Annotated in this window: 43 protein-coding genes and 1 pseudogene (1 of these 44 only partly in view); 20 read left to right on the forward strand and 24 right to left on the reverse strand. The window is 72.8% G+C overall.

What is annotated here, in order from left to right:
• The 4 genes from ACIQK6_RS26905 to ACIQK6_RS26920 form a co-directional block, all read right to left on the reverse strand.
• Positions 1–478, reverse strand: the beginning of a protein-coding gene (locus ACIQK6_RS26905) for an ABC transporter permease subunit (protein ID WP_402695610.1). Its footprint begins 857 nt before the window's first position; the window shows 478 of its 1,335 coding nt (coding positions 1–478); the start codon lies at positions 476–478; the stop codon falls past the left edge of the window.
• A 10-nt stretch (positions 479–488) separates the two neighbouring features.
• Entirely contained in the window at positions 489–1,820 is a 1,332-nt protein-coding gene (locus ACIQK6_RS26910) for an ABC transporter substrate-binding protein (RefSeq protein ID WP_266601417.1), read from the reverse strand.
• A gap of 113 nt (positions 1,821–1,933) precedes the next feature.
• Positions 1,934–3,616 carry a glycoside hydrolase family 13 protein gene (locus tag ACIQK6_RS26915; protein WP_266601419.1) on the reverse strand — a complete coding sequence of 561 codons (1,683 nt, stop codon included), beginning with the start codon at positions 3,614–3,616 and terminating at the stop codon, positions 1,934–1,936.
• Between the two features lie 213 nt (positions 3,617–3,829).
• Positions 3,830–5,110: an ABC transporter substrate-binding protein gene (locus tag ACIQK6_RS26920; protein ID WP_329106578.1), complete on the reverse strand. Its 1,281-nt coding sequence runs from the start codon at positions 5,108–5,110 to the stop codon at positions 3,830–3,832.
• 168 nt (positions 5,111–5,278) lie between these two features.
• On the opposite strand from ACIQK6_RS26920, the gene ACIQK6_RS26925 reads away from it, so the two are divergent.
• Genes ACIQK6_RS26925 through ACIQK6_RS26935 form a run of 3 tightly spaced genes read left to right on the forward strand, consistent with a single transcriptional unit; the run spans position 5,279 to position 8,921 of the window.
• Positions 5,279–5,785: a PadR family transcriptional regulator gene (locus tag ACIQK6_RS26925; RefSeq protein WP_314252823.1), complete on the forward strand. Its 507-nt coding sequence runs from the start codon at positions 5,279–5,281 to the stop codon at positions 5,783–5,785.
• Positions 5,782–6,573: an ABC transporter ATP-binding protein gene (locus ACIQK6_RS26930; RefSeq protein WP_376102063.1), complete on the forward strand. Its 792-nt coding sequence runs from the start codon at positions 5,782–5,784 to the stop codon at positions 6,571–6,573. The genes ACIQK6_RS26925 and ACIQK6_RS26930 overlap by 4 nt, the downstream gene beginning before the upstream one ends.
• Positions 6,574–6,575: 2 nt before the next feature.
• Complete coding sequence (locus ACIQK6_RS26935) at positions 6,576–8,921, forward strand: FtsX-like permease family protein (protein WP_402695611.1); 2,346 nt, start codon at positions 6,576–6,578, stop codon at positions 8,919–8,921.
• A 64-nt stretch (positions 8,922–8,985) separates the two neighbouring features.
• On the opposite strand, the pseudogene ACIQK6_RS26940 reads toward ACIQK6_RS26935, so the two are convergent.
• The 6 genes and pseudogenes from ACIQK6_RS26940 to ACIQK6_RS26965 form a co-directional block, all read right to left on the reverse strand.
• A pseudogene (locus ACIQK6_RS26940) lies at positions 8,986–9,819 on the reverse strand (NAD(P)H-binding protein).
• Between the two features lie 103 nt (positions 9,820–9,922).
• Positions 9,923–10,474 carry an AAA family ATPase gene (locus ACIQK6_RS26945; RefSeq protein ID WP_329106585.1) on the reverse strand — a complete coding sequence of 184 codons (552 nt, stop codon included), beginning with the start codon at positions 10,472–10,474 and terminating at the stop codon, positions 9,923–9,925.
• Positions 10,471–11,055 (reverse strand): NUDIX domain-containing protein, encoded by a 585-nt coding sequence (locus tag ACIQK6_RS26950; protein ID WP_329106587.1) that lies wholly within the window; start codon positions 11,053–11,055, stop codon positions 10,471–10,473. Before ACIQK6_RS26950 ends, ACIQK6_RS26945 begins: the two co-directional genes overlap by 4 nt.
• A gap of 117 nt (positions 11,056–11,172) precedes the next feature.
• The gene (locus ACIQK6_RS26955; protein ID WP_266601440.1) at positions 11,173–12,072 is read right to left on the reverse strand and encodes an NUDIX domain-containing protein; all 900 of its coding nucleotides are present in this window, start codon (positions 12,070–12,072) and stop codon (positions 11,173–11,175) included.
• 253 nt (positions 12,073–12,325) lie between these two features.
• Complete coding sequence (locus ACIQK6_RS26960; protein ID WP_266601442.1) at positions 12,326–12,814, reverse strand: DUF4265 domain-containing protein; 489 nt, start codon at positions 12,812–12,814, stop codon at positions 12,326–12,328.
• A gap of 89 nt (positions 12,815–12,903) precedes the next feature.
• Positions 12,904–14,436 (reverse strand): adenosine deaminase, encoded by a 1,533-nt coding sequence (locus ACIQK6_RS26965; RefSeq protein WP_402695612.1) that lies wholly within the window; start codon positions 14,434–14,436, stop codon positions 12,904–12,906.
• A 578-nt stretch (positions 14,437–15,014) separates the two neighbouring features.
• Here ACIQK6_RS26965 and ACIQK6_RS26970 point away from each other — a divergent pair.
• Entirely contained in the window at positions 15,015–15,848 is an 834-nt protein-coding gene (locus tag ACIQK6_RS26970; RefSeq protein ID WP_266601447.1) for a PIG-L family deacetylase, read from the forward strand.
• A gap of 232 nt (positions 15,849–16,080) precedes the next feature.
• On the opposite strand, the gene ACIQK6_RS26975 is transcribed toward ACIQK6_RS26970, so the two are convergent.
• The 7 genes from ACIQK6_RS26975 to ACIQK6_RS27005 all read right to left on the reverse strand — a co-directional run bounded on the left by ACIQK6_RS26975 (position 16,081) and on the right by ACIQK6_RS27005 (position 22,998).
• Positions 16,081–18,186, reverse strand: coding sequence for a xanthine dehydrogenase family protein molybdopterin-binding subunit (locus ACIQK6_RS26975; RefSeq protein WP_329106595.1), 2,106 nt, complete (start codon positions 18,184–18,186; stop codon positions 16,081–16,083).
• Positions 18,187–18,225: 39 nt separating this feature from the next.
• Complete coding sequence (locus ACIQK6_RS26980; RefSeq protein ID WP_329106597.1) at positions 18,226–19,233, reverse strand: xanthine dehydrogenase family protein subunit M; 1,008 nt, start codon at positions 19,231–19,233, stop codon at positions 18,226–18,228.
• Positions 19,230–19,775: a (2Fe-2S)-binding protein gene (locus ACIQK6_RS26985; RefSeq protein ID WP_402695631.1), complete on the reverse strand. Its 546-nt coding sequence runs from the start codon at positions 19,773–19,775 to the stop codon at positions 19,230–19,232. Before ACIQK6_RS26985 ends, ACIQK6_RS26980 begins: the two co-directional genes overlap by 4 nt.
• Positions 19,776–20,197: 422 nt before the next feature.
• On the reverse strand, positions 20,198–20,611 hold the full coding sequence (locus ACIQK6_RS26990; RefSeq protein WP_329106599.1) for a hypothetical protein: 414 nt from the start codon (positions 20,609–20,611) through the stop codon (positions 20,198–20,200).
• Between the two features lie 278 nt (positions 20,612–20,889).
• On the reverse strand, positions 20,890–21,390 hold the full coding sequence (locus ACIQK6_RS26995) for a GNAT family N-acetyltransferase (protein WP_329106601.1): 501 nt from the start codon (positions 21,388–21,390) through the stop codon (positions 20,890–20,892).
• 540 nt (positions 21,391–21,930) lie between these two features.
• A complete protein-coding gene (locus tag ACIQK6_RS27000; RefSeq protein WP_329106603.1) occupies positions 21,931–22,548 on the reverse strand; it encodes an HAD-IA family hydrolase in 618 nt (205 codons plus the stop codon).
• 24 nt (positions 22,549–22,572) lie between these two features.
• Positions 22,573–22,998, reverse strand: coding sequence for a cytidine deaminase (locus tag ACIQK6_RS27005; protein ID WP_329106605.1), 426 nt, complete (start codon positions 22,996–22,998; stop codon positions 22,573–22,575).
• Between the two features lie 285 nt (positions 22,999–23,283).
• On the opposite strand from ACIQK6_RS27005, the gene ACIQK6_RS27010 reads away from it, so the two are divergent.
• From ACIQK6_RS27010 to ACIQK6_RS27040, 7 genes are all read left to right on the forward strand, one after another.
• On the forward strand, positions 23,284–25,848 hold the full coding sequence (locus ACIQK6_RS27010) for a molybdopterin-dependent oxidoreductase (RefSeq protein WP_402695613.1): 2,565 nt from the start codon (positions 23,284–23,286) through the stop codon (positions 25,846–25,848).
• Positions 25,845–26,807 carry an FAD binding domain-containing protein gene (locus ACIQK6_RS27015; RefSeq protein ID WP_402695614.1) on the forward strand — a complete coding sequence of 321 codons (963 nt, stop codon included), beginning with the start codon at positions 25,845–25,847 and terminating at the stop codon, positions 26,805–26,807. The genes ACIQK6_RS27010 and ACIQK6_RS27015 overlap by 4 nt, the downstream gene beginning before the upstream one ends.
• Before the next feature lie 178 nt (positions 26,808–26,985).
• Positions 26,986–27,255, forward strand: a complete 270-nt coding sequence (locus ACIQK6_RS27020; protein WP_402695615.1) for a hypothetical protein — start codon at positions 26,986–26,988, stop codon at positions 27,253–27,255.
• Positions 27,256–27,582 (forward strand): hypothetical protein, encoded by a 327-nt coding sequence (locus ACIQK6_RS27025; protein ID WP_402695616.1) that lies wholly within the window; start codon positions 27,256–27,258, stop codon positions 27,580–27,582.
• A gap of 90 nt (positions 27,583–27,672) precedes the next feature.
• Positions 27,673–28,671 carry a linear amide C-N hydrolase gene (locus ACIQK6_RS27030; RefSeq protein WP_329106613.1) on the forward strand — a complete coding sequence of 333 codons (999 nt, stop codon included), beginning with the start codon at positions 27,673–27,675 and terminating at the stop codon, positions 28,669–28,671.
• 159 nt (positions 28,672–28,830) lie between these two features.
• Positions 28,831–30,018 carry a glycoside hydrolase family 64 protein gene (locus tag ACIQK6_RS27035; protein WP_329106615.1) on the forward strand — a complete coding sequence of 396 codons (1,188 nt, stop codon included), beginning with the start codon at positions 28,831–28,833 and terminating at the stop codon, positions 30,016–30,018.
• Between the two features lie 282 nt (positions 30,019–30,300).
• A complete protein-coding gene (locus ACIQK6_RS27040; RefSeq protein WP_329106617.1) occupies positions 30,301–31,815 on the forward strand; it encodes a glutamate synthase subunit beta in 1,515 nt (504 codons plus the stop codon).
• Positions 31,816–32,022: 207 nt separating this feature from the next.
• On the opposite strand, the gene ACIQK6_RS27045 is transcribed toward ACIQK6_RS27040, so the two are convergent.
• From ACIQK6_RS27045 to ACIQK6_RS27055, 3 genes are all read right to left on the reverse strand, one after another.
• Complete coding sequence (locus ACIQK6_RS27045; protein WP_402695617.1) at positions 32,023–33,672, reverse strand: purine-cytosine permease family protein; 1,650 nt, start codon at positions 33,670–33,672, stop codon at positions 32,023–32,025.
• 216 nt (positions 33,673–33,888) lie between these two features.
• Positions 33,889–34,686, reverse strand: a complete 798-nt coding sequence (locus tag ACIQK6_RS27050; RefSeq protein WP_329106620.1) for an SGNH/GDSL hydrolase family protein — start codon at positions 34,684–34,686, stop codon at positions 33,889–33,891.
• A 1-nt stretch (position 34,687) separates the two neighbouring features.
• Complete coding sequence (locus ACIQK6_RS27055; protein WP_329106622.1) at positions 34,688–35,416, reverse strand: hypothetical protein; 729 nt, start codon at positions 35,414–35,416, stop codon at positions 34,688–34,690.
• Positions 35,417–35,484: 68 nt separating this feature from the next.
• On the opposite strand from ACIQK6_RS27055, the gene ACIQK6_RS27060 reads away from it, so the two are divergent.
• Positions 35,485–36,048, forward strand: a complete 564-nt coding sequence (locus ACIQK6_RS27060; RefSeq protein ID WP_402695618.1) for a MarR family winged helix-turn-helix transcriptional regulator — start codon at positions 35,485–35,487, stop codon at positions 36,046–36,048.
• A 152-nt stretch (positions 36,049–36,200) separates the two neighbouring features.
• Here ACIQK6_RS27060 and ACIQK6_RS27065 read toward each other — a convergent pair whose 3' ends face one another.
• Positions 36,201–36,896: a VOC family protein gene (locus tag ACIQK6_RS27065; protein ID WP_329106626.1), complete on the reverse strand. Its 696-nt coding sequence runs from the start codon at positions 36,894–36,896 to the stop codon at positions 36,201–36,203.
• A gap of 112 nt (positions 36,897–37,008) precedes the next feature.
• The gene (locus ACIQK6_RS27070) at positions 37,009–38,703 is read right to left on the reverse strand and encodes an AMP-binding protein (protein WP_329106628.1); all 1,695 of its coding nucleotides are present in this window, start codon (positions 38,701–38,703) and stop codon (positions 37,009–37,011) included.
• A 241-nt stretch (positions 38,704–38,944) separates the two neighbouring features.
• Between ACIQK6_RS27070 and ACIQK6_RS27075 the strand changes: the two genes are divergently transcribed.
• The 8 genes from ACIQK6_RS27075 (at position 38,945) to ACIQK6_RS27110 (ending at position 55,458) form a co-directional block, all read left to right on the forward strand.
• Entirely contained in the window at positions 38,945–40,804 is a 1,860-nt protein-coding gene (locus ACIQK6_RS27075) for a Stealth CR1 domain-containing protein (RefSeq protein ID WP_402695619.1), read from the forward strand.
• A 219-nt stretch (positions 40,805–41,023) separates the two neighbouring features.
• On the forward strand, positions 41,024–42,172 hold the full coding sequence (locus ACIQK6_RS27080) for a glutamate--cysteine ligase (RefSeq protein ID WP_329108256.1): 1,149 nt from the start codon (positions 41,024–41,026) through the stop codon (positions 42,170–42,172).
• Between the two features lie 400 nt (positions 42,173–42,572).
• The gene (locus tag ACIQK6_RS27085; RefSeq protein ID WP_329106632.1) at positions 42,573–43,919 is read left to right on the forward strand and encodes an MFS transporter; all 1,347 of its coding nucleotides are present in this window, start codon (positions 42,573–42,575) and stop codon (positions 43,917–43,919) included.
• Positions 43,920–44,025: 106 nt separating this feature from the next.
• Entirely contained in the window at positions 44,026–45,315 is a 1,290-nt protein-coding gene (locus ACIQK6_RS27090) for a condensation domain-containing protein (RefSeq protein WP_402695620.1), read from the forward strand.
• A 299-nt stretch (positions 45,316–45,614) separates the two neighbouring features.
• On the forward strand, positions 45,615–48,776 hold the full coding sequence (locus ACIQK6_RS27095; protein WP_402695621.1) for an amino acid adenylation domain-containing protein: 3,162 nt from the start codon (positions 45,615–45,617) through the stop codon (positions 48,774–48,776).
• Positions 48,776–50,674 carry a non-ribosomal peptide synthetase gene (locus ACIQK6_RS27100; RefSeq protein ID WP_329106638.1) on the forward strand — a complete coding sequence of 633 codons (1,899 nt, stop codon included), beginning with the start codon at positions 48,776–48,778 and terminating at the stop codon, positions 50,672–50,674. The genes ACIQK6_RS27095 and ACIQK6_RS27100 overlap by 1 nt, the downstream gene beginning before the upstream one ends.
• A gap of 1 nt (position 50,675) precedes the next feature.
• On the forward strand, positions 50,676–52,511 hold the full coding sequence (locus ACIQK6_RS27105; RefSeq protein WP_329106640.1) for a non-ribosomal peptide synthetase: 1,836 nt from the start codon (positions 50,676–50,678) through the stop codon (positions 52,509–52,511).
• Positions 52,501–55,458 (forward strand): condensation domain-containing protein, encoded by a 2,958-nt coding sequence (locus ACIQK6_RS27110; protein ID WP_329106642.1) that lies wholly within the window; start codon positions 52,501–52,503, stop codon positions 55,456–55,458. The genes ACIQK6_RS27105 and ACIQK6_RS27110 overlap by 11 nt, the downstream gene beginning before the upstream one ends.
• Before the next feature lie 132 nt (positions 55,459–55,590).
• Here ACIQK6_RS27110 and ACIQK6_RS27115 read toward each other — a convergent pair whose 3' ends face one another.
• Together ACIQK6_RS27115 and ACIQK6_RS27120 are read right to left on the reverse strand one after the other, a co-directional pair.
• Entirely contained in the window at positions 55,591–56,679 is a 1,089-nt protein-coding gene (locus ACIQK6_RS27115) for an alpha/beta hydrolase-fold protein (RefSeq protein WP_329106644.1), read from the reverse strand.
• Positions 56,680–56,976: 297 nt separating this feature from the next.
• A complete protein-coding gene (locus ACIQK6_RS27120) occupies positions 56,977–57,234 on the reverse strand; it encodes a hypothetical protein (RefSeq protein WP_329106646.1) in 258 nt (85 codons plus the stop codon).
• Positions 57,235–57,671: the final 437 nt, after the last annotated feature.

Raw genomic sequence — 57,671 nt, forward strand, 5'->3', positions numbered from 1 at the left:
TGTCCACGAAGCTGTCGTGGACCCCGACGACGGCGGCGTTGAGCACGCCCCGGGCCGGGTCCTGGTCGTAGGCGAGCCGGAAGATGATGCCCGCGGCGAGGAACGACACGGCCATCGGCAGGAAGAGCACGAGCTTGAACGCGGTCGCCCAGCGCACCTTCTCGGTGAGCACGGCGAGCATCAGCCCGAGTCCGGTCAGCAGCGTCGGGGCGACGACCACCCAGAGGGCGCTGTTGCGGATCGCCTTGAGGGTGGCCCGGTCCTGCACGATCGCCGCGTAGTTGGCGGCCCCTACGAAGCGGTTGCCGTCGGCGTCGAAGAGGCTGCGGCCGACGGAGAAGAGGACCGGGTAGACGACCAGCGCGCCGAGCAGCAGCAGGGCGGGCAGGACGAAGACGACCGCGAGGCGGCGTTTCCTGCGCTGGGCCCGGCGCCGCCCGTCAGCCGTGCCGCGGGCGGCGGTCATGGTGTCAGCCATGGGAGGCGCCTCAGTTCCCGTAGGCCTTGGCGGCCTCGGCCTCGAGCTTCGCGGCCGTGCCCCGCGGGTCCGACGGGTCGCGCAGGAAGTCCTGGAGGAGCTTCCACTCGCCCGCGCCCTTGGTGCCGCCGAACGCGGCCGGGGCCTGGTCCGACATGTCGAAGCGGATCGAGTCGCCCGCCGCGATGAGCGAGTCGGCGGTGCTGCGGGTGATTTCGTCCCCGTACGCGGTGAGGTCGAGCTCCTTGTTCGGGGACAGGAAGCCGCCGGCGCGGGCCCAGACTTCGGCGGCCTCGGGGCCGGACAGGAACTCGAGCAGCTTCATGCCGGCCCCGGCGTTCTTCGCGTCCTTGAGGACGACGGCCGCGTCACCGCCGCTGACGACTGGTGCCTTGCCGCCGTCGACCGCGGGGAACGGGAAGAACTTGGCGTCCTTGCCGGGCTTCTTGCCGAACTGGTCCTTGGCGATGCCGCCGACGAAGTCACCCTCGTAGACCATGCCCGCCTTGGGCTCGGGGCCGAAGACCTGCGCGACCGACGTGGGGAAGTCGGTGCTCAGCGCGGTCTGGGCGCCGCCGGCGACGAGCTGCTTGTCCTTGAACAGTTCGCCGAGGGTGGTGAGCGCCTTCACGACGCTGTCGTCGGTCCACTTGAGCTTGTGCTGGGCGAGCTGGTCGTACTTCTCCGGTCCGGCCTGGGAGAGGTAGACGTTCTCGAACCAGTCGGTGAGGGTCCAGCCGTCCTCGCCGGCTATGGCGAAGGCGGGGCGGCCGGAGTCGGCGAGGGTCCGGCCGGCCTTCAGCAGGTCGGCGTAGCTCGTGGGCTCGTTGACACCGGCCTGGGCGAAGGCCTCCGGGGCGTACCAGACGGTCGACTTGTGGGCGGCCTTGAAGTAGAGGCCGTAGTACGTGCCGTCGACGGTGCCGTAGTTCCGCCACACCGGGGCGAGGGTGGAGCCGGCCTTGCGGACGGTCTGGTCGGACAGGGGCTGGAGCCAGCCCTCCTTGGCGAACTGCTGGAGCACGCCCACTTGGGGAACCATCACCACGTCGGGCGCGTTGCCGCCTTCGATCTTGCTTCCGACGAAGGTGGAGACGTTGTCGCCGGAGGGCACGAAGACCGTCTTGGCGCCGGTCTTCTCGGTGAAGGCGTCCAGGACCTTCTTGAAGTTCTGCTGCTCGCTGCCGGTCCAGACGCCTGCCACGGTCACGGTCTGGCCGCTCAGTTCGCCGCTGCTCGCGGGTCCGGTGGTCTGGCCGCAGGCGGTGGCACCGAGGGCGAGGGCGAGGGCCGCCGATGCGGTGGCCGCGGTTCGCCGGGTCGTCTTGCTGGGTCGTCGCATGGGGGAGTCCTTGTCTGGAGGTCCGGGACACGGGGCGGAGCCCGGACTGCGCGGGGGAGGAAGGAAGAGAGGAAAGAGGAGAGGAGGAAGAGGGGGAGGTCAGGGGCCGGGGGTCACGGGGCCGGGCATTCGGCCGTCCACCAGGCGGCGGTCGCCGCGGGCAGGACCCCGTCGGGACAGGGGCCGCTGGCGAGCAGCGGGGTCCCGGGGACCGGGGCGGGTACCGGCTCGGTGCCGAAGTTCACCGCGCAGACCAGGCCGTCGCCGCGGCTGATCGCCAGCACCCCAGGAGGCGCGTCCAGCCAGCGCAGGGGGCCTTCGCCGAGCTGCGGCAGGGTGCGCCGGAGCTGGAGCCCGTCACGGTAGAGGTGCCAGAAGGAACGGGTGTCGGCCAGGGCGCGGTCGGTGGCGTGCTCGGCGAACCACTCGGGCTGCGGCAGCCACGGCTTGGCCCCGGCCGCTTCCCCGGAGAAGCCGAACGGCGAGGCGTGCCCGGACCAGGGCAGCGGCACGCGGCAGCCGTCCCGGACGTGCTTGCGGCTGCCCGTACGGTGGAAGATCGGGTCGGTGAGGACCTCGTCGGGCAGGTCGAGGACCTCGGGGAGGCCGAGTTCCTCGCCCTGGTAGACGTAGGCGGCGCCGGGCAGCGCGAGCATCAGGAGGGCCGCGGCGCGGGCGCGGGCGGCACCCAGTCCGCTGCCTTCCACCCCGGGCTCGCCCGCGTAACGGGTGACCGTGCGGACCTGGTCGTGGTTGTTGAGGACCCAGGTGACGGTGGAACCGGTGCCGGCGATGTCGCGCATCGCGTCGGTGATCGTCGTGCGGAAGGCCTCCGCGTCCCAGGGGGCGCTCAGCAGGTCGAAGAAGAACGCCTGGTGCAGCTCATCGGGGCGGACGTACTCGGCGTGCTCGCGCGCGGTGGGCACGGACACCTCGCCGACCAGCAGCCGTTCGCGGCCGTCCCGGGCGGTGTACTCCTCGCAGACCGAGCGCCAGCGCCGCCACACGCCGTGGACCTCGGGCTGGTTCCAGGCCAGCTGGTTGACGGCGTCGCGGGCCCGCTCGTCGGCTCCGGGGTCGCCGGAGTCCGGCAGCGCGGGGTGCTTGAACAGTCCGGCGGCGACATCGATGCGGAAGCCGTCGACCCCGCGGTCCAGCCAGAAGCGCAGCACCTCCTCGAAGTCGTCGCCCACGGCCGGATCGCGCCAGTTCAGGTCGGGCTGCTCGGGTGTGAAGAGGTGCAGGTACCACTCGCCGGGGGCGCCGTCGGGCCCGGTGGTCCGGCTCCAGGCGGGACCGCCGAACATCGCGCGCCAGTTGTTGGGGGGCTCCGTACCGTCCGGGCCGCGGCCGGGCGCGAAGTGGAAACGGGCGCGCTCCGCGCTGCCCGGCTCCGCGGCGAGCGCGCTGCGGAACCACGGGTGCTCGCTGGAGCAGTGGTTGGGAACGATGTCGAGCAGCAGCTTCAGTCCGAGCCGGCGGGCGTCGGCCACCAACCGGTCGAACTCCGCGAGGTCGCCGTAGACCGGGTCGACACCGCGGTAGTCGGCGACGTCGTAGCCGTGGTCGTGCTGCGGCGAGGGGTAGAAGGGGCTGAGCCAGATGCCGTCGACACCGAGCTTGCGCAGGTAGGGGAGCCCGGCCCGGACGCCGGCCAGGTCGCCGATGCCGTCCCCGGTGCTGTCGAGGAAGCTGCGGACGTAGACCTGGTAGATCACCGCGTCGCGCCACCAAGGGGCCGAGGTGGTGGCGGTGGGAGAGGGGTGGCCGGTAGCGGCCGGAAGGGTGCTGAGCATCTCGCGTCGACCTGTCTGCTGAATGCGAGAGCGCTCCGGATCGGTGCGCTGTTATGCATGCATGTTAAGTAGCGGCGACTGGAAGGTGTCAACGATGTGTCCAGAAACAGCGAAAAGCTGGGGTGGTTTGTGCGCGTTTGCCCGCATGTAAAAGGAAGGGCCTCTACTTAACATGTAAGTAGAGGCCCTGGGGGAGGGAGCAGAAGAGTGCGATCAGCCCTTGCGGGAAATGGTCCCGAGCTCGCGCGCGAGCCGCGCCGCCGCCTGCTCCGGCGTTTGGCGCAGCGCCAGTACGTCCTGCGCCACGGCCTGCACGGTGAGGCTCACCTGGTCGTAGCGCGGGCTCTTGGGACGCGGCACCGCCGACAGCACGCTCTGGCGCAGCGTGGGCAGGTACGGATGTGCCCGGACCAGCTCGGGATCCTCGTACAGCGCGGCGCGCACCGGAGGCAGCGACCCCTTGGTGAGCACCTGCCGCTGGACCCGCTCGCTGGTGAGGTAGGAGATCAGGTCGGCAGCCGACGCCGGATGCCGTGCACGACTGCTCACGGCGAGGTTGGAGCCGCCCAGCACGCTCGTGCCGGGCCCGTCGGGCCCGGGCAGCGGCACCGCGCCGAACTTGCCCGCGACCTTCGACCCCTCCGCGCCCGCGTCCGCGTACACGTAGGGCCAGTTCCGCAGGAACAGCAGCCGGCCCTCCTGGAAGGCCCGCCGCGACTCCTCCTCCTTGTAGCCGAGCGCGTCGCGGGAGATCCAGCCCTCCCGGACACCGTCCGCGAGGAAGCGCAGCCCGGTGCGCGCCGCGTCGGAGTCCACGCTCACGCGGGCGCCGTCGTCGCGCAGGATCGATCCGCCCGCCGAGTGCACGGCCTCGGTGACGTTGACCGTGAGCCCCTCGTACGGCAGGAACTGGCCCGCATAGCCGTCCAGTCCGTACTTCGGCGCGATCGTGCGCGCCTGGCGGATCAGCTCGTCCCAGGTGCGCGGCGGCTGCTCGCCCTCCTGGTCCAGGAGGTCCTTGCGGTAGTACAGCAGTCCCGCATTGGTGACGTACGGGACCGCGTACAACCGGCCGTCGAAGGTCGCGGTGTCGACGACGGGCCGCAGGAAGGCGTCCAGCGGGAAGCGCTCGCGCCGGAGCGGGGAGATCCATCCGGCCGCCGCGAACTCGGAGGTCCAGGCGACGTCGATGTTGAGGACGTCGAACCGATGGCGGCCCGATCGCAGCTCGCTGATCATCTGGGCCCGGGTCTCGTCCGCCGAGTCGGGCAGCTCGACGAGCGTGACGCGCTCGTCGGGATGGGCTTCGTTCCAGTCCGCCAGGAGCGGCGGGAGGTAGTCCGTGAGATCGCCCGCCGTGACGAGCGTCAGGGGACCGCGAGCCTGGTCCTCGGAAGCAACGCCCGCCCCGGCACGGACACCGAGACCGGTGTAGCCCGCCAGTACGACCGCCCCGACCAGGAGAGCTCTACCCGCGGCACGCATCCACCGCATAGATTCCTCCCAGTGCACGATCCGGCTGCGTCGCCGACCATCGTGGCCTATATATACCCGTTAGGCATGGGCGATACTAGACGCGCAGGCAGACGAGACGGACGGCGGCGCGACTTGGCCCGCTGCCGAGTGAACCGTTGACTACGGAGCGGGAAGGAGGGGGAGCGAGTGCGGCTGGCGCTCCTTGCGCTCCTCACCCGTAGCCCTGCGCACGGTTACGAGCTGAAGCAGGACCTTGAGAAGCTCCTGGGCGCCGCGTACCCTCAGCCCAACGTCGGCCAGATCTACGTCACCCTCGGACGGCTGGAGAAGAGCGGCCTCATCGAGGGCGAGGACGTCGAGCAGTCGGGACGCCCCAACAAGCGCACGTACAAGCTGACGGACGCCGGACGCGAGGCCGTGCTGGCCTGGTTCGAAGACACCACCGAGGAGCCCCGGGTACGGGACGAGTTCTTCATGAAGCTCGCGCTCGCACCGCAATCGGGTCTGGCCGATCCGGTCGCACTGATCAACAAGCAGCGGCGGCAGTACCTCAACACCATGCGGGACCTGTCCAAGCTGGCCGCGGCGGAGGACCGCGACAACAAGATCTCCCAACTGCTAATCGAGGGCGCGATGCTGCACCTGCAGGCCGACCTCGACTGGCTGGAACGCTGCCAGGAGGAGCTGGAATGAGCGACGCCGCCACCACCGCCGCTCCCGGCGCGTCCGCCGAGCCCATCGTGCGGGCCGAGGGCCTGACCAAGACGCACCACGGCGAGGGCGTACCGGTGCACGCCGTGCGCGGGGTGGACCTGTCCGTCCGGCCCGGCGAGTTCGTCGCGGTCACCGGACCCTCCGGAGCAGGCAAGTCCACGCTCCTGCACCTGCTGGGCGGCCTCCAGCGCCCCGACAGCGGGAAGCTGTGGATCGGCGGGGAGCGGGTCGACGCGTACCGCGAGGCCCGCTGGGCGGTCCTGCGGCGCCGCAGCATCGGCGTCGTCTTCCAGTTCTTCAACCTGGTCTCCAACCTCACCGTCGCCGACAACGTCGAACTCCCCGCCCTGCTCGCCGGCGCCTCCCCGAAGGCCGCCCGCGCATCCCGCGGCGAACTGCTCGCCGAACTCGGCCTCGAAGGCCGCGAACGCTCGATGCCCGGCGAGCTGTCCGGCGGCGAGCAGCAGCGGGTCGCACTCGCCCGCGCCCTGGTCAACCACCCCGCACTGCTGCTCGCCGACGAGCCGGCCGGCAGCCTCGACAGCAAGGGCACCCGCGAGGTCCTGCGACTGCTCTCCCGTTTCCACCAGCGCGGCCAGACGATCGTGATGGTCACCCACGACGCCCGGATGGCCAGCGCCGCCGACCGCGTCATCTCCTTCTTCGACGGGCGCATAGCCGACGACGCACAGCTCGGCGGCGGACGCCGCGGGCCGGCCCGCGGCGTCTCCGGAGTGCTGGACCTGGACCTGGAACTCAAGGAGTGACCGTGCGGGCCACGCTGCGCTGGGCGCACGCCGACTTCCGCGCACACCGCGGCGAAGCCCTCTTCGTCGTCCTGGCCAGCGCCGGCATCATCGCCTCGCTCCTACTCGCCGGCGCACTGTTCAGCTACGCCGCCAACCCCTGGCAGCGCGTCTTCAACCAGTCCCACGGCGCACACCTCTGGCTCCACACCCGCGCCGGTGCGGACACGGCCGCCCTGTCCCGCGTGGACGGGGTCGCCGCCCTCTCCGGGCCCTACCGCACCACGGCCACGACGGTCGAGTCGCGCGGCGCCCGAGCCGGAGTGACGCTGCGCGCGGCCCGGGCCGTGCCCCCGGAGACCGGACGACCGCTCGTCACCGAGGGCAACTGGCTCGCCCGTCCCGATGGCACCGCCACCGGCACCGGTGCGGGTTCCGGCAGCGCCGCCCTCGTCCTGGAAGCCTCGGTCGCGCGGGCCCTGTGGGCGGAGCCGGGCGACACCGTACGGGTCACCGGCCCGGACGGCGCCCCGCACGCACTGCGGGTCAGCGGGATCGCCGAGGTGGCCGAGCCCCGCTACCACCCGGGCGGCGGGCCCGGCATCGGCTGGGTCCTCGACGGCACCCTCGACGAGGTCGCCCACGGCGACACCGGTCAGAGCGTGGGCCTGCGCCTGCACGACCCGGACGACACCGACTTCACCGTCCAGCGGGCCGTGACCGTCCTCGGCGCCGACCGGGTCGCCCAGGTCACCAAGTGGCAGCAGGCACGGGCCGAGGCGGGCGGCGACGAGCGGCTGCTCGGGCAGATGTTCGCCGTCTTCGGGCTCGGCGCACTGCTCGCGGCCGCGCTCGCCGCCGCCGGAGCGATCGGCGCCCGCGTCCGCGGCCAACTGCGGGACATCGCGATCCTCAAGGCCGTCGGCTTCACCCCCGGCCAGGTGACCCGCGGCTTCCTCGTACAGCACCTGGCCTTCGCCCTCCTCGGCGTGGCCCTCGGTACGGCGGCGATCGCGCTGCTGGGCGCTCGGATACCCGGACGGATCGGGGAAGCGGCGGCGGTGTGGCAGGACCTGCCCGGCCATACCGCGCTCATGATCGGCATCCCGTGCGGCGCGGTGCTGTTGATCGCGGCCTCGACCGGGCTCTCGGCCTGGCGGGCCGGCCGGGTCCCACCGGTGCCGGTGGCCCGGGCTGCGCTGCCGTCCGCCGCGCCGATGACCGCGCTCGGCAGGCGGGCGCTCGGCGTACGCGTGCCGCCCGCCCTGGTCCTCGGGTGGCGTGCGGCCTTCCCGCGCCGCGGCCGGACGCTCGTCCCCGTCGCCAGGCTCGCCCTGCCGCTGGTCCTCATCACGGTCGCACTCGTCGCCTGGTCGACGCTGGACCAGTTCCGCAGCCGGCCCGCGCAGATGGGACTGCCCGCGGCACTGACCGTACGGGCCGGACAGTCGGCCGGGGGGTCCGACGCGGAACTGGAGCGGACCCTCGCCGAGGTCCGGGGGGTGGCCGCGGTCCACCCCGGCGCCGAGATGGCGGCGCTCGTGCCGGGTCAGACCGGCACCATCACGCTCCGCGGCCTGGGCACGGCCCGGGACCCGTACCCCGCCAAGGTGGTGGAAGGGCGCGCGGTCAGCGGCCCCGACGAGGCGGTGGCCGGAGGGGGCCTGCTCGACCTCCTCGGAGTACGGGTCGGCGCGTGGGTGCGGATGACCGTCGAGGGCCGGCCACAGATCCTGCACGTCGTGGGCCGCACCATCGAACCCGAATCCGGGGGCCGGGTGATCACCACGAGCATCGACGCGCTGCGCGAGCGCGATCCGGGGCTACGACCCGACTTCCACGCCCTCGTGCTGCGCGAGGGCGCGGACCCCGAGGCGGTGAGCGCCGCGCTCGCCGGGGCGACGGCCGGGGCGCTGGAGGTCCGCGAGACGCCGAACCCGGTCGACCGGCTGGAACCGGCGCGCGCGGTGATCGCGGCCCTGATCGCGGTCCTGGCGCTGATCGGGCTGATCGAGCTGCTGACACTGATCGGGACCGGCGTACGGGACCGCGGCCGGGACCTGCTCGCGCTGAAGGCGATCGGGCTGACGCCCCGCCAGATCGGCGCGATGATCGTGACGGCCGCCGGGCTGACGGCGCTGGCGTCCGCCGTGGTGGGTACGACGGTCGGGGTGCTGTCCGGCAGGTGGCTGGTGGACACCCAGGGCGCGTCGAGCGGGATCGGCGCGGGCATCGCCCAGCTGCCGCCGCTCCCCGTGCTGTTCACCGTGATCGTCGGGGCGGTGCTGGGCGCGGTGGTGGTGGCGGTGCTCCCGGCGACACGGGCGGCACGCAGGCGGCCGGCCGACTCGCTGAGCGAGACCCTCTGACGCTCCGACGCTCCGACGCTCCGACGCTCCGACGCTCCGACGCTCCGACGCTCCGACGGGCCGCTCAGCGGAACACGTGGGCGTTCTCCTCGGCCCACTGCCGGAACGACCTGCCCGGGGAACTGGTGACGTGCGCAACCGTGTCGCGCACGGCCAGCAGCTCGGCATTGACGTCTCCGCCCGTGACGTCGAGCACCGCATCCGCGGCCTCCTCCCCGAAGACGGCGGCCATCTGGGCGTGCGCCTCCCCTCGGCTGACCTCGATGAAGGGCACGTCCCGCCCCAGTGCTGCGGCGATGGCCTCGACCTGTTGCCGGGCCGTCACCGGCTCCGGGCCGGTCAGGGCGTACGTCCGCTCCCGATGGCCGGGCTCGGTCAGGGCGACCCGCGCCACCGCCGCGATGTCCGCGGGGTGGATCGTGGGCAGCCCGGTGTCCGCGTACGGGGCGCGGACCGCCTGGCCGTCGCGGATCGACGCCGCCCACATCATGGCGTTCGAGGCGAACTGCGTCGGTCGCAGGATCGTCCACGCCATGCCGCTGTCCTTGAGCAGCTACTCGACCGCCAGGTTCTCGCCGGCGGGGCCCAGGTGCGGATGGGTCTGGACGGTGATGGACGACACCAGCACCACGTGCTCGACACCCGCCCGCCGGGCTGCCGCGAGGATGTCCGCGTCCGGGCCCGTACGGGACACGAGGAACAGCGAGCGCACCCCGTCCAGAGCGGGCTCCAACGACGCGGGCACCGCGAAGTCGCCCTCGACGGCCTCGACCCCCTCGGGGAACGTCGCCCGTGAGGCGTCACGCGTGAACCCTCTCAGCGGTCCCGCGCCGCATCCGTGCAACTCCCTCATCAGTGCCCTGCCGATGTTTCCGGTGGCTCCGGTCACGAGGATCATGTGCGCGTTCTCCCGCCCTCCGTTGATCAACTTGAGGACACGCTAGAAGCTCGATCGCACTTCAGGTCAAGGAGACTCCTGGCGAGGGCGGGACCACGGAGCATCAGGGTCGGTCGATGCGCGCGGGCAACCCCGCGAGACCGGTGTCGCGCATGATGCGTTCGACCGTGTCGGGCAGCGCGCTGTCGGCTCCGATGACGGTCTCGACGCCACCGGGAAGGAGGTCGCGCTCGCGGTACCAGTCCCGCAGTTCCCGCTCGGTGACCTGAGCCAGATAGTCGGGGTCGGCCTTCGAGGCATGCCGGGTCAGCGTCTCCTCGATCGGGACGTCGAGGTAGTAGCAGCGGGACACTCCACGGTGGTCGCCGAGCAGGCCCGCCAGCATGTCGCCGTACCGGTCGGCGTGCAGGATTCCCTCGACGACCACGTGGTAGCCGGCGTCCAGTGCGTAGCGGGCGACCGTGTCGATCAGCCCGATGTTGGCGCCGCCGGGCACGTCACGCTCCCTCAAGACGACCCGCCGCACGTTGTCCTGGCCGACGAGGGCCAGGCCACGGCCGAACCGGTCGCGGATCCCCGCCGCCACCGAGGACTTGCCCGCCGCCGAGTTCCCGCGAAGGACCACGAGCCGGGTCCCGTCACTTCCCACGGTCATTCGGCGCACCCTACCGATCCCCGAGGAGCCGGGGGAGGGGGCGGGGGAGGAGGCGGGGGCGGGCCGGGCAGGAGTCGGGTGCGGTCGGCGCCGTCCGCGGCGTACTCGACGAGGTCGCCGGGCTGCTGGAAGTGCACGGCGGCGGGGGCGCCCGCCCGGTACGCGTCCAGGCCGGCCCGGCAGTAGGCCACCATCGGCTCCGGCAGAGCGCCCAACGGGTACCAGCCCATGCCGTCACACCGGTCCGGCTCCGTCACCCGGGGCACGCCCGTCCACCGCCGTACCTCGAAGAAGACGCCGATCCGCGAACTGCCGCCCCGGGGAGGGCGGTGGTGGACGGTGACCGCCGCGGTCACGTCCGGCGCCGCGATCAGGACGCCGGTCTCCTCGCGGGCCTCCCGGATCACGGCTTCGACCATGTCCTCGTCCGGGTCGAGATGCCCGGACGGCAGGTGCCACAGGCCGGTCGCGTACACGGGCCCGGCCCTGCGCGACAGCAACACCTGCGGGCCGCAGCTGCCGTCGCGGCGCAGTACGAGGTGGACGTCGACCGGCACCGTGTGCCGGGGGCCGCCGCTCACGCTGCGGTCCGGGGGCGCGGGGCGCGGCGACCGCGGTCGTGCGGATGGTCCGGTGCTCGGGTGACGGTGCACCGGATCGTGGTCGTGGTCGTGGTCGTGGTCAGGGTCATGGGTGGTTCATGCCCAGCCGAGCTCGGTGTAGAGGCGACCGGCCCGGATGCCCTCGAGCGCAGCCCGGGCGTAGGGGACGACCGGTTCCGGGAGGTCGCCGACGGGCCACCAGTCCCAGGACAGGCAGCGGTCGGGCTCGCGCACCTCGGGTGTGCCGTGCCACTGCCGCGCGCGGAACACGAGCTGGATGCGGGGCAGGCCGCCCGGTCGGTCCACGACGTGCACGACGTGGACCAGTTCCACGTCGCCCGGGTCGATGCCCAGGCCGGCCTCCTCCTCCGCCTCCCGCACGAGGCAGGCGACGGCGGACTCCTGCTCGCAGTGTCCGGCGAGGAAGTGGTGGGTGGACGCCGCGAAGGCGGAGTCCGGGTGCCGCAGTCCGAGCAGGACCCGCCCGTCGCGTTCGAGGTAGAGGTGAACGCCGACGACGTTGCGTCGCGCCCGGCCGCCGGGTCGGGCCGGGGCCGGTACGGCGGCCGGGGCGAGGCCCCGGGCCCGGTGGAGGTCGATGACCTCCTTCGTCCACGGGCACATCGTCAGGAAGGGGATCGTGGCCGCGTCGAAGTGGCGGAACATGATGCCTTCGGGGCACGGGAGTTCGTCGGCGTCCCCGTCCCAGGCCCCCAGGTACACCTGGATGCGGCCCTCGGCCGGCCCGTCCGGCCCGGGCCCGTGGCAGCTGACGACCGTGAAGGGTTCCAACGGCACGGTCAGGCCGGTCTCTTCGAGGAGTTCCCGCTCGACGGCCTGCGCCGCCGTCTCCTCGCCCTCACGGCCGCCGCCCGGGACCGACCACGTGCCCGGATCGCAGATGTCCTTGTTGGCGTCGCGCAGGTGCAACAGGTACCGGCCTCGCGAGTCGACCAGCAGCGCGGCGGTGCCGTGCGGTTCGACGGATTCGGTCATCGGAGCTCCTTCACTCGTGCTCTGGAGAACGGTCCGGATCGGGGGCCGTCACGGCCGGGCCCGGGGCATCGCGCGAACCCGTGTTCGGGTGTGGGGCAGGGCCCTTGCGGGCTCGGGCCGGCCGACGTTGAAACTCGCTCGAACAGGTCGGTGTCACTCCTGAGGGGGATTGCGGGCGGGGGCTCGGGCGGCGCTGGCCAGGCGGTGGTGATCTGACGGCGCTGGTCAGACGGCGGTGGTCAGACGGCGCTGGTCAGGCGTTCCACCATGCGTCCGTGCCGCAGCCGACCTCGTAGTGCCACCACCCTTCGTCCCGCCCCCGGTCCAGGAGGGCTTTGATCCCGGCGAAGTCCGCGCCGGCCGGCGCGGTCAGGGCCAGCATGGGGAAGTCCTCGCTGAAGACCTCGCCGCCGAGCCCGAACTCCGACAGGCGCTGGTGCACCGCCTGCGGGCTGCGGCCCAGGGGGCCGGTGGGTACGGGCAGCACTCGGATCGTGCAGTTGCCGGAGGAACTGACCCGCCCGACGGCCCAGTGGAGGCCGTCGGAGTCGGTCCGGTACCGCACCACATCCCCCTCGGCCACCCCGTCCTGGAGGAAGGGGCAGTTCTCCACGCTCGCGGTGTCATCGCCGAGCTTCATCGCCCACAGGCCCTCGGTGTCCTGCGGGAACCACCCCTCGCGCGGGACGAACCGGAACCACACCTTGATCTTCTCGACCGCGTTCTCCATGACAGCCATCATGCGCCGATCCTCGATGCCACCGCGGACGGGGCGTGCGGGCCGGCCCGCGCCCGTGAGGGCCGCGGGCCGGCTCCGACCAGGTCCCGGGATCAGTGGGAGCCGGGGCGGGTGGTGCGGGCGTGGTCGGCCTCGAAGCGCCGGAAGGCCGCCTCCTGCCGCCACTCGACCTGCGCCTTCGGGCTGGCAGCCAGGAACCGGGCGCACCGCTCGCTCGGGTGCTCGGCGCCCTGCTGCTCCTTGGCACACGCCCCGGTCGGACGGTAGCCGGTACGGACGTCACGGTTCCACAGGCCCCGGCCGGGCAGGAACGAGTGTTCCAGGGAGGCCCGGGCGAGGTCCTTCAGCTCCGGGTAGCCGAGTCCGTACATCTCCGCAGCCCTGCGGTACTCGTCGGTGATCTCGATCCGGGACACGCCCGGGTCGTCGGTGGCGAGGACGACCGGCACGCCGTGGCGGCGGTAGGTGGCGAAGGGGTGCGCGTCGCCGGAGACGCGCAGGATCTGCTCGTTGCTGTGGAAGGGGACCTCGACCGCGATGCGCCGCTCGGCCATGTAGCGCATGAGCGACTCCCAGCGGTCCTCGTGCAGGACGGACACGCCGTGCCCGATCCGCTCGGCGCGGCCGGTCTGGGCGGCCTCCCTGATGTGGAAGGTGAGGTCCTCCGGCTTGACCAGGCCGGGCACCAGCTCGCCCGCGTGCAGGGTGATGTGCGCCGTCGGGTACTGGGTCTTGAGGTAGTTCAGCATCCGCATGTGCAGGCGGTAGTCGCGCAGGGCGACCAGGTCGTCCTCCGGCTGCACCAGGTTGACGGCGACGAAGCGCGGGTCGCGCTCGGCCAGCCGCATGCCGAGCGCCATCTGGGTGAACACCCGCTCGGGGGTGCCGGCGCGGGCGACCTGGGAAATCCACCGGTACGGCAGCGAGCACGCGGCGTCGGGCTGCGGAGTGTCACAGTGCGCGGCGCCACGGAACTCGACGTCGGTGGTGTCGGCATCGGTGCGGGCCTCGCGGACGACCGCGTCCAGGCCCCCGCCGGCGAGGAGCTTGTCGTGCATGCGGTCCAGGTCGGCGTCGTAGCCGACCCGGTCGGCGAGCTCACGGGCCTGGCCGGAGGCCGGGGAGATCATGGTCTCCAGATAGAACTGGTTCTGTCGGGCCACGGAGTTGGCGACCTGCGCGAGCATCCGGCCCGGGTGCCGCCAGGTCACCTCGCCGAACTTCCCGAAGGTCGCGAAGAAGTGGTCGTGGCCGTTGCCGTCCGCCGGGAAGTCCTGCATCGACCAGGCCCGGATCACCTGCTGGCGGAACGCCGCGTCGGTGACGGCGTCGGCGGCCGGCCGGGTGCCCGCCCCGCACGGCGGGGGTACCGCCGTGGTGGTGTCGGTGGTGATGCAGAGGCCGTCCCCGGCTGCGAGTTCGATCAGGAACTCGGTGGTGACCGCTCCGGACAAGTGGTTGTGCAGGTCACCACCCTTGGGGAGGTCGGCGAAGAAGTCTCCGGCACGGCCCGGCCCGGAAGCCGGGGGCGCGACGGAGGCGGGGGTGGCGGCCGCCGCGTACGCGGAGGCGGGCGCGAGCAGGGCGAGGGCGGAGAGCGCACCGATCAAGTGGGATGGGATCACGGGCACATGGTGGTGAAGCGGACCACCGCGCGCCGGTAGGCCGTGCCGAGCGCCTCCCCGCGTCACCCGGGAGGCCCCGCAGAGGATCGTTCCTTCCAACGAGGACCGCACCCACCACCTGCTCCTAGGGCACACCCTCTGGGCACAGGTACGCAGGACACCTCATGGAGTTGAGCCGTCGAGCCGGCCCCCGATCGCGACTCTCACCCCGCGACGTCGGGGAAGACGGCGTCCGTGATCCGGAGCATCTCGGCTTCGCTCAGGTGCGGGGGCGACCACCCGCGGAGGCGTGCGTGCTCGACGAACCGCGATCGGCCGGCGGGTGCCGTCTGATCGGGCCGCCCGCACAAAGGGCCGGCCGGGCGGGCCAGGACGGAGGTCGTCTGGAAGGCTGAGCGGCAGTGCCGGGAACAGCCGGGCCGGTCGGCGCGGTTGCACCGACCGAGGGACCGGCGCCGCACGGGCGGGGAGCACGGCGACCACGAGGTCGTCCGCCCCACCGGGATCCGGCCCTCCAGGATCGCGGTGAGTCCGCCGCGGACTCGGACCGAGAAGTACTTCCTCAGGAGGATTGTTTCGTGGCTGACCGGCCCTTGACGCTCATGGCAGTGCACGCCCACCCCGACGACGAGGCCACCGGAACCGGAGGGGTCCTCGCGCGGTACGCGGCAGAAGGCATCCGCACGGTTCTCGTGACGTGTACCGACGGCCGTTGCGGCGACGGACCGGGCGGGACCAAGCCGGGCGATCCCGCGCACGATCCGGCGACCGTCGCCTTGATGCGCCGTCAAGAACTCGAGGCGAGCTGTGACGTCCTGAAGATCAGCGATCTCGAAATGCTGGACTACGCCGACTCCGGGATGATGGGCTGGCCGAGCAACGACGCTCCCGGGTCCTTCTGGCAGCTCCCCGTCGAGGAAGGCGCGGCCCGACTCGCGGAACTCATGCGGCACTACCGACCCGATGTGGTCGTCACCTACGACGAGAACGGCTTCTACGGCCATCCCGACCACATCCAGGCCCATCGCATCACGATGGCGGCGTTGGAGATGACCGCGCTGACACCGAAGGTGTACTGGACGACGATGCCCCGCTCGGGGATGCAGCGCTTCGGGGAGATCATGCGCGAGTTCCATGAGGAGATGCCGGAGCCGGATCCCGCCGAGGCCGCCGCGATGGCCGAGATCGGCCTCCCCGACGATGAGATCACCACGTGGGTGGACACCACCGCGTACAGCGGTCAGAAGTTCGACGCGCTGGCCGCGCACGCCAGTCAGGGCGAGAACATCTTCTTCCTCAAGATGGGCAAGGAGAGGTTCGGCGAGTTGATGGGCATGGAGACCTTCGTACGCGTCAAGGACTCCACCGGCGCGGCCGTGCCCGAGAACGATCTCTTCGCCGGACTGCGCTGATCCCCTGTCCGACCGGGTCCGGGGAAGCTCGTCGGCCGTACGGCTACGGATCCTGCCTCCCCGCGCGTGCCAGCACGGGCGATGCAGGAGCTCGGCCGGTGCGGGTTCCCAGACCCGGACGTCGTCCCGCGGGACGCGCCGCCGCCGATCGAGGACGCCTCGCCCGGCAGCGCCTCGCCCGGGGCCGCGCGGCGGCCCGAAGCCGATCGCGGCTCCGGGCGCCCGGTTCTCCTCAGCTGAGGGCCGCCAGGACGCGGTCCGGGGTGAGCGGGAGCGCGCGGATCCGACAGCCGGTCGCGTGGTGGAAGGCATTGCCGATGGCTGCCGCCGTGCCGACGATGCCGATCTCGCCGATGCCCTTGCCGCCCACCGGGTTGAGGTGCTTGTCGTGCTCGTCCAGCCAGTGCACCTCGATGTCGGGCACGTCGGCATGGACGGGGACGTGGTAGGAGGCGAGGTCGTTCTGGGTGAAGTCCCCGAAAGCCGGGTCCATGGTGCTGTGTTCGGTGAGGGCCATGCCCAGGCCCATCACCATGCCGCCGACGAACTGGGAGCGGGCGGTGAGCGGGTTCAGGACGCGGCCCGCGGCGAAGACGCCCAGGAGCCTGCGGACCCGGACCTCGCCCGTGACGGTGTCGGTCTGCACCTCCGCGAAGTGGGCGCCGAACGCGTGCCTGGCGTACGGGGACTTCTGCTTGGCGGAGGCCGTCGTATCGGCCGGGACGGACACTCCGGCTTCCGGGATCGGGCCGGGGCGGCGGGCGAGCAGGGCGACCAGGCTCGTGCAGGCGTCGTGGACCGCCCAGCCCCAGGAGGCCGTACCGGCCGAGCCGCCGGCCACCGAGCCCTGCGGCAGTGCGGAGTGCCCGATCTCCACCGCCACCCGGTCCAGGGTGACCCGTAGCGCGTCGGCGGCGATCTGCGCCAGGACCGTACGGGCGCCGGTGCCGAGGTCCGTGGCGTTGGTCTGCACGAGGTAGGTGCCGTCGGGGAAGGCGTGCGCCCGCGCCGAGGAGGGGGCGACGTACACCGGGTAGGTGGCGGCGGCGACCCCGGTGCCGATCAGCAACGGGCCGTCCCGGCGCGGCGTGCGGTGCGCGGCCCAGTCGAACCGGGCGGCCCCCTCGCGCAGGCATTCCACCAGATGGCGGCTGCTGAACGGGTGGCCGCTGTCGGGCTCTGCCCCGGGCTCGTTCCGGACGCGCAACTCGACCGGGTCGATGCCGAGGGCGCAGGCCAGCTCGTCCATGGCCGATTCCAGCGCGTACATGCCGGGACACTCGCCGGGTGCCCGCATCCAGGAGGGCGTGGGGACGTCGAGGGGCACGACGCGGTGGGTGGTGAGGAGGGCCGGCGCGGCGTACATGACCCGGGCGGGGACGGCGGCCTGTTCGACGAACTCCCGGACGCGGGAGGTGTGGGTGGTGACCTCGTGGGCGAGGGCGGTGAGCGTGCCGTCCGTACGTGCGCCCAGGCGTACGCGGTGCAGGGTGGGCGCCCGGTGTCCGACGACGGCCGCGAGGTGGCGCCGGGGCAGGGCGAGGGTGACGGGGCGGCCGGTGTGCCGTGCGGCCATGACGGCGAGGACGACGTGCGGGCGGGGGGTGCCCTTGCAGCCGAAGGCACCGCCGACGTGCTCGGAGACCACCGTGACACGGTCCGTGGGCAACTCGAAGAGGGCGGCCAGTGTCGAGCGTACGAATCCGGATCCCTGGCTGGAGTCGTACACGGTCAGGGTTCCGGCGTCGGCGTCCCAGTGGGCGGTGGCGGCGTGCGGCTCCATGGGGTGGTTGTGCAGCGGCGGTACGGCGTACGCGCAGTCCACGCGCACCGGCGCGGCGGCGAACGCGGCGGCCGCGTCGCCCTTCTCGCGGTGGCCCGGATAGCCGCCGTTGACCTGCTCGGGGGTGTAGGCGGCCGGGTGGCCGGCGTGCAGCACGGCATCGTGCGGCTCGGCGTCGTAGCGGACGCGGACGGCCGCGGCAGCGGCCCGGGCGGCCTCCGGGGTTTCGGCTACGGCCAGGGCCACGTACCAGCCGCGGTGGGGGACTTCGGGGTCCTGGAGCACGCGGAGGGTGGGGTCGTCGGAGGGGCCCAGCCGGGGCGCGTCGTAGGGCGTGAGGACGTCGAGGACGCCGGGCAGCGCGAGCGCGGCGGCGGTGTCGACGGCGGTGACGCGTCCGCGGGCCACGGCGGCGGGCACCGGCCATGCGTACGCCCGGTCCGGCAGGGCGTACTCGGCCGCGTAGCGGGCCCTTCCCGTGACCTTCTCCCGGCCCTCCAGGCGGGTGGCGGGACTGCCGAGGGAGGGCGCCGGGGCGGCGGGGCTGGAGTCCATGGCGGGTCCTCGCGATCGGGGGCGGGGCGGAGGGCGTCTTCAGGGGCGGGAGCCGCGGGAGGGGGGACTCCCGGAAAGGGAGTGGAGTACGTCGCGGGCGAGGCTGCGGGCGAGGGGGACCTTGAAGGCGTTGTCGTGCAGCGGCTCCGCCGAGTTGAGCTCGGCCTCGACGGCCTCCCGTACGGCGCTCTCGGTGGGCGCGGCGCCCAGCAACCGTTCCTCGGCGGCGGTGGCGCGCCAGGGGCGGTGGGCGAGCCCGCCGAAGGCGAGCGCGACATCGCGGACGCGTCCCCCGGAGACGTCGAGCACGGCGGCGACGGAGACGAGCGCGAAGGCGTACGAGGCGCGGTCGCGGGCCTTGCGGTAGCGCGACGGGAGGCCGGCGCGGTCCGGCGGGAGCGTGACCGCAGTGACGATCTCGCCGGGCTCGATGACGGTGTCCCGTTCGGGGTGGTCGCCCGGCAGCCGGTGGAAAGCGGTCGCGAGTACCGTACGGGCGCCGTCGGGGCCCTGGAGCTCGACGGCCGCGTCGAGCGCGACGAGCGCCACCGCCATGTCGGACGGGTGGGTGGCGATGCACTGCGGGGAGTGGCCGAGGACGGCGTGGTCCCGGTGGACTCCGTCACGGGCGCCGCAGCCGGAGCCGGGCTCCCGCTTGTTGCAGGGCTTGGCCACGTCCTGGAAGTAGGGGCAGCGGGTGCGCTGGAGCAGGTTTCCGCCGGTGGTTGCGACGTTGCGCAGCTGGGCCGAGGCACCGGCCAGGAGCGCCTGGGACAGGACGGGGTAGCGGGTGCGGACGAGGGGGTGGAGCGCGAGGTCGCTGCCCCGTACCCCGGAGCCGATCCGCAGGCCGCCGTCCGCGGTCTCCTCGACGGTGCCGAGCGGCAGGCCGGCGAGGTCGACGAGGGTGTCGGGGGCTTCGACCCCGAGCTTCATGAGGTCCACGAGGTTGGTGCCGCCGCCGAGGTAGTGGGAGCCGGGCCGCCCGCCGTGGGCGGCGACGGCCTCGGCGAGACCCGTGGCGCGCACGTACGCGAACGGCTTCACGTGACCACCCGTCCGTCACCGGAAGCCCGGGCCGGGGCAGTGGCCCCCGAGGCTGCGGCCACGTCCCGTACGGCGTCCACGATGCGGGGGTACGCGCCGCATCGGCACAGGTTGCCGCTCATCGCCTCGGCGATCCCGGAGCGGCTGAGGTCCGCGGCCCCGGGGTCGGTGGCCGCTTCGGCGAGCAGGCCAGCGGCGGAGCAGAGCTGACCGGGCGTGCAGTAGCCGCACTGGAAGGCGTCCCGTTCCATGAAGGCCTCCTGCAACGGGTGCAGGCCGCCCGCTCCGTCGCCGCCCAGTCCTTCCACGGTGGTGACCCGGGCGCCGTCGTGGGCGACGGCGAGCAGGAGGCAGCTGTTGGCCCGCCGGCCGCCGACCAGGACGGTGCAGGCGCCGCACTGGCCGTGGTCGCACCCCTTCTTGGCGCCGGTCAGGCCGAGGTGCTCCCGCAGCAGGTCCAGGAGGGTGACCCGGTGGTCCACGTCGAGCTCGTACCGCTGGCCGTTCACGTGCAGCCCGACTCCGGAGCGGGTCTCCTGCATGGGATGCGCCACTGGTGCCCCTTCGTCCAGGAATGTCGATAGACCTCCCTCGAATAACCGGCCGGGGCGGATCTCACACCTCCCGTGTGGTGCAAGCGGGTGCATGCCGGTGGGGCGGCGGGCCGATCCGGCAAGCCGCCGACAGGGCTGTGACCGGGACCGGCCGACGGGCCGCGCTGGCCGCGCCCGTGGTGCGCCGTCCCCGCGTCCGGGTGCCCGCGGACCCTGCTGACGCTGCCGCGTCCCGGCCGGGACGGGCCGCCGCGGCGGCTTCCCCCGGGGTTTCCCGGGCGCGTCGGAGTCGGTGAGAACGCCTGCCGCGACGGGCCCGCCCAAGCCGTACGCGGTCTTGGTGGCTTCTCGGCGAAGCCCGTCCCTTCCGCGGCCTCAGCGCGCGCCGTCGCGTCGCCCCCGGCCCCGTGTCACGGGGACCGGTGGTTGAACCAGGCACGGCTTTCCGGCTGGTTCGGGCGGGCGATCGCCAGGACCGCCGGCACCAGCCAGGCGAATCCCAGGAGGGGGATCACCTGGAAGAACGCCCAGCTGAAGGGCAGGGCCGTCCACCCGTAGGCGAAGGCGGACACGCGCAGGTTCTGATGGCGCGTGGGGAATTTGAGGGCGGTGGTGACCCCCCATGCGGAGACCGCGAGGACGAGTAGGCCGACGAACACCACCATCCCGGCGCGGTCTTCGTCCGCCGTGGTGCAACACGGGGCGGAAGCGTCACCGTCGCCCCAGATGAAAGTGGCGACGGCCACGCTGTTGGTCACCAGGGCGATGCCGAGGAGGGCCTGCAGCCCGCCCAGGACCATCATCAGTACACGGAGGTTCCGCACGGCGTCCGGCATCCGCGCGCCGGGAGGGATCGACGGGTGGGGGAGTCCCGGCGCACCGGGACGGCCGGGTCCCAACGGTCCCGCCGGTCTCGGGCCGCCGCTCGCGGGCGACCGCCGCCAAGGCCACCGGCCGCCCGACTTCCCGTTGTCCCCGCTCATCCTGACGGTCCTTCCCCTGGAAAGGCCTGGCACCTGCGCGCCATGCTCCGGCGGCTCCTGCCGACTGTCCAGCCCGCAATCCGGCCACTGCCGCCGCACCGTCTTCCGGTCGTACGCCGCTACAGGGCGAGTCGGTAGCGGACCTCGGTGAGGGACACCCCGTCGTAGTCGTCGGTTTGGACCGCACCATCGGCGACATAGCCGGCCCGTTCGTAGAACCGACGCGCCCCGGTGTTGTCGGTGAGCACCCACAGCAGGACCGAACCGAAGCCAAGCGCCGCAGCGTTGGCGTGCACGGCCCCCAGGAGCGTGCGACCGATGCCGGACCCGATGAGCGAGGGCCGGACGTACAGCGCGTAGAGCTCACCCGCAGCCGTGCGCGAAGGCCCGAAGCAGGCCCAACCCGTCACTGCGCCGCGGGCGTCCACCGCCACCAGGTCGACCGTGGCCTTGTCCGGCTTCGTGACGTACTGGCGGCGCTGGTGCGCATCCGCTTCGACCGTCATGCGATCGAGGTAGGACCGGGGCACGATCCCGGCGTACGCGACCTTCCAGCCGGTCACCCGAATCTCCGAGACAGCCGTGACATCGGCCTCGGTCATCACTCGCACGGTCGACATCACCGCACTGTACGAGACCGGTCGCGGAGGGGGTACCCGGTCAGTGACCACCGCGGCCGTCTCGGAGCCGGCGGTCCAGGAACTCGATCAGCCGGGTTTCCGAACGGGCGATACGTTCTCGTTGTTCGCGGGGGAGCGGCGCGAGGACGTCGACGAGGACCCGTTTCCGATGGACGTACACCATGTTCCCGGAGTAGATCCGGCACCCCGAGCACCAGGCGAATCCGATGCACCGCTCGAAGTGGGATGACTCGGGCGGATGGTGGCGGTACTGGTACGAGCGGACGGGCGTCCCGCAGGCGGCGCAGACCCGTCGGTCCCCGTCGGGGAGCGTGTCCCAGGTTCCGACCTTGCGCCAGTGCCGCCACCCGGCCGCTGCTCTTCACGTCGTCATGCGGAGGATCCTCGCCCACGCTGCGGCGCCCGTCCACCCGTTTTGGACGGGGACTCCGCCACGGGACGTGCGACCGACCCCCTGGCGAGCGGCCCGGTGATCGCCGGGTGGACCGGTGGTTGCGGCTCGCCCGGTCACGGTGACGGTCACGTTCGCAGCGCCGCGGTCGCGTCCCGCAGCTGGTCGACGTGCCGGTAGTGGATCCCGGTCAGCCCGGCCGCTCGTGCCGCGGCGACGTGGCCGGGAGTGTCGTCGATGAACAGGCACCGCCCCAGCTCCACTCCCACCGCCTCCGCCGCGGCTTCGAAGACCCGGTGGTCGGGTTTGGCGACGCCGGTGCGGGCGGTGTTGATGACCGCGTCGAACGCGTCGGCCAGCCCCAGCGCGGTGAGGTCGGCCTCCAGGCGGGTGGTCGCGTTCGACACCAGGACCACCGGCACCCGGCTGCGGATCGCGGTCAGGATCTCCAGGACGGCCCCATCGACGCGGCCGGTCAGCGCCGCCCAGCCGCCGACGAGATCCTGAGCACGGGCCCCTGACCCGCAGACCTCGGCGAGATCCTCCGCGACGCGCCGGCGCCACTGTTCGTCACTGATCCGACCGGTGACGGCGGCGTCCAGGAGCTCGGGGCGGAACGCGGCGGACGCGAGCGTGCCCTCGGCCAGTCCGGCCGTGCGGTCGAGCGCGGCCATCCCATCGGGATCCCACAGGCGCAGGACCCCGTCGAAGTCGCAGAGAACGGCGTCGAAAGGTGCTTCACTCATGATGCAGATCCTTTCGGACGGCGGTCAGGACGGGTCGAGTTGGTGGTCGGCCCAGACGTAGCTCTCGGGGAGCAGGTCGGTGATGGAGAAGGTCCGGGGGGTCCGGGGGTGGTCGCCCGTCCCGACGATGACCTCGATGGCGGGGAAGTAGTCGAGGAGGACCTGGCGGCATCGGCCGCACGGGGGAAGGATCCCCCGGTCACGGTCGCCCACGGCGACGATCGTGTCCAGTACGTACGCGCCCTGGGCGGCCGCGGTGCCGATGAGGACCAGCTCGGCGCAGGGACCGCCGGTGAAGTGGTCGGCGTTCACGGCGGTGATGATCCGGCCGTCCCGGGCGCGGGCCGCGGCAGCCACGGTGTGGTTGTCGCCGCGGCAGCGGGTGCGCGCGACGTGTGTTGCGGCCCGGATGAGTTCGTGGTCGACGGGGTGAGGAGGTGTGGTGGTCATCGGCTCTGCCTTCGTTCGGTGTCCGCCGACGTTGCTCCGAGCGACGGACGGTGCGCAAGCGAATATCGCCGACGCCCCGGCCCCGGCCGCGCGGGGCAGTGCGGGAGGCACGAACGGTGCAGGGGTGCCGGATGGGCCCGCCTGTACCTGGCGCACGTTCCGGTGCCCCGCGACCGCCGGCCGGGCCGGCGCCGACCTGCGCCGGAGCCGCGAGCGCGATATCAAGGAGCGTGAAGGCGCGCGCCAGGTGCGACAGGCGCCACCCCGCGGTGAGGAGAACGTCTCGTGGAGTTCGAGGTCAATGGCACCCGCCGCGCGGTGGACGTGGACGACGACCCGGCCGCCGTGGACGTCGTGCGGGACCGGCTGGGGCTGACCGGCACCAAACTGGTCTGTGCGGGCGGGGTGTGCGGGGCCTGCACGATCCAGGTCGACGGTGAACCCCGGGTGTCCTGCCTGACACCGGCGGTCCTGCTGGCCGGCCGACGGGTCACGACCGTGGAGGGCCTGTCCGGCCACCCGGTCGGACGTGCCTTCGCCGGCGAGGACGCCCTCCAGTGCGGCTACTGCACCCCGGGGTTCGTCGTCGCGGCGGCGGCCTTCTTCGAGCGGTGGCGAGCCGCCCACGGCCGCACCCGGCCCGGACGGGAGCCCATCGCGGACGCGCTCACGGGCCACCTGTGCCGGTGCGGTGCGTACGAGGGGATCCTCAGCGCGGTGGCCGCGGCCTGCGCCGGCGACTACGACACGGCCCCGGCCGGAGGGGAAGCGCCGGCGGTCCCGCGCACCGAGGCTCCGCAGAAGACCGACGGATCGGCCCGCTACACCACGGACCTGCGCCCCGAGAGACTGCTGGAAGGGGTGATCATCCGCTCGCCGCACGCGCACGCGCTCGTACGCTCCATCGAAGCCGGCGACCTGCCCCTGGTACCGCTGCTCCCCCCGGACGGCGTGGTGCGGTACGTCGGCCAGCCGGTGGCCGCGGTCGCGGCGCCGGACCGGGCCTCCGCACGGGCGGCGGCCGCGCGGGTCACGGTGGACTACGAGGTGCTCCCGGCGGCCCTGGACGCACGCCGGGCCCGAACCGGCGAGGGCCCCTTGGTCTACGAGGACAAGGCGGCGCGCAAGCGCGCACCGGGGTCCGGCGAGACCCCCCAACTCGTGCCCGCCCGCTGGCGCGGCAACCTCCGGGGCCCGTCCGCCATGAGCAAACGCCCCGCCACGGCCGTGCGCCGCATCACCGAGGCCCGCAGCCGCACTCCCGAACGGGTGGTGGAAGGCGTCTACACCACCGCCGCGCAGACGCACACCCCCCTCGAACCGCACGCCTGCCTGGCCCGGTGGGTCGACGGCACCCTCCACCTGGAGGTGTCCACCCAGTCCGTGAAACGCACAGCCGAGCTCGCCGCCGAACGCTTCGGTTTGCCCGTCGAGCGCGTGGTGGCACGAGCCGTCCACGTGGGCGGCGGCTTCGGCTGCAAAATGGGACTGACCTCCGACGTCGTCGCCGCGGTCGAACTGGCCCGGCTGCACGACGCCCCGGTGCGGGTGGTGCTGGACCGGGACGAGGAACTCACCGACGGCGGATACCGGCCCGGCACCCGGATCCGGCTGGCCATGGTCGCGGACGAGGCCGGCGATCTGAGCGCGCTGGCCATGGACGCGGACAACGACGGAGGCGTCTCGATCGGCGGCACCGTGGCGGCACTGGCCCGCTTCATGTACGGCAAGGCCCCCCGCCGGCTCCGCGACTTCGACACCGTCACCCATCACCCTCCCGGCGCCCCGTTCCGCGGCCCCGGCGGCCCCACCATGTGCTGGGCCCTGGAGCAGGCCGTCGACGAGATGGCCCACCGACTCGGCCGGGACCCGATCGCCCTGCGCCGCCGCTGGGACGGCAACCCCAAGCGGCACGCCCTGTACGAGCGGGCCGCCGCGCTCCCGGTCTGGTCGGGCCCCCGCGGCGGCACCGGCCGGTACCGCCGGGGCGTCGGCGTCGCAGCGGCCAACTGGATGTACTTCCTCGACCCCGTCACCGAGGTCGAGCTCACCGTCGAGGACGGGATCGTCGTCGCCCGCTGCGCCGTGCAGGACATGGGCACGGGCTCGCGCACCGTACTGCGCCGGGCCGTCGCCGCGGGACTCGGCCTGCCCGAGGACCGGGTGCGCGCCGAGGTCGGCCACAGCGATGCCGTCCACGGCCCCACCTCCGGCGGCAGCCGCACCACGCCCTCCCTCGTGCCCGCCGCCGCGGACGCCGCCGCCCGGCTGCGCGACGCGCTCGGCGGCGATGACGTCGCCGCCCGGCTGGCCATGGCGCACGGCGTCCGGGTGACCGGCCGGCGCCCCCGCGACCGACGGGGCTTCGTGACCCCCTTCACCATGGGCGGTATCGCGATCGGCAGGGGCTTCACCGGATCGGTGCAGGTCGCCGAGGTCGAGGTGGACACCCGGCTCGGACGGGTCCGCCCGCTGAGCGTGTGGAGCGGCATCGCCGCGGGCCGGATCCACGAGGACCGCCTCGCCCGCAGCCAGTGCCAGGGCGCCGTCGTACAGGGCATCGGCTACGCCCTGTACGAGGAACGGCGCACCGACCCGGCCACCGGAAGGGTGCTGACCGAGAACCTCGAGGACTACCGCATCCCCGGCATCGGGGACACCCCCGAGATCACCGTCCACTTCCACCAGGAGGGCTTCGAGCACGTGCCCGGTGGCGGAGTCGGCCTCGGCGAGATCGCGACCCTGCCCACCGCCGCCTGCCTGGCCAACGCCGTGCACGACGCAACCGGCTGGCGCCCGTACGACATGCCCATCCGCCCCGACCGGCTCCTGGAAGGACTGGGCACGTGAGCACCGAAACCGCCCTCACCGACCTCTCGGCCACCGTCCTGGCCCGCGGCGGGGAACTGCGCGCCGGTGGCACCGACACCACCGCCCGGCAGCGCAGCGGCATCTCCCCGGGGCCGTTCACCGACCTCGGCGGCGCCGCCCACCTGCGCGGCTGCACGCCACTGCCCGGCGGCGGGCTACAGATCGGCGCCCTGACGACCCTCGCCGAGCTGGCCGCCGATCCGCGGGTACGCGCCGGCTGGCCGGCCCTGGCCCTGGCGGCCGGGACCGCGGCCACACCGCAGATCCGTGCCGCCGGCACCGTGGGCGGCAACCTGCTGCAGCGCAACCGCTGTTGGTACTACCGCAATCCGCATTTCAGCTGCCTCCAGAAGGGCGGCCCCGGCTGCCCCGCGCGCCAGGGCGACCACCACTTCGGCGTGGTCAGCGGCGAGGGCCCGTGCATCGCCCCGCACCCGTCCACTCTGGCGATGGCCCTGCTCACCTACGACGCCGAGGCGCACGTCCACGGCGAATCCCCGCGCGGCGTGGCCGACTTGTACGGAGAGGGCGAACGGCTCTCCCACGCCGACCACCTGCTGCCGCCGGACCGCATCCTCACCTTGGTCCACCTGCCCGCGCCCTGGCCCGGCGAACGCGCAGCCTGCCACCGGGCCATCAGCCGGGCCCACGCCGAATGGCCCCTGGTCGAGGCCACCGCCCGGCTGGTGCTCGACGGCTCCACCGTCACGCGTGCCGCCGTCGCGGCGGGCGGGGTGGCCCGCGTACCGCTGCGGCTCACGGAGGTGGAGGCCGCCCTGATCGGCCGCGAGGCCACGCCGGACGTCCTCGCCGCGGCCGCAGCGACGGTCCTCGCCCGCTGCCGGCCGCTGCCGCAGACCGGATACAAGGCCGAGCTGTTCGGCAACACCGTCCTGGAAGTCCTGGAGCAGGCCCTGGGACCGGCCACCGCAGGCTAGGTGGTCTCCAGCTTGACTCGGCTCTGTGCCTGCTGGAGGAAGGAGATCTGCTGGGCGATCAGGGCGGGCGGGGGCGGGCGCGGGCCATCCGGGCGGGGCACGGGGCGCGTACGGCATGGCACCCGGGGCCGCGGCGTCCCGCGGCACATGCTGGGGCCCCCGCCCTGCAGGAGAGCCGGTGACTGATTCCAGACCGCGAGCGACCACGAGGCCGGCATCCGCCGGGGCGGCCGACGGCATTCCCGCTCCCGGGGTCATCGGCATCGGACTTGCCGCGGTGCTGACGTTCGCCCTCGCCCAGGGCTCGTGGCAGTGGTTCGCCACGTTCATCGGCGTGACCCTGCTCGCGGTGCTGCTCGCCTTCCAGCGACGGGCGCAGTGGTCCCCGGACATCCGCTCGCCGTACGTGCGCGGCCTGGTCGCGTACTCACTGGTCGTCGGCCTGTGAGTGGCGATCGCACTGGCGCCCCTCCTGCAGCGCCGGGCGTGGCTGTTCCCGATGCCGGGCACGCGCAGCGACTGCGTGCTGGTGGGCAGGTACGCGGCGCTCCAGGTGGAGGCCGGGCTCGGGAACCTGGCCGCCAGTGGCGGCCCGGCCGTGGCGTTCGCGCAGGAGGACCAGGCCCGCAAGGCCGTTGCGGAGTGCCTGGCGGCCACGACGACCCTGCGGCTGCCGGTGTACGGGGTGGGGGCGGCGGTGCTGGTGGGAGTCTGCGCGTGGTTCCGCGACCGGTCCGTCTCCCGGGCCCGCACCCGTTCGGGCCCCGTCGGCTAACTGGTGCCTGTCGGTTGACGGTGGAGGGGACGTGGCTCGAGCGCAAGCCGATGCGTACGGCTCACAAAGAGAGGGACGAGGGATTCACCCATGTGCACACGGATCTTGTGGAACACCAACGACCACGCTGTCCTCGCAGGCCGGACGATGGACTGGCCGGAATCGACCGAGCCGGTCCTGACCGTGTTCCCCCGGGGGGTGGAGCGCGACGGCGGCACCCTCGCGGGTACCACCGTCGTCGACGACAACCCCCTGCTGTGGACGAGCGCCTTCGGCAGCCTCGTGACGACCGTCTACGGTGCCGGCACGGCCGACGGCATCAACGAAGCCGGCCTCGCGGCGCACATGCTGTACCTGGACGTCACCGACCTCGGCCCCCGCGACCCCAGCAGGCCCGGCCTGCAGATCGCCCTGTGGATCCAGTACCTGTTGGACTGCGCCGGCACCGTGCAGGACGCCCTGGACCTGCTCGACACCTGTCAGCTGGTACCGGTCGAGATGCGCGGCTTCCGGGCCTCGGTGCACGTGGCCCTCGAGGACGCGTCCGGGGACTCCGCGATCGTCGAGTACATCGCGGGCGGGCGGCAGGTGCACCACGACCGCAGCTACACGATCATGACGAACGAACCCCCCTACGAGGAGCAACTCCGTCTGCTGCGGGAAAAGGTGCGCGCCGTGCAGGGGCTCGGTCACGACCGGCCCAGCAGCGAGGTTCCCCTCCCCGGAAACGTGAACGCGGTCGACCGCTTCCAGCGCGCCGCCTACTTCAGTTCGCTGCTGCCCGAGCCTGCGGACGACCGGGAGGCGGTCGCCGCGATCCTGGCCGTCACCCGCAACGCCTCGGTGCCCTTCGGCGCGCCGTACCGCGAGGGGAGGTTCAAGACCTACAACACCGAGTACCGCACCGTCTGTGACCTCACCAGCAAGCGGTACTTCTTCGAACTGGCCACCAGCCCGAACCTCCTGTGGGCCGAGATCGACCGCTTCGACCTGTCCCACGGAGCTCCCGTCATGACGCTGCGTCCCGACGGGATCGACCTCGTCGGGGACGTCTCGGACAGGTTCACTCGAGCGCCCGCGCCGTTCTGAGGGTCGCGAAGCCGAACGGGCCTTCTGCTCTGCATCGGACAAGTTCATTGACAGGAGTTGAACGCAGTCAGACGCTGAGAGCGCTCTCATTCGTCAATTCATGGGCATGGGAGCGTTGCACCTCCCCCCACTGTCAGGTGCCCCACAAGGAGGCAGATCGTGTTCCGCTTATCGAAGGTGTTGGCTTCCGGGCTCTCGGCGCTGGCGGTCGCCGCCAGCCTGATCGCCCTCGGTCCGCTGACATCGGCAGAGGCCGTACCGGCGACCATCCCGCTCACGATCAAGAACAACTCGGGACGCGGCGAGCCGGTGTACGTCTACAACCTGGGCACGCAGCTCGCGACGGGACGGCAGGGCTGGGCCGACGCCAACGGCGCGTTCCACCCCTGGCCCGCTGGGGGCAATCCCCCCACCCCGGCGCCCGACGCGTCGATCACGGGTCCGGCCAACGGGCAGACCAAGACGATCCGGATGCCCAAGTTCTCCGGACGCGTCTACTTCTCCATCGGCCAGAAGATCGTCTTCAAGCTCAGTACCGGCGGCCTCGTGCAGCCCGCCGTGCAGAACCCCTCCGACCCCAACCGCAACGTCCTGTTCAACTGGTCCGAGTACACGCTGGGCGATGCCGGCCTGTGGATCAACAGCACCCAGGTCGACATGTTCTCGGCCCCGTACGCGGTGGGCGTGAAGGCGACCGACGGTACGGTCACGAGCACGGGCCGGCTGCGCCCGGGCGGCTACGACGCCGTCTTCGGTCAGCTGCGTGCGGCCGGCTGGGGCGGACTGATCCAGAACCGCCCCGACGGCACACCGCTGCGCGCGCTCTCGCCCGGCCACGGCATCGAGGCGGGCGCGATCCCCGCCGGCGCCATGAACGACTACATCAACCGGGTGTGGAAGAAGTACGCCTCCTCCACGCTCACCGTGACGCCCTTCGCGAACCAACCGAACACCAAGTACTACGGCCGGGTCTCGGGCAGCGTCATGAACTTCACCGACGGCTCGGGAGCGGTGGTCACCAGCTTCCAGAAGCCGGATTCCGACAGCGTCTTCGGCTGCTACAAGCTCCTGGACGCACCCAACGACCTGGTCCGTGGCCCGATCTCCCGCACCCTGTGCGCGGGCTTCAACCGGTCGACGCTCCTGACCAACCCGGCCCAACCCGACCCGAACGACGCCAACTTCTACCGTGACGCCGTCACCAACCACTACTCCCGCATCATCCACGGCCAGATGGCCGACGGTAAGGCGTACGGCTTCGCCTTCGACGACGTGGGCGCCCACGAGTCGCTGGTGCACGACGGCAACCCCCAAGAGGCCTTCATGACGCTGGAGCCGTTCAACTAAGGGCTGTCCGGAGGCGGTGACCGGCCGGACGACGGGGGACCGGAGACATGCGCAGAGGCGAGCGGCCGTAGCGGACGGTGCCCGTGCCCGACCCGTGGGCGAGCCGCAGCGGATCACCACGCCGCCGTCACCGTCCGCATCCGTCCGGTCACCCCTTCCGTTCGCCCGGGTCTCTGCCGCGCGGGCGGCGTAACCTGACTGAACCGCCACAGAACGCGCGTACGAGCGACACGGTGCGCGGGCCGTGCAGCCCGCCGCGCCCACGATCCAGGGAGGCGGCGCGTGACCGATCCGTTCGGCTTCCTCAGGATCCCCCGCGAGGCCGTTCCGGCCCGCCCCGTCGAGCAGCGGCTCGGCGATTGGCGCGAGGTCTACGCGGGCCAGGCGCTGCTGCCGGTCGTCTCCCGTCAGGCCGACCGTTGCATGGACTGCGGCATACCGTTCTGCCACACCGGCTGCCCCCTGGGAAACCTCATACCCGAATGGAACGCGTACGCCGCCCACGGCGACTGGCGTGCGGCGTACGAGCGTCTCCACGCGACCAACAACTTCCCGGAGGTCACGGGCAGGCTCTGCCCGGCCCCCTGTGAGGACGCCTGTGTCCTCACGATCAACGCGGACCCGGTGACCATCAAGAACGTCGAGCAGGCGATCGCGGACGTGGGCCTGCGGCGCGGCTACATGGCGCCCAGACCGCCGGAGAAGCGCAGCGGCAAGGCGGTGGCCGTCATAGGCTCCGGTCCCGCCGGACTGGCCGCGGCCCAGCAGCTGACCCGGGCCGGGCACCGCGTCACCGTCCACGAGCGCGCCGACCGGATCGGCGGACTGCTGCGCTACGGCATCCCCGAGTTCAAGATGGAGAAGACCCACCTGGACCGGCGCATCGAGCAGATGCGGGCCGAGGGCACGGTGTTCGTCACGGGTACCGACGTCGGCGGCGCGACCGGTGCCGGCGCGGACGAGCTGCGGGGCGGCTGCGACGCCGTCATCGTCGCGATCGGGGCCGGCGAGCGCCGGGAACTGCCGGTACCGGGCCGTGCGCTGGGCGGCATCCACCAGGCCATGGAGTATCTGACCTGCGCCAACCGGGTACGGGAGGGCGACTACGCCGTGTCGCCCGTCACCGCCGAAGGCAGGCACGTGGTCATCGTGGGCGGCGGTGACACCGGCTCCGACTGCCTCGGTACCGCCTTGCGGCAGGGTGCGGTCTCCGTGCTCCAGCTCGACATCAATCCCGAGCCCGGCCCGGGCCGGACCGACGACGAACCCTGGCCGGTGTACCCGAGGACGTACCGGATCTCCCACGCCCACGAGGAAGCCCGGGGGCGCGCCGGCCGGGACCCCCGGCTGTTCGCCCGCGCCACCCTGCGCTTCGAGGGGGACGCGGCGGGCCGGGTACGGGCGCTGCACCTGACCGCCGTCGAGCCGGTGGCCCGCAGCCCCTTGGCGGGGACCGAGGACGTCATACCGGCGGGGCTGGTCCTGTTGGCCCTCGGTTTCTCGGGCCCGGAGCGGGCCGGCGGGCTGCGCGAACAGCTGGGGCTGGAGCTCGACGAGCGAGGCAACTTCGCGCGGGACGCCGGCTTCGCGGCGGGCGGCGGGCGGCGGGCACCGGGAGTGTTCGTCGCGGGCGACGCCGGCCGGGGGCAATCGCTGGTGGTGTGGGCCATCGCCGAGGGCCGGGCGGCGGCGGCCGCCGTGGACCGCTACCTGACCGGCTCCACCTGCCTCCCGGCTCCGGTCGCCGCGCACGACCAGCCGATGACGGCCTTGGGGCGCATGCGCTACGGGCTCTGAGGAGTCCGGTCGCCGGATGGAGAACGGCCTGCCGGGGCAGACCTTCCCAGCCCGCCCGCCTGCTGGCAAGCACATGACGAGAAGGTACGCGGCACGTCGTGACCGGGGCCCTTTCATGTGTTCTCGGATACCGCCGCAGGAGCGGCGGTGCTCCTCGGCCGACCCGTCCTCGCCCGCCGGCCGAACGGAGCCGGCCGGCCGGCCGGTCTACACGGTGGCCGGCAGGACGTGGTCGCCGGCCTTGTCGGTGCTCAGGCACAGGGAGCACACGACCGCCTCGTGGGTGACACAGGCGGTGAGGTCGGGGCGCTCGTAGGACTGGTGGCAGACGTGGCAGTCGAGGACGGCCGCGCTCGGGTTCCCGTCGGCGTCCAGCAGGGGCTCGCGGATGCCGTCGTCGGTGCGGCGCAGGTAGTAGCGGCCTTTGGTGATCACGGCCATCAGCGGGGTGACGACGAAGGCGATGGCGGCTGCGGCCACGGGCGAGTACGGCTGGAGGGTGTCGCCGAGGAGGTGGAAGTACATGGCGATCGACAGCCCGGAGGCGGCGCCGAAGGCCACGATGCCGACCGGATTCACCGCGTGGAGCATCCCCCGGCGGAACTCCGGCTGGAGCGGGGACAGTTTCAGCACGTACTTGTTGATGCCGATGTCGGTGGCCACGGTGACCACCCAGGCGATCGCGCAGTTCGAATAGAAGCCCAGGACGCTGCCCAGGAAACTGAACATGTCGGCTTCCATCAGGGCGAGCGCGAAGGCCAGGTTGACCAGGACGAAGACCATGCGGCCGGGGTAGTGCTTGGTGACGCGGGTGAAGGAGTTCGTCCAGGCCAGCGAGCCGGAGTACGCGTTCGTCACGTTGATCTTGATCTGGCTGATGACCACCAGGACCACGGCCAGCGGGACGACCGACCAGGCCGGCATCATCGCGTCGAAGGCGCTGCGGAACTGCTGGATGGGCTCGGGCGCGGCCGCCGGTCCGACCTCGGCGACGATGTAGACGGCGAGGAAGACCCCGATGGCCTGCTTGAGCGCACCGAGCACGACCCACCCGGGCCCGGCCATGATCACCGCGGTCCACCAGGCGCGCTTGTTCGCCCCGGTTTTGGGCGGCATGAAGCGCAGGTAGTCGATCTGCTCGCCGATCTGCGCGATCAAGGACAGGCACACCCCCGCTCCGAGCATGACGGAGGCGGTGTTGACGGCGCCGTCGCCGTCCGTGCCGGGGTAGGCCAGGAAACGGTCCACGGTGCCGGGGTCTTCGGCGATCAGATAGACCAGCGGACCGACCATGAGCAGCAGCCAGATCGGGGTGGTCCACACCTGGAGCCTGCTGAGCGCCTTCATGCCGTAGACGACGAGCGGGATCACCATGAGGGTGGACACCGCGTAGCCCAGCCACAGCGGCAGCCCGAGGCCGAGTTCGAGGCCCTGGGCCATGATCGAGCCTTCGAGGGCGAAGAAGATGAAGGTGAAGCTGGCGAAGATGACGCTGGTGAGGACCGAGCCGTAGTAGCCGAAGCCGGAGCCGCGGGTGATCAGGTCGAGGTCGATGTTGTAGCGCGCGCCGTAGTAGGCCAGGGGTAAGCCGGTGAGGAAGATGACCACCGCGGCGAGGGTGATGGCCACGAGCGCGTTGCTGGTGCCGTGGGCCAGGCCGATGCCGGCGCCGATGGAGAAGTCGGCCATGTAGGCGATGCCGCCGAGGGCGGTGGTGGCCACGACCATGGGGGTCCAGCGGCGGTATCCGCGGGGTGCGAAACGGAGGGTGTAGTCCTCCAGGGTCTCCTTGACCGCCTGGTCGGCAGGGGGCCTCGTCGTGTGTGCCACGGTCTCTTGCGACTCGGTGGTGCTCATGCCACGCCTCCCGGTGGGGCTGGGTGCAGGTGCGCCGCCGCCGGCAGGACGGGGGCCGATGGGCCGTCATGAGGGTTCCTGCGGCGACGCCGTTCATGCCGGTGGTCCCACGTCGGTCACGCTAGGAAGCGGTTGTTACCCCGGGTGCGCGATGTGGTGAACACCATGTTGCTGTAGGCAGCCCCGCTGCGGGGGGCGCGCCACACCTCCGGGTGGTCAGGGGCCAAGGGTCTCCAGCAGGGCGGCAGTGACGGCGCTTTGGCCCGAGGGGGTGAGGTGGAGGCCGTCCGCCTCATGGTGGCCGCGCACCGCGCGGCGCGTGTCGACCACCGGCTCCGGCCGCGCCAGCAGGAAGTCGGCCACGGCATCGAGGTCCGCATCGGACCAGCTCAGCCCGGCCCGCCGAAAGTGCTCGTACCCGTCCACGAGGTCGGGGTCCGTGTGCGTCGGGGTGAGCCAGACCCACCGGGCTCCCGTCCGGGCCACCGCCAGGTCGTGCAGGGCGATCAGGTTGCGGCAGGTCTCGGCGCGGCCGACGAGCGGAACGCCGTCGATGCGCTGTACGTCGTTCGCGCCGAGCATGCACAACACCCAGTCGGGCCGCTGGAATCCCAGCGCGGGCAGCTGCTGCGTCAGGGCCTGGGCGGTGGTGCTCCCCGATACGGCCAGATTGGTGCACCGCACGCCCTTGGGGAGCAGGTGCCGCAGGATCTCGAACCAGGAGAGCCGGTCGGCGGTGGTGCTCTCGCCCAGGGCCACGACGTGCTCACCCGGCCGGAACGGCAGTGCGGCGATCCGAGCTGCCGTGTCCGGTTCGGCCGACAGCGTGGCCGCCGCTTCCCGGTTGCGCTCCTCGAACTCCTCCAGCCGGCCCCGGTAGTCCCCGGCGTCGGTCCCGAACAGGGCGGCCAGCACCGGCTCGTCGAGCGGCCCCAGGTGGCGCAGGAGCTTCTCCGGCTGGTGGAACCGCAGCAGGCGCTGCGCCTGCGCGGTGTTCCGGTCGGTGGTGGTCATGTCAGCTCTCCTCGGGGACGCGGACGCGGATGCGGGCACGGTTGCGGGGCAGCAGGAAGCCCGCCGCGATCAGCCAGGCCAGCCCGGCGAAGCGGGCGACCGGCAGGAGCAGGGCGGCGCCCTCGGTCAGCAGGACGAGGGTGGCCAGCTCGGCGATGGCGGCCACGGCGAGACCCGCGACGGCCAGGGCCCGCGGCAGGAGCCCGGCCAGCAGCCCGGGTACGGCGATCCCGGCGACGAGCAGGCCCAGTAGCACCACGTGCCCGGGGCCGCCCAGGCCGAACGCCAGGTACTGCAGGGCCCGTACGAGCTCCGGTCGCTGAGCCACCTCGGCGTGCGACAGCACCCAGGTGACCAGGCCGGAGCAGGCCAGGAACGCCGCGGCGAGCACTCCGCCCGCGAGGGCGATGGTGGCGCCGGGCGCCCGGACCCCGAGCCGGCCCAGCCGCGCCGAGACGGTTGCGGCGTAGATGGCCAGGGGGACGGAGGCGGCGAACTGCAGGGCCCCCGATACGCGGACCGCGTCCCCGTGGTCGAGGAAGTACGCGGTGATCGCGTCCGAGTCGCCGAACGGCGACGGGAACGGATCGCCGCCGGCCAGCAGGGTGCTGAGGACGAGGCCGCCGAGGAACAGGGCGGTGAAGACCACGGCGAGGACGCCCGGCGGCGGCCCGGACTGCGGGGCGGTGGTGGGGGTGTTGCGCGGGACACGGCTCTCGATCGCTTCCACGGCACAATCCGTTCTTGAGGAGAATGATTCACTGCGGTGAATCATTACATGTCGCGTACGATAGCCGCGTGAACAGCGCCCGGCAACCAGATCCCTCCCCGGCTCCGGCTCCGGCCCAGGACCGGGCTCCGGCCCAGGACCGGGCTCCGGCCCCGGCTCCGCGCGGAGCGGCCTTCCTCCTCGCACAGATCGGTGCCCACGCCGCGGGGCGGTTCGCGGAACGCGTCGCCACCCTGGGGCTCACCCCCGCCGACGTCGGCCTGCTGCGCATGGTCGCCGGGCAGCCCGGCCGCAGCCAGCGCGCGCTCGCCGAGGACCTGGGGGTCGTACCCAGCCGAGTCGTCGCCCTGATCGACGTCCTCGAGGACAAGCAGCTCGTCGAGCGGCGGCGCAGCGCCGAGGACCGCCGCAATTACGAACTGCACCTCACCCCCGAAGGGCGGCGGACCCTCGGCGCGGTGTCCCGGGCGGCGGCCACCCACGAGGACGACCTACTGGCCGCCCTCGACCCCGACGGGCGGGCGCGGCTCCTGGAACTCCTCGAACGCGTCGCGGCGCAGCAGGAGCTGACACCGGGTGTGCACCCCGGCTACCGCACGCTCGCGAAGCCGGCGGCGAAGCGGAAGGACTGAGGGCCGACGGGCGGCTGCTTCCGGGGCCGGCTGCCGGAGTTCGCCCACTGCGCGGTGGGCGCGAGGTATGGCACGCTCGCCGTTCGCTACGAAGCCACCGTATTGGTGGCAACCATCAACGAGTGGTCGTGACCATAGGTGCGAAGCGCACCTCAGTCGCCTCGGCCCTGCCATGTGGTCACGCAGGCTTCGTTCCCTTCCGCGTCGGCGAGCACCCAGAATGCGGGGGCACGGGTCGCGGATACGAGTCGGCCCCCGGCCGCCAGTGCGGCCTCGATCCGCCGGGGTGCCTCGTCATGGGGAACGCAGATGTCGAAGTGGATGCGATTGCGCTGCGGGCGCGCCCGATCCATCTGCTGGAACCAGATCGCCGGGCCCTGCCCAACAGGGTCGACAAGTGGATCCTCCGGTCCTTCGGCGCCCGCCTCGTCGGCGTAACCCAGCACCGCCTTCCAGAACGGCCGAATCTCGGCGATGCCCAGCGCATCAATCGCGATCTCCAGGAGTTGGACTGACCGCGGTGCCCCCGTTCCGATCTCGGGCTCCGTCAACAGCAACCCAGTCTCGTTGACGGCGGCCGAGATCCGACGCGCGAGCTCGACGTCCCGGGTGGTAACCGCCGCATGGTCCAGCGACTGCAGGGTGAGCACGACCCGCTGGGGGCGGGCATCGACCCGAAGGTGCCGATCGGCATTGCTGCCGCACACCGCGACGGCGTCCGCCGCCAAGCCGATCGCCTGGGCCAACGATCCGACCGGGACCGACGTTCGCAAAGTGCCCAGCAAGAAGCGCCAGCCGTAGTCGTGGACAGCCTCCGACGCTTCCAGCCGACTCAATGCTCGCTCCATGCCTGCATCCTCGCAGCCCACGGTCACGCCGGTTTGGCGGACATCCGAAACCCCCTAGGTGCAACTGACGGAGCCGCCGCCCCGGGAGCCCGCGGCCACTGCCCCGACAGGGTCAGGCGCTGCCGGCCGCGGCCTCCTCCGCCAACAGGCGGGTCGCCATCGCGCGCATCTCGATCTTGCGGATCTTCCCGGTGACGGTCATCGGGAACTCCTCCACGACATGGACGTAGCGGGGGATCTTGAAGTGGGCGAGCCGCCCCGCGCAGTACGCGCGCACGGCCTTCGCGGTGAGCGGCGCGGCCCCCTCGCGCATCCGCACCCACGCCATCAGCTCCTCCCCGTACTTCGGGTCGGGCACCCCGATGACCTGGACGTCCATGACGTCGGGGTGGGCGTGGAGGAACTCCTCGATCTCGCGCGGGTAGAGGTTCTCGCCGCCCCGGATCACCATGTCCTTGATCCGGCCGGTGATGCTCAGATAGCCGTCGCCGTCCATGACCGCCAGGTCACCGGTGTGCATCCAACCCTCCGGATCGACGGCTTCGGCGGTCTTCTCGGGCTCGCCCCAGTAGCCGAGCATCACCGAATAGCCCCGGGTGCACAGTTCTCCCGGGGTACCCCGCGGGACGGTCCGTCCGGATTGCGGATCGACCACCTTGACCTCCAGGTGCGGGCCGACCCGGCCCACCGTGGAGACCCGGCGCTCGACCGGGTCGTCCACCCGGGTCTGCGTGGACACGGGAGAGGTCTCCGTCATGCCGTAGCAGATGGAGACCTCGGCCATCCCCATCCGCTCGATGACCTCGTTCATGACCTCCACCGGGCAGGGCGACCCCGCCATGATCCCGGTGCGCAGGCTCGACAGGTCGTACCCGTCGAACCCGGGCGCGGCCAGTTCGGCGATGAACATGGTGGGCACCCCGTACAGGGAGGTGCAGGCCTCCGCCTCCACCGCCGCCAGCGTCGCCGACGGATCGAAGGCGGGCGCGGGAATCACCATCGCCGCACCGTGGCTGGTGCAGGCGAGGTTGCCCATCACCATCCCGAAGCAGTGGTAGAAGGGAACGGGGATGCACACCCGGTCGTGTTCGTCGTAGCCGCACAGCTCGCCCACGAAGAAGCCGTTGTTGAGGATGTTGTGGTGCGAGAGGGTGGCTCCCTTGGGGAAGCCGGTGGTGCCCGAGGTGTACTGGATGTTGATCGGGTCGTCCGGGCCCAGTGCGGCCTGCGCCCGCGCCAGCGCGGCCGGATCGGCCCCGCGCCCGCGCTCCAGCAGTGCCTCCCACCGGGGCCCGTCGAACAGGACGGTGAACTCCAGCTCCGGGCAGCGCGGCCGGACCTCCTCGATCATCGCCGCGTAGTCGGAGGTTTTGAAGCGGTCCGCCGCGACCAGGAGCCGGATGCCGGACTGCCCGAGCACGTACTCCAACTCGTGGGAGCGGTAAGCGGGGTTCACGGTGACCAGGATCGCCCCGATCTTCGCGGTGGCGTACTGCACCAGCGTCCACTCGGCGCGGTTGGGCGCCCAGATGCCGACCCGGTCGCCCCGGACGATCCCGAGGTCCAGCAGCCCCAGGGCGAGGGCGTCCACCACGGCGGCCAACTCCGCGTACGTCCACCGGCGGCCGGCGGCCACGTCCACCAGGGCGTCCCGGTCGGGGAAGCGCGCTGCGGTCCGGTCGAGGTTGTCCCCGATCGTCTCGCGGAGCAGCGGGACCCCGGAACCCCCGGACGCACGACTCGACGCTACGGACACACGTACCTCCAGCACTCGCTGCGGCGATGACGGCCAACGCGCACCGCCCATGATCCCCTCCGGGCGGGCCGCGGCACCAGAGGTGCGGGGGAGCGGCGCGCTGGGCCGTCGGCGCACCTGAGAATCGGCTGTGGGTCGGGGCGGCGGCACTCACGACCCTTGCGTGAAAAGCGAACAACAGCAAAAGTGAGCGTGAACAAGGTACCCACCGTTGCCGCTGAGCGCGCCGCTCCTGCCCGGGACGCTCGGCCGACCGGCTGCAGCGCACCGGCACCCCACACCGAGGTCGTACATGCAGGGTGTTCACCGCCTTCTCCTGCCCGCCGGGTTGCGCAAACTCGCCCGGACGCTGCGTCGCCCCGGGGGCGTTCCGCCGCAGCCCGGACCCGCCGGGCGGGAGCGCACCGGCGGCAGGATCCCCCCGTCCAGCGGGCTCACCTCCCGTGAGGAGGAGCTGCTGGCGACCGTGCCCGGCCTGATCCGGCACTGCGGTCGACTCGTGACCGTACGCGACGACCTGCTCCCCGCCGATGCCCGTACCGCCAGTCTCCGGTCGGTCGCCGAGGCCCTGGAGGACGCGGCCGTCTCCTACGGGCTGGTCCCCGACGGGGAGCTCGTCCACCGGGTGGCCATCGCGCCGGGCGACCGGGCCGCGGCCTTGAAGGCCTGCGCCGCCGCCTTCACGGGGCTCCCCGTCTACGCACGTCTGCTCACCGCCGACGGGGAAGCCGGGGACGTGCTCGCCGAGGACCTCCCGGCGGCGGTCGAGTCCGCCGAGACCGCGGGGGTGACGGACGGGGAAGGAGCGGCACACACCGCTCGCGTGCGGGCCGTACGCATCCACCGGCCGGTCATCACCTCCGGCCGGACCCTGACGTACGGCCGCGAAACCGGCTGTGACCTGGAGTTCTGGGAGGTGCCCGACTCCGGCGAGGGCGCGCTCGCCGTGCTGCGCGAGACCCCGTACGGCTGGTGGGTGCCTTCCCTCGCCGCCTCCACCATCCGCCGCATCGACGACCGCGAGTACCCCGTCGTCGACTGCTTCTCGAGCCGCTTCCCCGATGACATCGACTTCCCGATCGACGCGGTGATCACCTGGGTTGACGCCGCCGACCCCGCGTGGCGCCGCCGTCGGGACCGGGCCGCCGAGGCGGAGGCCGGCTCGGACCGCCCTTCCGGCACCGACGGCACCGACGGGACCGACGGGACCGACGGGACCGACGGGACCGCGGTGATCGACTTCGCCGAGAACCGCTACCGCGACCGCGGCGAGCTCCGTTACTGCCTGCGCTCCATCGCCGCCTACGCACCCTGGGTCCGGCGCGTCTTCCTCGTCACCGACGACCAGGCCCCCGCCTGGCTGGCGGCCGACCATCCGCACATCACGGTCATCGACCATCGCGAGCTGTCCACGGAACCGACGGCCCCCGCGGTGTTCAACTCCCACGCCATCGAGAGCCGACTGCACCACATCCCGGGCCTCGCCGAGCACTTCCTCTACTTCAACGACGACATCTTCCTCGGCAGGCCCCAGCGCCCGCAGAACTACTTCCTGCCCTCCGGACTGCCCAAGGTCTTCCACGACTGGCGGGCGGTGGACCCGGGCGGCCGGGCCGGGGACGACGTGTTCACCTCGTCCCAGAAGGTCACCCGGCAGGCCGTCGAGGAGGCCGTCGGCCGCACCTATCCCCACATCCTGGCGCACACCCCGTACCCCCTCACCCGGTCCGCCTTCACCCGCGTCGAGGAGCTGCTGCCCGGTCGGCTCGCCGCCACCGCCCGTTCCGTCTTCCGCAGCGCCGAGGACCTCGCCCCCGTCACCCTCGCCGCCCACCTGGCGCTCGCCGAGGGACGTGCCGTCGAGGGCGACCTCAGGTACGCGTACGTCAGCACCGCGCGCCGCGCTGAGATCGAGCGGCTGCCGGACCTGGCCGTCGAGCGCGGCCACGACGCCTTCTGCCTCGCGGACGACGAGGACCCGGACGGACGCGACGGGGGCGACGGGGGCGGAAGCGGAGGCGGAGGCGGAGGCGGGCTGTCGGCGGTGCAGCAGAACCAGGTCGTCGCGGCCTTTCTGGAGGCCTACTTCCCGGTGCCCTCTCCGTTCGAACAGCAGCCGGCTCCGTCCGGGACCGAGGCCTCCCGGGGGTGACGCTTTCGCCCCGGCCATCATGCCCGGCCTTCGGCGGCGGCCACGGCGCGGGTCGGATTCCGGCCCCGTAGGGCGGCCGCGCCTCGCCCGCGGAGCCCCCGCCACCTGCTGTTCTGTAGATCTCGGTCCGGCGGATTGCCTTCCGCATATCCACGGCGAGCCCGGGCAGACGCTGACCACCGATCGGTGGCACAGGACGACGAGGCGATGGGCGATTGCATGCGAAGCGTGGGCGTGGAGGAAGAGCTGCTGCTGGCGGACGCGGACAGCGGGGAGCCGCTGGCCGTGTCGGGAGCCGTGCTCGCCGAAGCCGACCGCGCCGCCGCAACCGCCGGTGCGGCGGACGGAAAGGACCCCGGCCACACTTTCGAGGCGGAGCTCCAGGAGGAGCAGGTCGAGTTCGGCACGAGACCGGTGACGGAGATGGGCGAACTGCAGGAGGAGATCCTCCGGTGGCGCGCCGAGGCGGCCCGGCACGCCGCGGCGGCCGGTGCGGTCGTGGCGGCGATCGGCACCTCACCGTTGGTCGTCCGCCCCTCGATGTCCCCCGGACACCGCTACGAGTGGGTGTCGCGGCAGTTCGGCATGACCGCCCAGGAGCAGCTGACCTGCGGCTGTCACGTCCACGTGTCGGTGGAGTCGGACGAAGAGGGGGTGGCCGTACTGGACCGCATCCGGCTCTGGCTGCCCGTACTGACCGCGATGAGCGCAAACTCCCCGTTCTGGCAGGGGGAGGACACCGGCTACGGCAGCTACCGCAGCCGGGTCTGGAACCGGCTGCCGGCCGCCGGGCCGGTGGACGTCTTCGGCTCCGCCGACCACTACCACGCGGAGGTGCGGGCCATGGTCGAGTCGGGCGTGCTGCGCGACACGGGGATGGTCTGGTTCGACGCGCGGCTGTCCGCGTCCTACCCGACGGTGGAGGTCAGGGTCGCGGACGTGTGCCTCGACGCGTCGACCCCCGTCCTGCTGGCCGCCCTCGTACGCGCCCTGGTGGAGACCGCGGCCCGGGAGTGGCGAGCCGGTGAGCCTCCGGCGAGGGTCAGCACCGGGCTGCTCCGGCTCGCGTCGTGGCAGGCGGGCCGCTCGGGACTGGACGGTCCCTTGTTGCACCCCGAAACACTGCGGGAGACCGCGCCCGAGGTCGCCGTCGACGCGCTCTACCGGCACGTCGGCGAGGCCCTGGCCGACTCCGGCGACGAGGAGTTCGTGCGGGCCGCGATCGCCGGCCTCCTGGAGCACGGGAACGGCGCGCGCGTCCAGCGGAGCCTGCTGCGGTCGGAGGGGGACCTGGCCTCGGTCGTCCGGCACTGCGCGCGCCGGACCACGGCCGGCATCGACCGGGCGGCCCGGGACCTGCCGCGCTGACGGGGAGCAGGCGGCAGGGGGCGGTCCGGGTGGCTTCCCGGGCCCGCCCGACCGTCAACTGGCCGCACTCCGCCGCCGCTTGGGACGCGAGTTCGTCCGGTGGCGTTCATAACTGACGGAACGGGTGCCTCCGCGGGGGTGTGATCACAGGTGACCCTTTTCGGTCAGGATGGAACCAGTTACTCAAGGTAAGGGGCATCGTTCGGCTCCTCACCGCGCCCCCCTGTCCCCCCTTGTCTCACCTGCCCCACGTGTCACACGCAATCGGCAGCAATTAACGCGGCTGTACCCAGGATGGTGCGAAAGATTTCCCGATCTGTGTCCACACGGCCGCAAAACAAGTCCGAAAGTGACAGGTTTGCTTTGACTCCTGGGCGATGGATCCGTGAATGTCGTTCACATGTCCGACACATCTCGAGCCGCCACCGGTGGCCCTATGCGCTTGCGCGACTTCCGACTGTTACTCGCGGGAGCCGCCACCGGACAGTTCGGTGCACAGGTGACACTGGTGGCGCTGCCCCTCGTGGCCGTCCTCGAACTCGACGCTCCCGCCTTCCAAGTGGGCCTGCTGACCGCCGCGGAGACCGCCGCCTTCCTGCTCGTCGGGCTGCCCGCCGGGGCACTCACCGACCGCATGCGCAAGCGGCCCCTGATGATCCGCGCGGACCTGGTGCGCGCCGTGGCCATGGCCAGCATCCCCGTTGCCGCGCTCGCCGACGTCCTGACCATGGCCCAGCTGTACGCCGTCGCGCTCGTGACCGGCGTGGCGACCGTGTTCTTCGACGTCGCCCATCAGAGCTACCTGCCGCAGATCCTGCCCCGTGACCAACTCGTGGCCGGCAACGGCGCACTGGAGACCGTCCGTTCCACCGCCCAAGTGACCGGCCCCGGTATCGGCGGCGGCCTGGTCCAGCTCGTCGGAGCGCAGTTCGCGGTCATCGTCGACGCCATCGGCTACGTGCTCTCCGCCCTCTTCCTCCTGCGCATCGAGCGGGCCGAGGAAGCGCCCGAGCCCGCTGCTGCCGGAGGCTCCCTGCGCAAGGAGATCGGCGAGGGCCTCCGCTTCGTCTTCGGCCATCCGCTGCTCCGCGTCATCGCCCTCACGACCGGCCTCGCCAACTTCTCCACGGCGGTCCTCATGGCGACACAGACCGTGCACCTGGTCCGTGTCGTCGGCCTGGAGGCCGGCGGGCTCGGGCTGGTGCTGTCCGCGTCGGCCGTAGGAGGGCTCCTGGGTGCCCTGTGCGCCGGACGCATCGCCAACCGACTGGGGCAGGGCCGGGTCATCCTCCTGTCGCTCCTCGTGACCGGCCCGTTCGCACTGCTGTGGCCGCTGTCCGGGCACGGCGTCGCCGGAGCGGTCCTCTTCGCCGCCGGATCGGCGGTCGTCTCCTTCGGCGCCGTCGTCTACAACGTCGCCCAGGTCAGCTTCCGCCAGGGGATGTGCCCACCACGGCTGCTCGGCCGGATGAACGCCACCCTGCGCTTCCTCATGTGGGGCACCTTGCCGCTGGGCGCGCTCCTCGGCGGAGCCCTCGCCCAGTCCTACGGGTCGCGCACGGCACTCGCCTGGTGCGCCGTCGGCATCCTCGCCGTACCGCTGCCGCTGCTGTTCTCCCCGCTGCGCCGGATGCGGGACCTGCCCGGTCCGCCGGACGACGGTGGCGCCGACGCCACCGACGGGACACCGCGGGACACGACCTCCGCCGGAGGCGACGAACGGCCGGCCCCCGCACCCACCGCCTGACCACCGCCCGACCACCGTTCGGCGAGCGGGGACGACCCCTGAGCGCGCACCGCGCCCGCCGCCACACCGTTCCGCGAGCGACCGCGGCCACGACGAAGAGGACCACGTGCTCAGCATCACGAGTCAGTACCTGGCCCGCTACCGGCGCCTCGCCGGCGACTGGTCCGACACCCTGCTGCCGGTCACCGGAGCACAGCGCCGCTTCCTGCTGGTGCGTTCGCTGGACCCGTCCGGACGCCCCGACGTGGTGCCGATGTTCTTCGCGTTCCCGTCCGCAACCGTCGACCCCGAACGCCTGCGGGCAGCGGCATCCAGGCTCGCCGCACGGCACACCGTCCTGCGCTCACGGCCCGACGTCGTCCGCGGCACACCCGTCCTGCGCGTCGCCGATCCGGACGTCACCGTGACCCGATCGGCCCTCGTACCGGGGGAGTCGCCCGCCGACGGGCTCCGTCGCGCGCTGGCCTCCTGGGACGCGCAGGGTCCCCCCTTGCGGCTCTTCCTCGTACACGACGAGCAGCGCGAGGAGGACATCCTCGCCGTCGCCCTGGACCACGCCGTCTGCGACGGCCGTTCACTGGCACGGATCGTCGACGAACTCGGCGCCGCGTACGGCGAGGAAGCCCCCAGACCCCAGGTAGAACCGGAGGAGACGGAAGCCGAACTCGCCGCCTACCGGGACGCGGTCCTGAGTCAACTCGCCGCCGAGGAAAGGGCGGAGACGCCCGAAGCGGCCGCGTACTGGGCGGACCGGCTGCGCGCGCTGCGCGCCCACGCCCCGGCCCCCCGTCCGGCGCGCGTGCCCGAGGGCGCATGGCCCAGCGGCGCCGCGCAGGCCCGGCTGCCCGCGCACGACGGTGGCGTGTCCTTCCCCGGGCTGCTCGACGCCTGCCGCTCCGCCGCCCGCGAGCTGTACGGCCCCGGCCGCGCGGTCCCGCTCGGCTACCCGTGGGGCGGCCGTCCCACGGGAGCGGAACCGGTCGTCGGTTGCTTCCTCAACACCCTCGTCTTCCCCACCTACACCGGCCACGGACCCGGCCCGGAAGTGACCGCCGACGCGTGGTGGGACGACCTCGACCGGGCCGACGTACCGTTCGACGCGGTCGTGACCGCGGCGCGGGCCGCCGGCTCGGCCTGGACGGGAGGCCTCGACGGACTGCTCACCGTGGACGACGACAGCCGTCGCCCGCCCCTGACGCTCGCCGGCGTCGAGGGACGGGAGGTCCACGTCGACGGCAGACCGGTTCGCGGTCCCTTCGCCGTCTCCGTCACCCAGGGAGCGGAGATCCGCGTGCAGATGGCGTGGGACCGGGCGGTGTTCGACGACGAGACCGCGCACCGGGCGTTCGACGCGCTCAGCCGGGCGCTGCGCCCCTCGGAGCACACCACGCAGTGACCCCGTCGCCCGGACGCCGCCGAAGGCTCCGGGAACGACGCGCACCCGTGACCTCCCGCCACACCACCGACCCGCGGCCACCGCGCACCGGTGCCCACGCGCAACCGCAGCGCTCGGCACCCGGCACCCGGTACCGCAGCGCAGCCCACGCGGCCGTGCACCCCGAACTCCCCCACGGCATCCCCCCACGGCCCCACCCGTGGAACGCGGCACCGCGCGACCCGCGAAGCCGCCCGCACGACCACCGGACACGACCGTGACCGGCACGGAGACCGACCCGACAACCTCAGGGATCGCCCATGCTTCCCCTCTCCTCCTCGCAGGAGATCGTCTGGCTGCACGAGCAGATGCAGCCCGGCAGTCGCGCCTACAACTTCACCGCTTCACTGGACCTGTGGGGCACCCTCGACAGCGAGGCGCTGCGCCGGGGGCTCGAAGCCACCTTGGCCCGCCACCCCGGCCTGCGGCTCGAACTCGTCGCCTCCACCGGGTCGGTACCGGCGCAGCGGGTCGCGCAGCAGTGCGCGCCGCGACTGCGCACGGTCGACCTCAGCACCGAGGAGGACCCCGACGCGGCCTTCGCCCGTCTCCTGCGCACCGAGGCCGAGACACCGCTCGACACCTTCGAGGCACCGCTCATCCGCTGGACGCTCGTGCGACTGGCCGAGCGCCACCACCGCCTGATCCACGTCGAGCACCACCTGATCCACGACGGGCACTCCTTCGCGATCCTGCTCGACGACGTCTTCCGCGTATACCGCGCCCACGTCCTCGGCGAAACCCTGGAGCTCCCGACCGCCTCCTCCTACGCGGACCACGTCCAGGAGCGGGCCGAGGCCGCGTACGCCCCCGCATCGCTCGACTTCTGGCGGGCCGAACTGCGCGACCAGCAGCACGACCTGCCGCTGCCCGGTCTGACCCGCCCCGGCGCCCGGCGCAAGCACCACGGCGGACAGCTGCGCCAGACGATCGGCGCGGATCTCGCCGAACGCCTGCGCACGCACGCCCGCGAACGCGGACTCACCCCCTTCTCCACGCTCCTCGGACTCTTCGCCGAACTCCTGCGCCGGCACAGCGGCCGCTCCCGCATGGTCATCGGCACCGCCGTCGGCAACCGCCCCCTCGGCTACGAGGACGCCGTGGGCATGTTCGTCAACACCATCCCACTGCCGCTCGTCCTAGACGGCGCGGCCCCCGCCCAGGACGCCATGGACGAGGTCACCGACACCCTCATCCGGGCCCTGCCGCACCAGGACGTACCGGTCCAGGAGCTGACCCGGGCGCTCGGCATGCATACCTCCGGCGCCGACAACCCGCTCTTCTCGGTCATGTTCAGCGCCCACGACGCACCGCTGCCCGAGATCGACGTGCCCGGTCTCGACATCACCCTCTTCGAGGGCTTCAACACCGGCACCACCCGCTTCGACCTCGACGTGGTCCTGCTCCCGGACGACCGGCGCGGCGTCACCCCGCGCCACGGATCGCCCGGTATGACGTTGGTCTGGGACTACGACATGGACCTCTTCGGCGAAGACGTCGCCCGTCTCGTCTCCGGCCGCTTCCTGGACCTGCTGCGCGCCTACCTCGACAGCCCCGAGACTCCGCTGGCCGACCTGCACCCGACCGTCGCGGAGCCGGCCGCCGCGCCCGTGCCCGTCCCCGCCGACCGCGATCCGCTGGACCCGGTGGCCGCGCACCACCCGTCGCTGCCCGCCCTGCTGTGCGGCGCCCGCCGCCTCACCTACGGCGAACTCGACGAACGCGTCGGCTCGCTCGCCGAGCGACTGAAGGCCGCCGGTGTGACCCCCGGTCGGCCGGTGGCCGCGGTCCTGCCCAGGGGGACCGAATCGGTCGTCGCCCTGCTCGCCTGCCTGCGGACCGGCGCCGTCTACTGCCCGCTCTCCCCGTCCGACCCGCCGGCCCGGCTCGGACTGCTGCTGGAACGGCTCGCTCCCGCGCTCGTCCTCATCGGCGACGCCACCCCGGCCCTGCCCGAAGCACTGCCGACCGCCCGGATCGACGCCCCGGTACTGCCGTCCGCGCACGGAACCACCGAACTTCCCGGCACGGCGTACGTCATCCACACCTCCGGATCCACCGGCACGCCCAAGCCCGTCGCCGTCGGTCCCGAGGCACTGGTGCACCACATGACGGCGACCGCCGACCGGTTCGGCCTCACCACCTCGGACCGGGTCCTGATGTTCGCCCAGCCGTCCTTCGACGTGGCGCTCGAGGAGGTGCTGCCGACCCTGCACGCCGGTGCGTGCCTGGTCCTGCCCGAGCACGAGGTACCCACGGGCGCGGAGCTCGCCGAACTGCTGACGTCCGCCCGGGTCACCGTCGCCAACCTGCCCACCAGCTACTTCCTCGCCACCCGCGAGGACCTGCGTCCCGCCCTGCGCGACGAGAGCTGGACGCCCAGGCTCCTGGTCCTCGGCGGCGAGCGCCTTCCCGTGGAGGCACTGCGCGGTGTCCTCGCCGACACCGACGCCACCGTGCTCAACGCGTACGGCGTCACAGAGGCGGCCATCAGCTCGACCGTCCACGAGATCTCCCGCGACGCCCTCGCCGAGGGGTCCGAGATCCCCCTGGGCACCGAGCTCCCGGGCGAGCGGGTCCACGTCCTGGACGCCCACCACCGCCCGCTGCCGTCCGGCGCCGTCGGCGAACTCGCCGTTGCCGGACCCGGGCTCGCCCAGGGCTACGCGGGCAACGCGGAGGCGACGGCCGCCCGGTTCGTCCACGTCGAGGCACTCGACGGGCAGCGCGTCTACCTCACCGGGGACCTCGGCTACCGTGGTCTGGACGGCCTGCTCTACTTCCTCGGGCGGCGCGACCACCAGATCAAGCTGCGCGGTCACCGCATCGAGCTGGAGGAGATCGAGGCGGCCGCCTCCGCAGTGCTGGGCGGCCGGTCCTGCGCCGTCGTACTGGACCGGGAGGGCCCCGGCGGGCCCCGGCTCGTCGGCTTCCTCGAAGACGGGGCAGAGGGCGCGGCCTTCGACGAGAAGGCCCTGCACGCCGAGCTGAGCCGCCGCCTGCCCGGCCCCCTCGTGCCCGCCCGGTGGGCACGGCTGGACAACATGCCGACCCTCGCCGGCGGCAAGCCCGACCGTACGGCACTGTCCCGCCGGGCCGCGGCGCTCGACCCCGACGAAGCCACGGCAACGCCCGAGCCCGGAACCAGCTCCGAGCCCGGCGCGGCCCCCACGGACGTGTCCGACGATCCGATGACGGCCTTGCTCACCGAAGGCTGGCGCACGGTCCTCGGCCACAGCCGGTTCGACGCCCGCTCCCACTTCTTCCACAGCGGGGGCCATTCCCTGCTGGCGGCCGAGCTGGCCGCCTGGCTGGAGCCCCGGCTGGGCACGCGCCCGCCGCTGAAGGTGCTCTTCCGCAACCCCGTGCTCGCCGACCAGGCCGATGCCCTCGCCACCACCGCCCTTTCCACGGAGTCGTGATGACCCAGTCCCCGATCGCAGTCGTCCTTCCCGCGACGCCCACCGACACCGGACCCGCGCTGAGCGTCGCCCACGGTCCCTCCGCCGAACCGACCGGAGTGCTCGCCCACTTCGAGGAATGGGCCCGGCGCACCCCGCAGGCCCCGGCAGTGATCGACCGCACACAACTCTGGACGTACCAGGACCTCGACGCGGCGGCCGAGCTGGTCGCCGCGGACCTGGCCGACCGCGTCCGCCCCGGTGACCTGGTCGGCGTCTGCCTCGACCGGTCCACCGCCCTGGTGGTGACCGCCGTCGCGCTCGCCCGGCTCGGCGCCGTCTACCTACCGCTCGGCCCCCGCCCCGGCGAGCGCCGCATCCAGGCCGTCACCGAGGACCTCGACGTCACCTGCCTCATCGGCGACCCCGGCGTCCTGCCCGCGGAACACCGCAGCGGGGAGCACGTCCCGCTGCCGCTGCCCACCGGCGGTGTCAACGCCCCCACCACCGCGGTGGCGGCCTTCGCCGACTCCGTCCGAGGCGTCCGGCGCGCACCCCGAGGAGCCTTGTACGCCGTCCTCACCTCCGGTTCCACCGGCCGCCCCAAGGCGGTCGCCGTGGCCGAGTCCTCGCTGTCCGTCGCCCTCGACTGGTACCGGGCCGAGACCGGCCTCGCACCGGGCGACCGCCAGTCCCTGCTCATCGGCGTCGCGTTCGACCCGCACCTGCTCGAACTGTGGGCCGCCCTGACCTCGGGTGCCGCCCTCGTCCCGGCCCCGGACGACACCCGCTGGGACTCGCACGTACTCACCGACTGGTGGCGTGACACCGGCCTCACCCACGCCGTGGCGGCCACTCCCACCGTCGAACCGCTCCTGGACCGGCCCTGGCCGCAGGGCCTGAAGCTGCGTCACCTCGTCGTCGGCGGCGACCGCATGCGCCGCCGCCCCGGCGCCGACGTCACCGCGACCGTCCACAACGCCTACGGCCCCGCGGAAGCTACCGTCGTCACCACCACCCATACCATGCGCGGCACCGACCCGGAAGCCGGCGACCCGACCCCGCCCCCCATCGGCACCGCACTGCCGGGCGTCACCCTCGTCGTCACGGACGACGGGGGCCGCCCCGTCGCCCGCGGGCAGGAGGGCGAACTGCGCATCGGCGGCCACTGCCTGGCGCTCGGCTACCTCGACCCCGAACTCACCGCCCGCCGGTTCACCTCGCCCGCGCCGGAACCGGCACTGCCGGAGATCGACCGCCTCTACCGCACCGGCGACCGGGTACGGATGAACGCCGACGGCAGCCTGGACTTCCTCGGCCGCCTCGACGACCAGGTGAAGATCAGCGGCGTGCGGATCGAACCGGTCGAGGTGGAAGCCGCCTTCGAGCATGACCCCCGGGTGCGCACCGCCGTCGTCACCGTGCTGCGCGACAGCTCCGGCCACGGCCGCCTCGTCGCCCACGTACGGCCCGCCGACGGCGTCGAACCCACGGCGGGGGACCTCCTCGACGCCGTCCGGTCCTGGCTTCCCGAGCAAGCCGTCCCCACCGCCGTACGGATCGTCGACGGCTTCCCGCTCGACGCCAACGGCAAGGTGGACCGGCCGGCCCTGGCAGCCCGGGCCACCGGCGCACCCCGGAGCGCCACCACGGACGAGCCCGCAGATGCCACCGCCTCCGCCTCCGAGCTGCTCGTGCTGGGGGCGCTGCGCGACCTCCTCGGCCGGCCCGGCATCGGCCTCGACGACCACTTCACCGACGCCGGCGGCACCTCCGTCGTCGCCGCACGACTGCTGGCAACCGTCGAACGCGAGACCGGCGTGCGCCTGCGCGCCCCCGAGCTGCTGCGCAGCACCGACCTGCGCGCCTTCGCCGCCCTCCTCGACCAGCGCCGGACCCCGCGCCCGGAAGGAGCCTGACATGACACCCACCACCCTGCGGCCCGCCGCCCCGGCGACCGCCCTGCCGGCACTCGTCGCGCGGCACGCCGAACTCACCCCCGACGCCCTCGCCGTCGTGGACGGCGACACCACCCTCACCTACGGCCGACTCCTCCAGGCCGGCCACGCCCTCGCGGCACACCTGCGCACGCAGGACGTGGCTCGCGGCGACCGGGTGGCGCTCCTGACGGCGCGGTCGTCCCGCACGGTCGTGGCGCAGCTCGGGCTGTGGCTGGCGGGAGCCGCGTGCGTGCCGCTCGATCCCGCCCAGCCCCGCCCGCGTACCGAGGCGATGATCGCCGACGCGGAGGTGACGCTCACCATCGGCGACGCGAAGCTGCTGGACGCGGCCGCACTCCCCGGCCCCGTCCTCGCCCTGCCCGAGGAGCCGCTCACGACCGGTCGACCGGTCGACGAGTCCGACCCGGACAGCCCGGCATTCATCATGTTCACCTCCGGATCCACCGGCCGCCCCAAGGGCGTCCTCGTACCGCACCGGGCCATCACCGAGCTGGTCACCGCGCCCGACTACGTCACCCTCACCGGCCGCGACCGCGTCCTGTTCCACTCGCCGATGACCTTCGACGCCTCCACGTTCGAGGTCTGGGGCGCGCTCGCGGGCGGCGCCGCGGTCGTCGTCTGCACCGAGCAGCGGCCGTCCTTGGAGGACCTCGCCCGGCACGTCGAACGGCACGGCGTGACCGTGGCCTTCTTCACCACGGCCCTCTTCCACCAGCTCGCCGCACGTCGCTCCCGCGTCTTCGCCCAGCTCCGATCGGTCGTCGTGGGCGGCGAGGCGATGGCCGCCGCGCCGGCCCGTGAAGTGCTCACCGCCTTCCCCTGGCTGGAGCTCGTCAACGGCTACGGGCCGACCGAGACCACCACCTTCGCCACCGCCCACCGGGTCACCGGGCAGGACTGCGCCGGGCCGATACCGATCGGCAGGCCCATCGCAGGGGCCACCGCGCACGTCCTGGACGCCGAAGGGCACCCGGTCGCCGACGGTGACCGCGGCGAACTGTGGATCGGCGGCAGCAGGCTCGCCCACGGGTACACGGGCCTGCCCGCACTCACGGCCGAACGCTTCGTCGAGCATCCCGCCGCCGCCGGCGAGCGGCTCTACCGCACGGGCGACATCGTCTCCCTCAGGCCCGACGGCATCCTCCACTTCCACGGCCGCAACGACGACCAGGTGAAGATCCGCGGCTTCCGCATCGAACCGGCCGAGGTCGAACACGCCCTCCGTGAGCAGCCGGACGTGGACGACGCTGCCGTCGCCGTCGACGTCGCCGGCACCCCCGGGGCCCGCCTCGTCGCGTTCGTCGTCCCCGCGCCCGGCCCCGTACCGCACGGCGCGGCACTGCGCGAGCGGCTCACCGCAGTCCTGCCCGCCCACCTGGTTCCCGACACGGTCACCGTGCTGGAGCGGCTGCCCCTCACCCCGGCCGGCAAGGTCGACCGCCGCGCCCTCGCCGCACGCGCGCACACCGCCGAGAGCCCGCCCGCCGACGAGCCGGCGGCGCAGATGACACCGCTGGAACAGGCCGTCGCCGAGGTGTGGAGCCAGGCCCTGGGCGTCGAGGTCACGCGCGCCGACGACGAGTTCCTCCTCCTCGGCGGCCATTCCCTCCTCGCCCTCGCTGTCACCGACGACCTGCGCGAGGAACTCGGTGTGGAACTCTCCCTCGCCGAGTTCTTCGCCGCCCCGACCGTCGCAGCCCAGGCCGCGCTGGTCGAACGCGCACTCCTGGCCGCCCACGCAGACCTCCACCCCGAGACCGAGACCGAGACCCCGGAGCACAGCGATGTCCACTGACACCGACTCCGCGGCCCGCGGCAGCCGGCAGCAACTCCAGCAGGAGCTGCTGCGCCGGGCCCGCGCCGGAACCGCCCGCCGCGCGACGGCCGGAGCCGAGCCGATCTCCGGCGCGGGCACCGGCCAGGACGGCCACGCATCCCAGACCGAAAGCGCCCCCCTCTCCCGCGCCCAGCGCCGCATGTGGCTGATGGAGCGGCTCGGCGGCGCGGGCGACTCGTACCACGTACCGTTCGCCACCCGGGTACGCGGTCCGTTCGACGTGGCCGCGTTCGCCACCGCCCTCACCCGGCTGGTGGCCCGGCACGGCATCCTCCGCACCCGCTACGCGGAGCGCGCGGGCGAGCCCCACCAGGAGGTGCTGCCCACGCCGCGGACGGTCCCCGTGCACGTGGTCGACGCCGGCCCGACGGACGCCCCGGACCTGCTGCGGCGCGAGTCGGCCCGGCCGTTCGACCTCGCGGCCGGCGACGCGGTACGGGCCCTCGTCCTGCGCCACGGCCCGCAGGACCACACCGTGCTGCTGACGTTCCACCACATCGCCGTGGACGGAGCCTCACTGGAGACCGTGGCCACCGAGCTCGCCGTCCTCTACACGGCGGCCACCGACGGAACGGGTCGACACGCGCTCGCCGCACCGCCGCAGTACGCCGACCACGCACGCCGCGAGCACGACGACCTGCCCGGCTTCGAGGCGGAACTGAACCGCTGGAGCGACCTACTGGCCGACGCCGCCCCGCCGCGCCTGCCCCGGCCGGCGGCGGCCGCACCCTCCACAGCGGCGCGCCCCGGTGCCGCGCACACCGTTCCGTTGGCGCCGGAGGTGCCGGATACCCTGCGGGCGCTGGGAGCACAGCGGCAGGCCACGCTCTTCGCGGTGTCCCTCACTGCGGCCTTCGCCGCACTGCACCGCCTCACCGGCGACGACGACCTCGTCATCGGCGTGGCGGGCACCCACCGCAGCGGAACCGCCATGCGCGGCCTGGTCGGCCTGTGCGTCAACACCCTGCCCGTACGGGTGGACGTCTCCGGCGACCCGTCCTTCGCCGAGCTGCTGCGCCGCGTGAGCGACGCGCTCCTCGAAGCCCAGCGCCACCGGCACATCCCCTTCGACCTGGTCCTCGAACGCCTCGGCGCCGGGGCCCGCGGCGCCGACGGCACCGCACTGGTCCGTGTCACCTCCGACGTCCTCGGCGAGCCGACGGTACTGCGGCTGCCGGGTACGACGGCCGAATACGTCGACATCCCCTCCGACGGCGCGAAGTTCACCCTGTCCTACGGCCTGCTCCCGGGCGACGACGGTGCACCGCCCCGGGCGCTCCTCCAGTACGACGCGAACACGCTGGACGACACCGTGGCGGAGGCGGCCGCACGGGACTACGCGGCCCTGCTCCACGCGGTCGCGGACGACCCGGAACTCGCCCTGAGCAAGCTGCCCCTCCCCGGTCCGAGCGGCGGCTCCGGCCCCGGGGACGGAGCCGACCGGGACGGCGACCGCCACCCGGCCGCGCAAGCCCTGCGCGCCCACCCGAGCGTGGCCGACGCCATGGTGGTCCAGCCCGAACAGGGGTCGTCCGTGGCCTATGTCGTCCTGCACGACAGCTTCGGCCCGTCCGGTCACGAACTGCTGGGCCTGCTGCGCCGGTCGCTCGCGCCCGGGGCCGTGCCCGCCACGGTCACGCTGCTCGACGCGCTGCCGCGCTCGGCCTCCGGGACGCTCGACCCCGCCCGGCTGCCAGGGCCGTCCCTACCGAGCGCCCCGTCCGGCCCGCGGGCCCGGGCGATCGAGGAGGGCTTCACCGCCGTGCTCGGCGTCGCCCCGTCGCCGGACGACGACTTCTTCGCCCTCGGCGGCCACTCCCTGAAGGCCGTGCAGCTCGCCGAACGGCTGCGTACGGACCTCGGCCTGCCGCTCACGGGCCTCGACGTGCTCCAGGCCCGCACCCCCCGGGCGCTGACCGTGCTCCTCGACGAACGGGCGGCGCAGCAGAGCGCCGCGAAGACCGTGAGCAGGCCGGCCCCCCGTTCCCGGGACGTTCGCCCGGGCACCGTGCTCGTCACCGGCGCGACGGGTGGCGTGGGCGCGTTCGTCGTACGTGAACTCGCCGCCCGGGGCCGTCCCGTGCTGGCCCTGGCCCGCCCCGAGTCCGCCCATCTGATCGCCACCGAGGGCGTCGACGTCATCGAAGGCGACCTCACCGACCTGGCCGAGCTGCGGGACGCCGTCGCACAGGCGGACGCGGTCGTCCACGCCGCCTGTACCTTCACCCGGCACGACGTGGACCTGGCGGCGATGGAGGCGATGGTCGACGCCTGGCGGCGCGGACCGTTCGTCTTCGTCAGCAGCGTCGACGCCTACGGGCATCCCGGGACGGACCGGGTCGCCGAGGAGTCGCCGCCCCACGAGCCCGTCAGCCCGTACGGGAGGGCCAAGCTCGATTGCGAGGCCATGGTGTTGCGCGCCGCGGGGACCGAGGGGCGCGGGGGCGCGAGCGCCGTACGGTCGCCGATCGTCTGGGGCGCGCACGACCGGCTGCGCGAACAGTTGCGCTGGGGCGCCCTCGGCACCCTCTACCAGTCCGCCCTCCAGGGCCGGCCGATCGACCTGCCGCGCCCCGGTACCGGCGGACACGACTGGTACGGAGCCGCCTGGGTGCACGCGGCCGCCCTGGCCCGTGCGGTGGCCGCGTGCCTGGAACGGCCCGTGCACGGAGTCGCCAACGCGTGCAGCGGCCACGTGTCCTGGCACGACCTGGCACAGGACCTCACGGAACTGCTCGGCTCCCGCGCGGACATCCGGGGGACCGGGGCGGTCCCGCGGGACCTCGATCACCGCTGGCACTACGACAGCGCCCGCCTGGCCCGTCCACTGCGCGCCCGCCCGGGAGAGGACCGGCGGACCGTACTGGCCGAGATGATCGACGCCATGCCACCCGACAACGGCTGACACACCGCGTGCGCCCGGAGCCTCCAGGACACTCCGGGCGCACGCGGCGCACGGTCCGGTCGGCGGGGCCGCGGCTGAGGGCTTCCCGGTCGGGCGGCGCCCGGCCGTCAGGCCTGCGCACCCACTCGCCACCTATTGCGGTTTCGGGCCCTTCATCAACTTGCTGAGCTGTTCCAGGGGGCCCTCCGTCATGCCCCGGACGTAGTCCCAGCCGTTGTGGTCGCCGCCCTGGATCTCGTGGATCGTGACCTTGATCGGCTCCTTGCCGAACTGCTGCTGGAACTTCTCCATCCGGTCGCGCCCGCCCTCCTTGGTGCCGTACTGGAAGAGGATGTCGACCGCGGGGCCCTTGTCGTTGATCAGCTTCGGGGCGAGCTTTTCGGGGTTGTTCGCGTCCATTTCCGCCTGGTGGCCCTTCCAGAGCGGGGAGTCCGGGACGATCTCGCCGCCGTTGGCGATGACGGCCCGGAAGCGGTCCGGCTTCTGCAGCAGCTGTTTGAGGCCGACGAAGGCGCCGGAGGAGTTGCCCATGAAGGCCCAGCCGTCGCGGGACTTGTACGTACGGAAATTGGCCCGGGCGAGGTCGGGCACGTCCTCGCCTATCCACGTGCCCATCTTGGCCTGGCCGGGTATGTCGGAGCCGTCGTAGTAGTACTTGGCGTCCGGGTTGAGGATCGGCATGACCAGGATGAACGGGAGGCTCTTGCCGGCTGCGGCGCCTTCGGCAACGGCCTTCTGGAGACCCAGCTTCGGCATGGTCGCCCAGTAGTTGTCGGCGTTCCCGTTGCCTCCGGGCAGCGCGATCATGACGGGGAAGGCGCTCTTGGCGTACTCCGGGCGGTCGTATTCCTTGGGAGTCCACACCCAGACGCTGCCGTCGAAGCCGGACTTGGCGCCCTTCACGCGGGCCTTGGATATTCGGGTGCCGTCGTCCAGCTTGACCGTCTGCTTGAAGTCGGTGAAGGGCCCGGAGGGGAGGGAGACGTCCGGGTCCGCGCTCGGGGCGGAGGCCTGTTTCCCGCCGCCGGTCTCCTTGTTGCCGTCCGCAGGGGCAGCGGGCTTCCCGTAGCTGACGGACGCGCCGTTCCCGTCGAACCAGTCCGTCGTCCAGTAGATCAACCCGGCGCCGGTGCCGGCGAGCAGGGCCACCGCCACCCCGGACGCGATCCACACCTTCCTGCGGGATCGCCTGGGCTGCTGCGGCTGCGGGTACTCGTGCACGAACTTTGCTCCGAACGGGGCGGCTGCCCTCGGGCGGGCAGAACGGGTGGGTTCTCCTCTTTGGATGTGTTCTGGACCCGAAGGGTTGCAAAAAATGCGCAATTAATATCGTTCATATTTCAAATGAGCGCGTCCGTGTCGTTGCCCCACCGGCACGGACGCGACGTGCGAAGGACCGGCCACGCCCCCGCGCGACGGGAGGTCAGCCCCAGCGGGCCAGCGGCCCGCGGCGGGTTCGTCCGACAGACCCGAACTAGACGGCGCCGTGCGGTCGGGCCACGGGGGCCGGCTGCCGGTTCACCGTTGGTACTGCAGAGCGTCGGCACCTGCGGCGATGACCTCGGCGAGCCGGTTGGCGACGGCCGCGTTGCAGCCGCCGAGCCGCACGAAACCGTGGCTGGCCACCGGCCCGTCGTTGCACAGGGAGGGAAGGGTCATGCCGGCGAGCGCGAGCGCTGCCTGGAGATTGGTGACCGCGTCTTCGCCGTCCTGGTAGGCGGCGTCCTGAAGCCGCTTGTACTGCATCCGCTCGGCGTGGCTCAGTTCGTACACCATGGTTCTTGCCCTTCGGGGGAGGTGGGGGAAGTGTGAGGGGTGGGGCGCCGGAGCGCGTTGTGGATTCGTTCGGTTCGGTCCGTCGAGGTGCGGCCCGCGGCCCGGCCCGGCCCATGACCCATGGCCCCTGGGCGCACGGCTGCCACGGGTGCCGCGTCGCTCATCACCGAGCCGGCGCGTTCGCCGCAGATGACGGCGGGGCGCGGCGGTGCGGAACGACGTCCCGTTCGGACGTGCCGCGGCAGCCGGATGTCCGGAGTGCGGGCCAGGGCTCGGGTCACATCCCGGCGAACGGCCCGGACCTGGGCATGAACCGTTGGGTCAGTCTGCGCACGGCCCGTGACCATCGCTTTGGATCTTCGTTTCAAAGGTGCAGGCGAGCACCCTTGTGACGCGTGGGAAGGACGGGGTTGTCCAGGAAATTGGCGACTGTCACT

The organism is Streptomyces sp. NPDC091682 (assembly GCF_044756625.1).
Lineage (GTDB): Bacteria > Actinomycetota > Actinomycetes > Streptomycetales > Streptomycetaceae > Streptomyces.

Excerpts from the sequence above, each read along its gene's own strand:
- ACIQK6_RS26910 (WP_266601417.1), bottom strand. The coding sequence starts at position 1,820 with ATGCGACGACCCAGCAAGACGACCCGGCGAACCGCGGCCACCGCATCG.
- ACIQK6_RS26915 (WP_266601419.1), bottom strand. The coding sequence starts at position 3,616 with ATGCTCAGCACCCTTCCGGCCGCTACCGGCCACCCCTCTCCCACCGCC.
- ACIQK6_RS26920 (WP_329106578.1), bottom strand. The coding sequence starts at position 5,110 with ATGCGGTGGATGCGTGCCGCGGGTAGAGCTCTCCTGGTCGGGGCGGTC.
- ACIQK6_RS26930 (WP_376102063.1), top strand. The coding sequence starts at position 5,782 with ATGAGCGACGCCGCCACCACCGCCGCTCCCGGCGCGTCCGCCGAGCCC.
- ACIQK6_RS26945 (WP_329106585.1), bottom strand. The coding sequence starts at position 10,474 with ATGACCGTGGGAAGTGACGGGACCCGGCTCGTGGTCCTTCGCGGGAAC.
- ACIQK6_RS26955 (WP_266601440.1), bottom strand. The coding sequence starts at position 12,072 with ATGACCGAATCCGTCGAACCGCACGGCACCGCCGCGCTGCTGGTCGAC.
- ACIQK6_RS26960 (WP_266601442.1), bottom strand. The coding sequence starts at position 12,814 with ATGATGGCTGTCATGGAGAACGCGGTCGAGAAGATCAAGGTGTGGTTC.
- ACIQK6_RS26975 (WP_329106595.1), bottom strand. The coding sequence starts at position 18,186 with ATGGACTCCAGCCCCGCCGCCCCGGCGCCCTCCCTCGGCAGTCCCGCC.
- ACIQK6_RS26985 (WP_402695631.1), bottom strand. The coding sequence starts at position 19,775 with ATGCAGGAGACCCGCTCCGGAGTCGGGCTGCACGTGAACGGCCAGCGG.
- ACIQK6_RS26995 (WP_329106601.1), bottom strand. The coding sequence starts at position 21,390 with ATGTCGACCGTGCGAGTGATGACCGAGGCCGATGTCACGGCTGTCTCG.
- ACIQK6_RS27000 (WP_329106603.1), bottom strand. The coding sequence starts at position 22,548 with ATGAGTGAAGCACCTTTCGACGCCGTTCTCTGCGACTTCGACGGGGTC.
- ACIQK6_RS27005 (WP_329106605.1), bottom strand. The coding sequence starts at position 22,998 with ATGACCACCACACCTCCTCACCCCGTCGACCACGAACTCATCCGGGCC.
- ACIQK6_RS27030 (WP_329106613.1), top strand. The coding sequence starts at position 27,673 with ATGTGCACACGGATCTTGTGGAACACCAACGACCACGCTGTCCTCGCA.
- ACIQK6_RS27045 (WP_402695617.1), bottom strand. The coding sequence starts at position 33,672 with ATGAGCACCACCGAGTCGCAAGAGACCGTGGCACACACGACGAGGCCC.
- ACIQK6_RS27050 (WP_329106620.1), bottom strand. The coding sequence starts at position 34,686 with ATGACCACCACCGACCGGAACACCGCGCAGGCGCAGCGCCTGCTGCGG.
- ACIQK6_RS27065 (WP_329106626.1), bottom strand. The coding sequence starts at position 36,896 with ATGGAGCGAGCATTGAGTCGGCTGGAAGCGTCGGAGGCTGTCCACGAC.
- ACIQK6_RS27070 (WP_329106628.1), bottom strand. The coding sequence starts at position 38,703 with ATGGGCGGTGCGCGTTGGCCGTCATCGCCGCAGCGAGTGCTGGAGGTA.
- ACIQK6_RS27075 (WP_402695619.1), top strand. The coding sequence starts at position 38,945 with ATGCAGGGTGTTCACCGCCTTCTCCTGCCCGCCGGGTTGCGCAAACTC.
- ACIQK6_RS27080 (WP_329108256.1), top strand. The coding sequence starts at position 41,024 with ATGCGAAGCGTGGGCGTGGAGGAAGAGCTGCTGCTGGCGGACGCGGAC.
- ACIQK6_RS27085 (WP_329106632.1), top strand. The coding sequence starts at position 42,573 with ATGTCCGACACATCTCGAGCCGCCACCGGTGGCCCTATGCGCTTGCGC.
- ACIQK6_RS27095 (WP_402695621.1), top strand. The coding sequence starts at position 45,615 with ATGCTTCCCCTCTCCTCCTCGCAGGAGATCGTCTGGCTGCACGAGCAG.
- ACIQK6_RS27100 (WP_329106638.1), top strand. The coding sequence starts at position 48,776 with ATGACCCAGTCCCCGATCGCAGTCGTCCTTCCCGCGACGCCCACCGAC.
- ACIQK6_RS27105 (WP_329106640.1), top strand. The coding sequence starts at position 50,676 with ATGACACCCACCACCCTGCGGCCCGCCGCCCCGGCGACCGCCCTGCCG.
- ACIQK6_RS27110 (WP_329106642.1), top strand. The coding sequence starts at position 52,501 with ATGTCCACTGACACCGACTCCGCGGCCCGCGGCAGCCGGCAGCAACTC.
- ACIQK6_RS27120 (WP_329106646.1), bottom strand. The coding sequence starts at position 57,234 with ATGGTGTACGAACTGAGCCACGCCGAGCGGATGCAGTACAAGCGGCTT.